Origin of the sequence: Paenarthrobacter sp. NPDC089322 (genome assembly GCF_040684895.1) — a bacterium.
Classification (GTDB): domain Bacteria; phylum Actinomycetota; class Actinomycetes; order Actinomycetales; family Micrococcaceae; genus Arthrobacter.
Genome location: NZ_JBFBGW010000011.1, coordinates 1 through 57,671, shown reverse-complemented (window position 1 = coordinate 57,671; position 57,671 = coordinate 1). Strand labels below are relative to the sequence as shown.

52 protein-coding genes and 1 pseudogene (1 of these 53 running past the window's edge) are annotated in these 57,671 nt (G+C 59.4%); 31 read left to right on the top strand and 22 right to left on the bottom strand.

Annotated features, from left to right (window positions below; genetic code table 11):
* The 3 genes in view from paaD to AB0N65_RS12625 are tightly spaced (at most 9 nt apart) and all read left to right on the top strand, a layout consistent with a single transcriptional unit that may run on beyond the window.
* Positions 1-284, top strand: the end of a protein-coding gene (gene paaD, locus AB0N65_RS12635) for a 1,2-phenylacetyl-CoA epoxidase subunit PaaD (RefSeq protein WP_364161723.1). The gene continues 286 nt to the left of window position 1, outside the view; the window shows 284 of its 570 coding nt (coding positions 287-570); its start codon lies beyond the left edge, outside the window; the stop codon is at positions 282-284.
* Positions 285-292: 8 nt separating this feature from the next.
* Entirely contained in the window at positions 293-1,498 is a 1,206-nt protein-coding gene (gene paaE / locus AB0N65_RS12630; protein WP_364161720.1) for a 1,2-phenylacetyl-CoA epoxidase subunit PaaE, read from the top strand.
* A 9-nt stretch (positions 1,499-1,507) separates the two neighbouring features.
* Positions 1,508-2,287, top strand: a complete 780-nt coding sequence (locus AB0N65_RS12625; protein ID WP_364161717.1) for an enoyl-CoA hydratase-related protein — start codon at positions 1,508-1,510, stop codon at positions 2,285-2,287.
* An 88-nt stretch (positions 2,288-2,375) separates the two neighbouring features.
* On the opposite strand, the gene AB0N65_RS12620 is transcribed toward AB0N65_RS12625, so the two are convergent.
* Both AB0N65_RS12620 and AB0N65_RS12615 read right to left on the bottom strand, forming a co-directional pair.
* Positions 2,376-3,644, bottom strand: a complete 1,269-nt coding sequence (locus AB0N65_RS12620) for a choice-of-anchor P family protein (RefSeq protein WP_364161714.1) — start codon at positions 3,642-3,644, stop codon at positions 2,376-2,378.
* A 169-nt stretch (positions 3,645-3,813) separates the two neighbouring features.
* Positions 3,814-5,355: a hypothetical protein gene (locus AB0N65_RS12615; protein WP_364161711.1), complete on the bottom strand. Its 1,542-nt coding sequence runs from the start codon at positions 5,353-5,355 to the stop codon at positions 3,814-3,816.
* 164 nt (positions 5,356-5,519) lie between these two features.
* Between AB0N65_RS12615 and AB0N65_RS12610 the strand changes: the two genes are divergently transcribed.
* The gene (locus tag AB0N65_RS12610; RefSeq protein WP_364161903.1) at positions 5,520-6,464 is read left to right on the top strand and encodes a lipid kinase; all 945 of its coding nucleotides are present in this window, start codon (positions 5,520-5,522) and stop codon (positions 6,462-6,464) included.
* Here AB0N65_RS12610 and AB0N65_RS12605 read toward each other — a convergent pair whose 3' ends face one another.
* On the bottom strand, positions 6,465-6,695 hold the full coding sequence (locus tag AB0N65_RS12605; protein ID WP_364161708.1) for a hypothetical protein: 231 nt from the start codon (positions 6,693-6,695) through the stop codon (positions 6,465-6,467).
* Positions 6,696-6,799: 104 nt separating this feature from the next.
* Here AB0N65_RS12605 and AB0N65_RS12600 point away from each other — a divergent pair, with 104 nt between their 5' ends.
* The 14 genes from AB0N65_RS12600 to AB0N65_RS12535 all read left to right on the top strand — a co-directional run bounded on the left by AB0N65_RS12600 (position 6,800) and on the right by AB0N65_RS12535 (position 17,975).
* A complete protein-coding gene (locus AB0N65_RS12600) occupies positions 6,800-7,537 on the top strand; it encodes a GAF and ANTAR domain-containing protein (RefSeq protein WP_364161706.1) in 738 nt (245 codons plus the stop codon).
* 53 nt (positions 7,538-7,590) lie between these two features.
* Entirely contained in the window at positions 7,591-7,917 is a 327-nt protein-coding gene (locus AB0N65_RS12595; RefSeq protein WP_364161703.1) for a metalloregulator ArsR/SmtB family transcription factor, read from the top strand.
* Positions 7,914-8,612 carry a cation transporter gene (locus AB0N65_RS12590; protein ID WP_364161701.1) on the top strand — a complete coding sequence of 233 codons (699 nt, stop codon included), beginning with the start codon at positions 7,914-7,916 and terminating at the stop codon, positions 8,610-8,612. Before AB0N65_RS12595 ends, AB0N65_RS12590 begins: the two co-directional genes overlap by 4 nt.
* 40 nt (positions 8,613-8,652) lie before the next feature.
* Positions 8,653-9,459, top strand: a complete 807-nt coding sequence (locus tag AB0N65_RS12585; RefSeq protein ID WP_364161698.1) for an alpha/beta hydrolase — start codon at positions 8,653-8,655, stop codon at positions 9,457-9,459.
* A gap of 210 nt (positions 9,460-9,669) precedes the next feature.
* Positions 9,670-10,056 (top strand): hypothetical protein, encoded by a 387-nt coding sequence (locus AB0N65_RS12580; RefSeq protein WP_364161695.1) that lies wholly within the window; start codon positions 9,670-9,672, stop codon positions 10,054-10,056.
* A 243-nt stretch (positions 10,057-10,299) separates the two neighbouring features.
* Positions 10,300-10,545, top strand: a complete 246-nt coding sequence (locus AB0N65_RS12575) for a Flp family type IVb pilin (RefSeq protein WP_364161692.1) — start codon at positions 10,300-10,302, stop codon at positions 10,543-10,545.
* A 125-nt stretch (positions 10,546-10,670) separates the two neighbouring features.
* Entirely contained in the window at positions 10,671-11,045 is a 375-nt protein-coding gene (locus tag AB0N65_RS12570) for a TadE family protein (RefSeq protein ID WP_364161689.1), read from the top strand.
* A complete protein-coding gene (locus AB0N65_RS12565; protein WP_364161686.1) occupies positions 11,033-12,061 on the top strand; it encodes a Tad domain-containing protein in 1,029 nt (342 codons plus the stop codon). The genes AB0N65_RS12570 and AB0N65_RS12565 overlap by 13 nt, the downstream gene beginning before the upstream one ends.
* 28 nt (positions 12,062-12,089) lie before the next feature.
* On the top strand, positions 12,090-12,866 hold the full coding sequence (gene cpaB / locus AB0N65_RS12560) for a Flp pilus assembly protein CpaB (protein WP_364161684.1): 777 nt from the start codon (positions 12,090-12,092) through the stop codon (positions 12,864-12,866).
* Positions 12,863-14,059 carry an AAA family ATPase gene (locus AB0N65_RS12555; RefSeq protein ID WP_364161682.1) on the top strand — a complete coding sequence of 399 codons (1,197 nt, stop codon included), beginning with the start codon at positions 12,863-12,865 and terminating at the stop codon, positions 14,057-14,059. Before cpaB ends, AB0N65_RS12555 begins: the two co-directional genes overlap by 4 nt.
* 239 nt (positions 14,060-14,298) lie before the next feature.
* Positions 14,299-15,579 (top strand): CpaF family protein, encoded by a 1,281-nt coding sequence (locus AB0N65_RS12550; RefSeq protein ID WP_364161900.1) that lies wholly within the window; start codon positions 14,299-14,301, stop codon positions 15,577-15,579.
* Positions 15,576-16,508 carry a type II secretion system F family protein gene (locus AB0N65_RS12545; protein WP_364161679.1) on the top strand — a complete coding sequence of 311 codons (933 nt, stop codon included), beginning with the start codon at positions 15,576-15,578 and terminating at the stop codon, positions 16,506-16,508. Before AB0N65_RS12550 ends, AB0N65_RS12545 begins: the two co-directional genes overlap by 4 nt.
* Positions 16,509-16,518: 10 nt before the next feature.
* Positions 16,519-17,403, top strand: coding sequence for a type II secretion system F family protein (locus AB0N65_RS12540; protein ID WP_364161676.1), 885 nt, complete (start codon positions 16,519-16,521; stop codon positions 17,401-17,403).
* A gap of 116 nt (positions 17,404-17,519) precedes the next feature.
* Positions 17,520-17,975 (top strand): Hpt domain-containing protein, encoded by a 456-nt coding sequence (locus tag AB0N65_RS12535; RefSeq protein WP_364161673.1) that lies wholly within the window; start codon positions 17,520-17,522, stop codon positions 17,973-17,975.
* Between the two features lie 2 nt (positions 17,976-17,977).
* Here the strand turns inward: AB0N65_RS12535 and AB0N65_RS12530 are convergent, their stop codons facing one another.
* Positions 17,978-18,760 carry a response regulator transcription factor gene (locus tag AB0N65_RS12530; RefSeq protein WP_364161670.1) on the bottom strand — a complete coding sequence of 261 codons (783 nt, stop codon included), beginning with the start codon at positions 18,758-18,760 and terminating at the stop codon, positions 17,978-17,980.
* A gap of 254 nt (positions 18,761-19,014) precedes the next feature.
* On the opposite strand from AB0N65_RS12530, the gene AB0N65_RS12525 reads away from it, so the two are divergent.
* Positions 19,015-20,661, top strand: a complete 1,647-nt coding sequence (locus AB0N65_RS12525) for an ATP-binding protein (RefSeq protein ID WP_364161667.1) — start codon at positions 19,015-19,017, stop codon at positions 20,659-20,661.
* A 26-nt stretch (positions 20,662-20,687) separates the two neighbouring features.
* Here AB0N65_RS12525 and AB0N65_RS12520 read toward each other — a convergent pair whose 3' ends face one another.
* A complete protein-coding gene (locus tag AB0N65_RS12520; RefSeq protein WP_364161664.1) occupies positions 20,688-22,556 on the bottom strand; it encodes an FG-GAP-like repeat-containing protein in 1,869 nt (622 codons plus the stop codon).
* Positions 22,557-22,800: 244 nt separating this feature from the next.
* Between AB0N65_RS12520 and galU the strand changes: the two genes are divergently transcribed.
* Positions 22,801-23,694: a UTP--glucose-1-phosphate uridylyltransferase GalU gene (galU, locus tag AB0N65_RS12515; protein WP_364161661.1), complete on the top strand. Its 894-nt coding sequence runs from the start codon at positions 22,801-22,803 to the stop codon at positions 23,692-23,694.
* Positions 23,695-23,864: 170 nt separating this feature from the next.
* On the opposite strand, the gene AB0N65_RS12510 is transcribed toward galU, so the two are convergent.
* The 3 genes from AB0N65_RS12510 to AB0N65_RS12500 form a co-directional block, all read right to left on the bottom strand.
* Positions 23,865-24,032, bottom strand: a complete 168-nt coding sequence (locus AB0N65_RS12510; RefSeq protein ID WP_364161659.1) for a hypothetical protein — start codon at positions 24,030-24,032, stop codon at positions 23,865-23,867.
* Between the two features lie 330 nt (positions 24,033-24,362).
* Positions 24,363-25,442, bottom strand: a complete 1,080-nt coding sequence (locus tag AB0N65_RS12505; RefSeq protein WP_364161657.1) for an LCP family protein — start codon at positions 25,440-25,442, stop codon at positions 24,363-24,365.
* Between the two features lie 81 nt (positions 25,443-25,523).
* Entirely contained in the window at positions 25,524-27,197 is a 1,674-nt protein-coding gene (locus tag AB0N65_RS12500; protein WP_364161655.1) for a hypothetical protein, read from the bottom strand.
* Between the two features lie 472 nt (positions 27,198-27,669).
* Here AB0N65_RS12500 and AB0N65_RS12495 point away from each other — a divergent pair, with 472 nt between their 5' ends.
* The 7 genes from AB0N65_RS12495 to wecC all read left to right on the top strand — a co-directional run bounded on the left by AB0N65_RS12495 (position 27,670) and on the right by wecC (position 36,270).
* The gene (locus tag AB0N65_RS12495; RefSeq protein ID WP_364161652.1) at positions 27,670-28,326 is read left to right on the top strand and encodes a hypothetical protein; all 657 of its coding nucleotides are present in this window, start codon (positions 27,670-27,672) and stop codon (positions 28,324-28,326) included.
* Positions 28,327-28,336: 10 nt separating this feature from the next.
* Complete coding sequence (locus AB0N65_RS12490; protein ID WP_364161649.1) at positions 28,337-29,584, top strand: glycosyltransferase family 4 protein; 1,248 nt, start codon at positions 28,337-28,339, stop codon at positions 29,582-29,584.
* Between the two features lie 281 nt (positions 29,585-29,865).
* The gene (locus tag AB0N65_RS12485; protein ID WP_364161646.1) at positions 29,866-31,344 is read left to right on the top strand and encodes a glycosyltransferase family 4 protein; all 1,479 of its coding nucleotides are present in this window, start codon (positions 29,866-29,868) and stop codon (positions 31,342-31,344) included.
* A complete protein-coding gene (locus AB0N65_RS12480) occupies positions 31,344-32,228 on the top strand; it encodes an ABC transporter permease (RefSeq protein ID WP_364161643.1) in 885 nt (294 codons plus the stop codon). Before AB0N65_RS12485 ends, AB0N65_RS12480 begins: the two co-directional genes overlap by 1 nt.
* Positions 32,215-33,108, top strand: a complete 894-nt coding sequence (locus AB0N65_RS12475; protein WP_364161640.1) for an ATP-binding cassette domain-containing protein — start codon at positions 32,215-32,217, stop codon at positions 33,106-33,108. Before AB0N65_RS12480 ends, AB0N65_RS12475 begins: the two co-directional genes overlap by 14 nt.
* 1 nt (position 33,109) lies before the next feature.
* Positions 33,110-35,005: a glycosyltransferase gene (locus AB0N65_RS12470; RefSeq protein WP_364161637.1), complete on the top strand. Its 1,896-nt coding sequence runs from the start codon at positions 33,110-33,112 to the stop codon at positions 35,003-35,005.
* Positions 35,006-35,019: 14 nt separating this feature from the next.
* The gene (gene wecC / locus AB0N65_RS12465) at positions 35,020-36,270 is read left to right on the top strand and encodes a UDP-N-acetyl-D-mannosamine dehydrogenase (protein ID WP_364161634.1); all 1,251 of its coding nucleotides are present in this window, start codon (positions 35,020-35,022) and stop codon (positions 36,268-36,270) included.
* Positions 36,271-36,373: 103 nt separating this feature from the next.
* On the opposite strand, the gene AB0N65_RS12460 is transcribed toward wecC, so the two are convergent.
* From AB0N65_RS12460 to AB0N65_RS12395, 14 genes are all read right to left on the bottom strand, one after another.
* Positions 36,374-37,423 carry a hypothetical protein gene (locus AB0N65_RS12460; protein WP_364161631.1) on the bottom strand — a complete coding sequence of 350 codons (1,050 nt, stop codon included), beginning with the start codon at positions 37,421-37,423 and terminating at the stop codon, positions 36,374-36,376.
* 358 nt (positions 37,424-37,781) lie between these two features.
* Positions 37,782-38,900, bottom strand: a complete 1,119-nt coding sequence (locus AB0N65_RS12455; RefSeq protein WP_364161628.1) for a polysaccharide pyruvyl transferase family protein — start codon at positions 38,898-38,900, stop codon at positions 37,782-37,784.
* Between the two features lie 131 nt (positions 38,901-39,031).
* Positions 39,032-40,084, bottom strand: a complete 1,053-nt coding sequence (locus AB0N65_RS12450; protein ID WP_364161625.1) for a polysaccharide pyruvyl transferase family protein — start codon at positions 40,082-40,084, stop codon at positions 39,032-39,034.
* 381 nt (positions 40,085-40,465) lie between these two features.
* Positions 40,466-41,809, bottom strand: coding sequence for a UDP-glucose/GDP-mannose dehydrogenase family protein (locus tag AB0N65_RS12445; RefSeq protein WP_364161622.1), 1,344 nt, complete (start codon positions 41,807-41,809; stop codon positions 40,466-40,468).
* Positions 41,810-42,007: 198 nt separating this feature from the next.
* A complete protein-coding gene (locus AB0N65_RS12440; RefSeq protein ID WP_364161619.1) occupies positions 42,008-42,667 on the bottom strand; it encodes a hypothetical protein in 660 nt (219 codons plus the stop codon).
* Positions 42,664-44,700 carry a glycosyltransferase family 2 protein gene (locus tag AB0N65_RS12435; RefSeq protein ID WP_364161616.1) on the bottom strand — a complete coding sequence of 679 codons (2,037 nt, stop codon included), beginning with the start codon at positions 44,698-44,700 and terminating at the stop codon, positions 42,664-42,666. The genes AB0N65_RS12440 and AB0N65_RS12435 overlap by 4 nt, the downstream gene beginning before the upstream one ends.
* Complete coding sequence (locus tag AB0N65_RS12430) at positions 44,693-45,031, bottom strand: hypothetical protein (protein ID WP_364161613.1); 339 nt, start codon at positions 45,029-45,031, stop codon at positions 44,693-44,695. The genes AB0N65_RS12435 and AB0N65_RS12430 overlap by 8 nt, the downstream gene beginning before the upstream one ends.
* A gap of 71 nt (positions 45,032-45,102) precedes the next feature.
* Positions 45,103-45,870, bottom strand: a complete 768-nt coding sequence (locus AB0N65_RS12425; RefSeq protein WP_364161610.1) for a hypothetical protein — start codon at positions 45,868-45,870, stop codon at positions 45,103-45,105.
* Entirely contained in the window at positions 45,867-46,826 is a 960-nt protein-coding gene (locus AB0N65_RS12420) for a GSCFA domain-containing protein (RefSeq protein WP_364161608.1), read from the bottom strand. The genes AB0N65_RS12425 and AB0N65_RS12420 overlap by 4 nt, the downstream gene beginning before the upstream one ends.
* A 147-nt stretch (positions 46,827-46,973) precedes the next feature.
* The gene (locus AB0N65_RS12415) at positions 46,974-48,161 is read right to left on the bottom strand and encodes a glycosyltransferase (protein ID WP_364161605.1); all 1,188 of its coding nucleotides are present in this window, start codon (positions 48,159-48,161) and stop codon (positions 46,974-46,976) included.
* Positions 48,162-48,250: 89 nt separating this feature from the next.
* Positions 48,251-49,411: a UDP-N-acetylglucosamine 2-epimerase (non-hydrolyzing) gene (wecB, locus tag AB0N65_RS12410; protein ID WP_364161602.1), complete on the bottom strand. Its 1,161-nt coding sequence runs from the start codon at positions 49,409-49,411 to the stop codon at positions 48,251-48,253.
* 563 nt (positions 49,412-49,974) lie between these two features.
* On the bottom strand, positions 49,975-51,636 hold the full coding sequence (locus AB0N65_RS12405) for a hypothetical protein (RefSeq protein WP_364161600.1): 1,662 nt from the start codon (positions 51,634-51,636) through the stop codon (positions 49,975-49,977).
* Between the two features lie 246 nt (positions 51,637-51,882).
* Positions 51,883-52,452, bottom strand: coding sequence for a YdcF family protein (locus AB0N65_RS12400; protein WP_364161597.1), 570 nt, complete (start codon positions 52,450-52,452; stop codon positions 51,883-51,885).
* Between the two features lie 71 nt (positions 52,453-52,523).
* Positions 52,524-52,988 (bottom strand): Lrp/AsnC family transcriptional regulator, encoded by a 465-nt coding sequence (locus AB0N65_RS12395; RefSeq protein WP_364161595.1) that lies wholly within the window; start codon positions 52,986-52,988, stop codon positions 52,524-52,526.
* A gap of 172 nt (positions 52,989-53,160) precedes the next feature.
* Here AB0N65_RS12395 and pdhA point away from each other — a divergent pair, with 172 nt between their 5' ends.
* From pdhA to manB, 4 genes and pseudogenes are all read left to right on the top strand, one after another.
* On the top strand, positions 53,161-54,354 hold the full coding sequence (gene pdhA / locus AB0N65_RS12390; RefSeq protein WP_364161592.1) for a pyruvate dehydrogenase (acetyl-transferring) E1 component subunit alpha: 1,194 nt from the start codon (positions 53,161-53,163) through the stop codon (positions 54,352-54,354).
* Entirely contained in the window at positions 54,351-55,439 is a 1,089-nt protein-coding gene (locus AB0N65_RS12385) for an alpha-ketoacid dehydrogenase subunit beta (protein ID WP_364161589.1), read from the top strand. Before pdhA ends, AB0N65_RS12385 begins: the two co-directional genes overlap by 4 nt.
* 2 nt (positions 55,440-55,441) lie before the next feature.
* Positions 55,442-56,890, top strand: a complete 1,449-nt coding sequence (locus AB0N65_RS12380; RefSeq protein WP_364161586.1) for a dihydrolipoamide acetyltransferase family protein — start codon at positions 55,442-55,444, stop codon at positions 56,888-56,890.
* A 113-nt stretch (positions 56,891-57,003) separates the two neighbouring features.
* Positions 57,004-57,671: pseudogene (manB, locus tag AB0N65_RS12375) on the top strand (phosphomannomutase/phosphoglucomutase); the annotation flags it as partial.

The following is a 57,671-nucleotide window of genomic DNA, read 5'->3' as shown; positions in this document are numbered from 1 at the left end:
ACGCGGCGGTTGATGTGAACCTGGTGTTGTCTCCTGCTTGGACCACGGACTGGATGACCGAGTCCGGGAAGGCGAAGCTGCAGGAGTACGGCATCGCACCGCCCACCGGCCGGGCTGCTGCCGGTGGTCACTCGGGGCCGGTCCGGTTGAGCCTCGCCGTGAAATGCCCCCAGTGTTCCTCGCTCAACACCAAGGAACTTACCCGTTTCGGTTCCACCTCCTGCAAGGCATTGTTCGTCTGCCAGGACTGCAAGGAACCGTTCGACTACTTCAAAGTCCTGTAAGGAATTCCATGACCACCGAAACCCAGACGGCCAGCCGCCGTCGTGCGTCTTTCCATAACCTGACCGTCTCGGAAGTCCGGCGCCTCACGGACGACGCAATCGAGGTGACGTTTGCCGTTCCCGCCGAGCTGGCCGGTCAGTACGACTACCTGCCCGGGCAGTACGTGGCGCTGCGGACGACCTTGCCGGACGAGAATGGCGAACCGCACGAGGTCCGCCGCAGCTACTCGATCTGCGCAGAGCCGCGCAGCTTCGAGGACGGCAGCAGCGAGATCCGGGTAGCCATCAAGAAGGACCTTGGCGGCATTTTCTCCACGTGGGCGAACGCCGAGCTGAAGTCCGGCGATGTCCTGGACGTCATGAGCCCGCAGGGTGCGTTCATTTCGCGGCACGGCAAGGACGGTTCGCCGGTCCAGCACAACGTCATGAACTCCATGAACCACCCGGAGGAGCTGGCAGGCGATGCCGGCAGTTTCGTGGCGATCGCTGCCGGTTCCGGCATCACGCCCGTGATCGCGATAGCGCGGACGCTGCTCGCCGCCAACCCGGAGACCCGCTTTGACCTGATCTACGCCAACAAGGCCGCCATGGACGTCATGTTCCTGGAGGAGTTGGCGGACCTGAAGGACAAGTACCCGTCGCGGCTGGCGCTGCATCACGTACTGTCCCGGGAGCAGCGCATCGCCCCGCTGATGACCGGACGCATCGACGCGGAAAAGCTGCAGGCCCTGCTCTCGTCTGCGATTCATGCCGAGGATGTGGACGAGTGGTTCCTGTGCGGGCCGTTCGAGTTGGTCCAATTGTGCCGCGACACCCTGGCCGCACGCGGGGTGGAGCCGGAGCACGTGCGCTTCGAGCTGTTCACCACCGGGCGTCCCGACCGCCCCGAGGGGCACTCCGGCAGGCCGGTTGTGGAGGACGAGTCGCAGGACACCTTCAAGATCACGTTCAAGCTGGACGGCCTCACCGGCGACGTCGCAAGTCCCACGCACGCCCGCGAATCAATCCTCAACGCGGCGCTGCGCGTTCGCCCCGACGTCCCGTTCGCCTGCGCCGGAGGCGTGTGCGGGACCTGTCGCGCCAAGCTGGTCACGGGTACGGTGTCCATGGATGAGAACTACGCCCTGGAGCAGGACGAGCTGGACAAGGGCTACGTGCTCACCTGCCAGGCCCACCCCACCAGCGAAGAAGTTACCGTCGACTTCGACGTCTAAGGAGTCCCCATGATCGAGCTCTCCATTGCCGATGGCATCGCCGAAATTGTCCTCAACGCCCCGGAAAAACTGAACTCGCTCAACGAGGACGGGCTTGCGGAACTCGATAAAGCGTACGACGACGCTGCTGCCGCGGCCTCACGCGGTGAAGTGCGGGCGCTGCTGCTGCGCGGAGAAGGACGCGCCTTTTGTGCCGGCCGCGACATCGCCGACGTGACCCCCGAGACCGATGACGCGCAGGCGTACCTTGGGGGACTGGTGGAGCCGTTGTTGAAGAAGATGGCTTCTTTTCCTGCACCCACGTTTGCCGCCGCGCATGGTGCTTGTTTAGGGGTTGGCCTCGGGCTGCTGCTGGCTACTGACGTGGTGTACGTGGCGGAGAACGCCAAGTTCGGATCCCCGTTTGCGAAGCTCGGGGCAACCCTCGATTCCGGCGGACACTGGTACTTTACCGAGCGCCTGGGCATGCACCGCACGCTGGACCTGATCTACACGGCCGACCTCATGTCCGGTTCCGAGGCGGTTGCCCAAGGATTGTTCAGCCGGGCAATGCCGGATGATTCGTTGCTGCCGGTGACGCGCGAAATCGTGGCGCGCGTGGCGACGGGTGCTACCGGCGCGTTCGTGGCGTCGAAGGAACTCGTGGCGCACATCCGCGACCAAAGGCTTGGGCTGTGGGCTTCGATGGCCGAGGAAAACACCGAGCAAGCGCGGTTGTGCAAGACCGACGACTACGCCGAAGGATTCCGGGCGTTCCAGGAGAAGCGGGCGCCGGTTTTTAAGGGGTAGGTGACGTGAAGCAAAGCGGCCCGCCGGCAAGTGCCGGCGGGCCGCTTTGGGTATTCAAGGTTGTTGAGGAAGAGCAGGAACCGAACGACTACTGCGTGACACTCGAGCTTGAATAGCCGACCTGGATCTTTGATCCTGTGGGCAAGGTGCCAAAGGGTTGATTCAGCACAATCTCGATCATTGTGACGACGATCTTCGTGGAGGACTTTGTGACCTTGTGCAGGGTGACTTGGCCGAGTCCGGCCACCTGGACAACAGTGTTCGGGGCCACGGAGGCGTTGATCGCCGGCAGCCCGGCAATCTTCAGGTTGGTGAAGGTGGAGGTGTCTTTCAGTGTGACCGTGGTTCCCGTTGCCGTCCGGGTTGCACTCGTTTCCGCCTTGATGGCGTCAGCGGTGATCACCCCGTTGAGCACGTTGAGCCCCGACAGCGTCGTGGATACGGTGCTCTTGGGCTGAGGCGTCAGGACACCCGTAGCCGTTGTCGAGGATGCTCCTCCGGATAGCAGGCCGGGTATGGACGTTGCGGCGAGGTTCGCTGTTGTCGTTCCACCGCCGCACTTGACGTTGGCAAGGGCGGTGGTGCCAGTCCCGAGCAGGCCCGAGGCCAGCGTGGATTTCGTGCTGTAGCCCGTACCAGCCAGGTAGCCTGTCTGCGGTGCGGACAGCTTGACTGTGGTCACCCCGAGCCGGATGTCCGTTCCGATCTTCAGCCCAGGCAAGCCCGCCTTTAGGATTTCCACACGCAGCGCTGTGGTGGAGACCTGGTAGGTGCCGTTCACCAGGCGCTTCTCCTGGCCGTTGAGCGTGACCTTGCCGACCGAACCAACGAGGGGCGCCTGAAGATCAAGTACCTGGTTGGCCGCCGGGCTGGCGCTCACCGGGAGACCCATGATTTTCAAATCCGCGATGGTGGTGGAATTCGTTCCGGAAAAGGCGCCGGTAGTGCTCTTCTCTGCGGTGCTCGCTGAGGTGATTGTTCCTGCAGTGATGAGGCCGCCAAGCAAATTGGTTCCGGCAACCGTTGACTGACCCTCGATCCGCTTACCTGTGGTTGTCAGCAAGGTTTTGACACTCGTTGTGGCATTGCCGACTGTTCCAACTGAGGAAACGTTGATTCCCGAGGCGTTGTTGGAGGACGTTTTGCCGGTAGCGCCGGTGCAGCTAATGCTGGAGTTCGCCGTCGGTCCCGACGTCAGCGTCCTGTCAGCGTTGAAGATGTAAGACCCGTAGGCCTGTCCGGTGAAGCCGGTTGTGACCTGCGCCGGTGTTGTCGCGGTATTGGCAAAAGCTGGAACTGAGGCCCCCGTAAGTGCAAGTGTCAGGGCACCTGCGAATGCGACCAAAGAACGTTTCATGCATTTCTCCCCAGAATATGTACACGAATTTCGTGATGGTGGTCCACACGCTACAGGCGGCAAACGACTTGAACAACACAATGGCTGATTTTGAGGTGAAACGTAAACAAATATTTAGCTCTTAGGTCCATCGCGCAAACCGTAGGACGCAAGAATGCCTGAGGGGACTTTAAGTGAACTCATTCAGGAGTTTAAAACCGGCCACTTTGCCCTCCAGGGAGATGACTGTCATGCCGTTGCTTGTGCTGCTGACATCAGTGAGTGCGCCATAGGTGAAGGACGGAACGGGTGTGCCGCCCTTTGTGCAGGGGAATGCAGTGCTTGCTCCCGCTCCGGTTTCGCCGCTCTCCGTCGGGCCGCCCGCGGGCAGGTCGTAGGTTGTCTCTTTCAGACACACAAACACGTCGTCGAAGCTCGTTCCACGCCACTTGCCAGTGGAAGTATCAAGGAGGTTTACGCTCTGGGGCACGGCGGCGATCACCAAGTCGCCACGGGTTACCGAGGGAATGAGCTCGGCAGTGGTCCAGCCAACGTCCACGGGTTTGGTTTCCCACACTGCCTTGCCTGTGAGTGGCTCGTATCCCACCACTTTCGCTTTGGCGCCGCGGAACTTGCCCGAAGGAAATTCCTGGTAACCCTCCGTGAACTCGCACCTGATCGGATAGGCACCCTCACCGTTCAGCTTGGTGGCTGATGTTCCAACGGTTTTTGCGCACAGGACGTGTGCTCCGTCGGCAGCCCACAAGACCCGACCGCTTGAGGCTTTGAAAGCCACAGTCCTGTTGTTCGCGCGGAGATCGTAGTTGAAGGTCTTTTCCCACATCTTCTCGACGCTGTCGTTGGTGGGGTTGATTCCAACGGAACCCACGTACAGGTCCAGCTTTTCGGAGTAGACGAAATGCCAGCCCAAATCGGTGGTGGCACCCTTGCCGAAGATGGTTTCCAGATCCAGCTTCCAAAGGACCTCACCGTAGGAGACGCGGGCCAGCGTTTCTACGCCGTTGGCCACCACCGAGTACAGCTCTCTGCCAACGGGACGAAAATAGCCGGGAAGCGGATTGACTTCGGGTCCGGCCAATTCATCTCCCGATTCCAAGTCAATCCAGTGTTCGACGGATTGGGAGGAGTCGTCCAGGCTGATGAAACACATGTCCTGAACGTCGTCGCAGGCGAAGGGACGGGTCGTCACCAGTTCGGCCTTGCCGTGAAAGAGTTCTTTGCCCGTTCGCAGGTCGAATGCCACGGGCGCCGTCCACCACGTGGTATCACTGTCGTCTACCGGGGGAGTGGCGGACTGCAGGAAGATTGCCGCACTCCTTCCGCCGGCCGTCCGGGTCACGGCAGCTTCCAAGGCAACGCCGGGCGCTTCGAAGCCCGGATGGACGGGTTGGGTCCAAAGTTCCTCGCCGTCTGCCACAGAAATGGCGTGGGCAGCCAATCCGTTGGCGCCCTTCGCGTAAACCAAGGCGATACCATCGGTAACCACCGGCTGACCGATGGTGTCAAGCGATACTTCCCAGGCCGCCGTCGTAATTTCCTTGTTGCGTTCAGCGGGTGCCGTGCTCGTCGCGGGGGTGGTTGCAACGGGCATCACTGGCAGAGGGAGTGCGGTGCAAGCGGACAGGACGAGCGCCGCCCCGGCAGCTCCTATGGCCAAGCCGGCGGGGTTGAAGCGTGTACGGCCACGGAAAGCGGAGGCGGGTGACATCATGGTTCCCCCAAGGAACGTTGAGGTTCAGCCCCGGTGCGGTGTTTGTTCCAAACCAGAGAAGCGGCCAGCAGGACGTGGCTGAAACTGAGGATACAGCTTCCTGCAGCCGAACGTGGGCCGCGCTCGCAGGGTTTTCCAAGGTCGTTCGCCCTAACATGGTCCCCATGAAAGCTGCCCGGCAGGCTCGCTCTGCTGCCGTTGTCATCAACGCTGGTTCCCGACGTGGCGCTGCGGCACGTGATCTTGCCGTGGACACGATGCGAAAGGCGGGCGTGCCGGTCTCCTCCGTGTACCCCGTGAAGTCAGGGGCGGAGCTTGCAGATGCGCTCCACCGGGCGATGACGGACGGTCACGACATGGTGGTCGTCGGTGGCGGTGATGGCACGGTGTCTTTAGCTGCGGGAGTGCTTGCCGGGACGGAGATCATACTTGGAGTCCTACCGTTGGGCACCGCCAACGATCTCGCCCGCACGCTTGAAATACCCAAAGGCCTGACTGAGGCGTGCGCCGTCGTCGCAGATGGGAAAGTAGTCGATATTGACCTCGGACGGGCTAATGGCCAGCCTTTCCTCAACGTCGCTTCCGTCGGTCTGTCGGTTGGTGTCACCCAGGCGCTGAGCCATCGTCTCGAACGGCTTATCGGGCCGCTGGCATATGGAGTTGCCACCGTGCGTGCCTACACGCGGCACAAGCCGTTCCGGGCGCGCCTGGAGTTTCCGGACGGGGATCATGAACCGATTGACCTTGAGAACTTGCTTCAAGTAGCAGTCGGCAATGGACGGCACTACGGAGGGGGCAACACGGTTTCACCGATGGCCGGGATCGACGATCACACTCTGGACATCTACGCGATCCTGGCAGCGCCGCTGAGGGAGCACCTAAAGATCGCCCGTTTGCTCAAGGATGGAAGCTTCGTTGAACACGAGCGTGTGTTCCATGTGGCCACGCGAAGTGTTCGTTTGGCCACTCAGCCCCCGATGCCGGTGAATCTGGATGGCGAGATCGCCGCGGTCACTCCCACCGAATTCACCGTTCAACGCAACGCGGTTCACGTCGTGGTGCCCCAAGGCAGCAGCAGCGCATCATTCGATGGGCGAGGTGTCAGCTGATCACCACCAGACAGTGTCTTCGCCTTCGATGTCTTCGATTGCCCATGTGAGTATTTCCAGGTCGAAGGGGGCTGGTTCCTGGGCTTCGTAGAGGAATGCTTCAAAGTTGGGCAGCGGCGCGCTGCCTCCCTCTGCCCAGTACATGACCCAGAGGTGGTCAAGGGTGACGTCGTGGTGTTCTATGAGGGTTCGTGCTGTCTGCCGTGGATCGTGCATGGCTGCTGTCCCCACTCGTCGTCGTTTGCCTCCTACGACACCTGAATGATCAGGCTCCTTAGTAATGCAATGTACCTTCTGCTCCCCGCGGAGGGCAACGTAGCCCTACGATGGTGCTCATGGAACCCACGGGACAAGCCGAGCACATCCTGAGCCTGCACGAACTGGTAACCGGGACTGCGGACATCAAGGGCATTTTGCAGGGCGTGACCGGCTTCGCTTCGAAAGCCATGAGCCAGGCCGCCGGGGCACCCATTGATTGCGCCCTGACTTTGCGTCGACGCAAACGAACGGCGACAGTCGCAGGAAGCAGCGATAAGGCGGTCGATCTTGATCACATCGAACAAAGCATAGGGCGGGGACCCTGCCTGGATGCCCTGGACGCAGGGCGCCCCATGCTCCTGGACGATGTCTCGACTGATACGTCGTGGCCGGAGTACAGCGTGGCGTTGGCGGCCGAGGGTGTCGGCAGCGCCTTGGGTGTTCCTATGGATCTCGGCGAAACATCGGAGGCCGTGCTCAACTTCTTCGCCCCTGTTGCCGGCTTATTCACCGACGAGGTTGTCCATGAAGCCGCCGCGTTCGCGGACGTCGCGGGTAGCGCCCTGCGCCTCGCCATCCGGATCGAAACAGTGGAGCAGTTGAATATCGACCTCAAGGCGGCGATGGCCAGCAGGACCACCATCGATCTTGCCTGCGGTGTGATCATGGCCCAGAACCGCTGCACTCCCGAGGAAGCTTTCGAGGTGCTGGGCAAAGCATCCAGCCATCGAAACCAGAAACTGCATGCGGTCGCTGCCGACATCGTGGCGCACATGAGTGGAAGTGACGACGTTTCCCTGAAGTTCGAGGACTGACGCCAAGACAGTACAGTTGTCGCTGTATACACCGTCTGCTGTATTCTGGGCGGATGGAAGCTCTCCTTCACGCCCCGGTGCTTGCGCGCTTCGGCTATGCCATCTCGGACGCCACCAGAGCCCGCGTGTTGCTAGCCTTGGCGGAAGCGCCCGCCTTCCCGTCTGAGCTTGCTGACTCCTTGGACGTTTCCCGGCAGAACATGTCCAACCACCTGGCGTGCCTGCGGGGTTGCGGCTTGGTCGTCGGTGTTCCGGATGGCCGAAGGACCCGCTACGAGCTCGCCGACGCGCGGTTGGGCCATGCCATCAAGGAGCTGATCGGTGTGGTTCTCGCTGTTGATCCCAACTGCTGTGCCCCGGATGGGACATGCTTGGCATGAGTGTCACCGCCCACACGGTTTCCAAGCGCCGAACCGTCCTGACACGTCGGATCCGGCTCTTCGCGGCTGCGACCATTGCGTACAACCTCATCGAGGCCGTTGTCGCTCTCTGGGCCGGCAACGTCGCGGATTCGGCGGCGTTGATTGGTTTCGGCCTCGACTCAGTGATTGAAGTAGCTTCGGCCATCGCCTTGTCCTGGCAGTTTTCCGCCAAGGATCCGGAACGGCGGGAGCACTTGACGCTGCGGATCATCGCCATATCCTTCTTCGCGCTTGCGGCATTCGTCACGGTGGACGCTGTGCGGTCGCTTACCGGAGGGGGAGAAGCACAGCATTCCACGCCCGGCATCTTTATCGCGGCGCTGAGTCTGGCCATCATGCCGATCCTGTCCTGGGCTCAGCGCCGTGCCGGACGCGAGCTCGGTTCCAAAACCGCCGTCGCGGACTCCAAACAGACGCTGCTGTGCACGTATCTATCTGCCGTGCTGCTGATTGGCTTGGTCTTGAACAGCACCTTCGGGTGGTGGTGGGCAGACGCTTGTGCCGCTCTGCTGATCGCAGGGATCGCGGCACGCGAGGGGCTCAACGCCTGGCGCGGTGATGTCTGCTGCACGGTGCCCGGTACGGCCCACGAAGGTGTCGCTACGGACTCGGCGTGCTGCGATGGGTGCCGTCCCGTGGGGGATGGCACCTAAAGGTATCGTTCCTTAGACACGGTTGGCGTACTCTGTGCCAATGGAGTCCGAAGTAAGGACCGTCGATTCACGCACCGGAATCAGCGTCCCCTGTTTTGTTCAGGGGCAGCTAGGGGAGGATGACGACGACGGCGGCGCACCTTTGGTCTTGTTGCACGCCTGGGGCGAATCGTGGCGGAGTTTTGAGCGGCTGATTGCCGCGCTCCCGGAATTTGTGATTGTGGCTCCGGATCTCCGTGGACATGGCGGGGCCGACAAACCTGAGTCAGGATACGCGTTGCCGGACATAGCAGAGGATATGTCTGCGCTTCTGGAGGCCTTGGGCATCAAGAAAGCACACGTGGTTGGGTCATCCAGTGGTGGATACGTGGCTCAACAACTGGCGGTGACGCACCCGGATCTTGTGACATCGCTGGTGCTGGTTGGCTCGCCGCTGAGCCTGCAGGGGAGACCGTCTTTCGCGGACGAGGTCGATACCTTGACGGACCCCGTTTCCGAGGCATGGGTCCGTGACTCATTGTCCTGGTACCGGTTGTTCCACACGGTGCCGCCCAGCTACATCGAGGCGCGTGTACAGGACGGCCTCGCCATGCCCGCGTCCATCTGGAAGGCTTCCTTGCGCGGTCTCTTTGAGGCTGTGCCACCGACAGAGACCGGCACAATCTCAGCTCCCACGCTTATCCTGTGGGGCGCTCACGACCATCTGGTGCCGCGGCATCATCAGGAAACCCTCGCCGGTCGCATCCCCGGCGCCCAATTGAAGATCTACGAAGAGACCGGGCATTTAGTGCTGTGGGAATGCCCGGATCGTGTGGCGGAGGACGTTAAGGCGTTCATTCAGGACTGAGTACTCGACACCCAACCGAGTAGTACCCCGCGGCGGAATCGAGTACAGACTACTCGTGACGGCCCATGAGCCAGCCCGATTCAATTGATGACAGTTGATCTCAATTGGAGTTCCTGGTCTCTGGGGGTTTGTTCTCATGTATGTTTCCTGCAACGGAGTGGTGGCCGAGGCCTGGCCCGCGTCAGCGGCGGTCGTCCGATGAATACGGGCATGGAATCAGCATTTATGTTCGCCGGGTCACTGCCAGGGCTGATATTGATTTCCCTTGGTCAGGCGATGGTTGTGATGTGCCTGTGTTTCGACATGGTGCGCGCGCTCTCCCTGCCAAAATCGCACCAGCGCTACGTGGCAAGCACCATTTTCAAGACCCTGGCCGTACCCTCAATCCTCGTCATGGGGGTCAGTGCGCTGATTGACGCATTGAGCTGGGCGTGGATCGACGTGACCATGAGCGTCGCGGTGTTGGTGATGATCATTTTCCGGTGGCACCACGATACGGACGAGGACAACTGGTGGAAGGGCAAGGGTAAGAAACTGGCACGTTGGGCACGGAAGCAATTTGCAGGCCCGCCAGTGGTGGCACCTTCAATGGGCTAAAGACTTCGTTCCTGAAAAGTCCCGGCCGGTGTGTTTCAAGACACGCCGGCCGGGACTTTTTCGTGTGGGAAAGACCATGGAGCCGTCGCAAATCCTAGGTTTAGCACAGGAAATGCGCAGGTCCGCGAGCATTGGCACAGGATGTCCCGAAGACCGGCCAACAGCGGGTTTGGCGGCGATATGTTGCTAGGGAGCTGGTAACGGACCAGCCCACATCTCCCCAACTCGCTCAGGAGTTTTGAAATGCTTGCTTACCTCCAAACCACCGCCTCGCGCCTCCGTCGTGAACAGACCGGCGCCACCGCCGTCGAATACGGCATCATGGTTGCCCTCATCGCCGTCGTCATCATCGTTGCTGTGACCCTCTTGGGCGGCAACCTCGTCGAGACCTTCAACAGCACAGCCTGCAGCATCAAGGGCGGCACGTGGACGGCTTCCGCCCCGGCCTCCGGTGGTAACCCTGCCGTCATTGGCAGCTGCTCCAAGTAACAAGGGTTGGGGGAAACCGGGTGGGTGGGTATTCCCACCCACCCGATCTTCCAGTCAAGTCGAAGTCCCACTGGCGGACTCCGATTCATCGCGCCCGGATTAGCCAAGGAGAAAGGCGGATTCCCATGGACAGGGCCTCGGAACGAGGTGCAGTGGCAGTGGAATTCGCACTCCTTGCCCCCGTACTGGTGCTCCTTGTTCTGGGCATCATGGAATTCGGAAGGGCTTACAACGCCCAGGTGACGATTTCCAACGCCGCCCGCGAGGGAGTGCGCGTTATGGCAATCTCGAACGACCAGTCGGCAGCAAGGACGGCGGCCAAGAATGCGGCCGCCACGCTCAATCCCAAGCTGGTCGACACGAACTTCACTTTCAGCGCCGCGAGCTGCACTCCCGGTGCCCAAATGTCAGTAACCATCAAGTACACGCTCAGCACCCTCACTGGAATCGCCGGGCCTTTCCCAATGCAAGGTGTAGGGGTCATGGTATGCGGCGGATAGCGGAGAGCGAGGACGGCGAACGGGGGGCTGTCGCCGTCCTCGTTGCCCTCATCCTGGTGGTGCTCCTCGGCTTCGCTGCCATTGCAGTGGATGTGGGAATGCTCTACTCGGAGAGGGCGCAGGTGCAGAACGGATCAGATGCCGCTGCCCTCGCCGTGGCTCAGAAATGCGCCGCCAACACAAGTGATCCGAATTGTTCCACCACGTCCCAGTTGGCCAAGGATATGGTCGATAAGAACGCGCTGGATGGGCTGGGCAACCTCAATTCGGTCAACCTTAACCTGACGAATCGGACCGCTACTGTCTCTGCCGGCGCGCAACAGGCCGGCCGTTCACCCAACTCCGTGTCCCTCTTTTTCGGGCGGGTGTTAGGCCTGAATACGGCTGACGTGATGACGTCTTCCACCGTTCAATGGGGCAGTCCCCTCGCCGGTACCACGCCGTTTCCGCTCGCGTTCTCCGTGTGCCAGGTGCGGGGTTACATTGGGGGTGCCGCCCAACTTCTGCAAGCCCACGGCAGTGGCGCCAACCCCAGCTGCATGTATGGACCTTCGGGTGCCGTAGTACCTGGCGGTTTTGGTTGGACCGTCCAGGACCTCAATTCCTGTGGGGGCACGATCGACCTCGCCCTCAGCGAGGGAGGCAGCGCGCCTGGTAACAGCGCCCCTGTGAATTGTTCAACCACGCTCAACAAGTGGGCCGACACCATCAACGCCGGCAAGGACACCATTGTGTTGCTGCCGGTCTTCAACGCAGTAACCGGAACGGGAAGCGGAGCGGTCTATCATCTGACCTCGTTTGCCGCGTTCAAAGTGATCGGCTGGAAGTTCAGCGGCAACAGCGGCCTGCCGGATACCTTTCGCAACACAAGCCCATACGTCCCTTCCGCGCTGTCCTGCACCGGGAACTGCCGCGGGATCATCGGGACTTTCGTCAAATACGTGTCGCTGGCCGACGGCTACTCGTTGGGGCCCGTCGACGCAGACGGCGCAACAATCGTGCGCCTGACCAATTAACTTTCCTACCCGAGCACAGGAGCAATAAGTGAAGTCACGATTGTTGGCGGGATCGGCAGCAGCTCTGCTGGCAGTCATCGGTGTGATCCTCGTCTTCTCCTACGCCCAGGGCGCGGACCAACGCGCCGTCCAGAACCTGGCCCCCGTTGATGTCCTCCTGGTCAAAGTGCCTATTCCGGCCGGAACCCCTGTGGAAGCCATGAAGGACTCCCTGACGGCCCAACAGCTTCCGGAATCGGCCGTCCCTGCTTCGGCCATACGCACACTGGGCGAATCTGCCGGCAAAGTCGCAGCGGTGGACCTTGTGCCGGGCGAACCGTTGGTTGCCGAACGCCTCGTGGCCCCGGAGGAACTCAAAACCTCGGGGAACGTGAAAGTGCCCGCCGGACTCCAGGAAGTCTCGTTCCAATTGGAGCCACAGCGCGTGGTCGGGGGACGCGTGGTGCCCGGAGATACAGTCGGTATCTTCATTTCGATGGCCAGCGGCGGAATTGAGGCCAAGCCGGACAAGGAAACCACGGAATTGACCATTCACAAGGTTTTGGTGACGGCCGTCCAACGGGCACCGGAGGCCGCAGCGAGCAACTCATCCACGCCCAGTCCCAGCCCCGGGCCCGCAGCCGCCGATCCGCGGGATAGTGCGCTGCCCACCGGATCACTGCTCTTGACCGTGGCCGTAAACGACGTCGACGCCACGAAGATCGTTTTCGCCTCGGAGTACGCCAAGATCTGGCTCAGCAAGGAGCCGGCAGATGCCCAGGAAAACGGGCCAAGGATTATCCAGAGGAGCGAGGTGTACAAGTGAGCCGCTTTGTCCTGATCACTCCCAGTGCTGAATTCGATCAGCGCCTGCGCCTGGCCGTGGCCGGCGGCCTGCCCGGAAGCGTGCAAACGTTCTTCACGAGCGTCCTGCCCGTGGATCCGGCTGAGCTGTTCGGTGCCCTTAGCCAGGAACAACTCGAAGTGCTCGTCCTCGGCCCCGATGTTCCAGTGGAGGATGCATTGCGGCTTGCGACCGTGCTCAATGTGCAGTTGCCGGAACTGTCCGTGGTTCTAGTCAGTGAGCCGGATCCGTCTTTTGTGGTCCAAGCGATGCGGTCCGGCCTCCGCGACATCCTGAGCCCCACGGCGGACGTGGCCGAGATCCGGGTCATGCTTGAGCGCGGGTGCCAGTCGTTTGCCAGCCGTCAGCGGACGTCAGAACCTAAACCACCCGGTGCTCCCAAGGGCTTGGTCATCGGCGTGTTTTCGCCAAAGGGCGGGGTAGGCAAGACGACGATTGCCACGAACATCGCCGTGGGCCTGGGAAAGATCGCGCCCATGAGCGTGGTGATCGTGGACCTGGACCTGCAATTCGGCGATGTCGCCTCTGGACTTTATCTCAACCCCGAACACACGGTCACTGATGCAGTGACACCATCAGCCAGCCAGGACTCCCTGGTGCTCAAGGCCTTCCTCACCGTCCATCCGGCCAGCATCTACGCCTTGTGCGCCCCCAAAAACCCCGTCGAAGCGGACGACATTACTCCCGACCAGGTATCGCGGTTGCTTGAGCAACTGGCTGAAGAATTTCAGTACGTGGTGGTGGATACGGCCCCCGGGCTCCCGGAAATCGGCTTGGCGGCGCTCGAACAGTGCACCGATGCAGTGTGGGTCACGGGAATGGACGTTCCAAGCGTTCGGGGCCTTCGCTCAGGTTTGGACATTCTGCGCCGGTTGAACCTGCTGCCGGAAACCCGGCATGTGGTGCTCAACATGGCTGACTCCAAGTCCGGTTTGTCGGTCCAGGATGTTGAATCAACTGTGGGCGCCCCCGTGGACGTCAGCATCCCCCGGTCCAAAGCGGTGGCGCTCTCCACCAATAGGGGAGTACCGGTCCTTCAGGACGCTCCGAAGGATCCGGCGGTCAAAGGACTTAACCGTCTCGTGGAGCGCTTCAACCCTGCGTGGCGGAGCACCGCCCAGCGGAAACTCCACCGAAGGGTGGTGGTCTCGTGAGACTGTCTGAGCGACTGCATGCGGTGGAGGACGACGGCGGGACGTCCGGTCCGTCGTCGGGGTCTGTTCCGCTGTCCGCCACCAAAGTCACGTTCGCCCAAGCTGCCCAGCAAGCCAAGACGACAGTCCCCAAAGCCACTGTTCCTGTAGAAACGGCTGGATCGCCGAAACCGAAGCTGGCCGTTCACGCGGACCCGCCCAGGCCTCGAACCCAGCAGCCGGTTGACGCCTTCGCTGCCATGAAGAAGCGAGCCGCGACGGCGTTGTTCGAGCGGCTGGGTGGACGGTTCAACGATTCTTCGATGAGTGAACAGGAGCTGCGGACCGCTGCCCGGGAAGAACTCATACGGATCATCGATGCAGAACAGGTCCCCCTGTCGCCTGAGGAACGCAGCCGGCTGGTAGCGGATGTGGCGGACGACGTGCTGGGCTACGGGCCGTTGCAGCGGCTGCTGGACGACGCAGAAGTTACGGAAATCATGGTCAACCGGATGGACCAGATCTACGTTGAACGGCGGGGAAAGCTGGTCCTCACGGATTCCGGCTTCAGCTCGGAGGAGCACCTGAGGAGGGTCATCGAACGCATCGTCTCCAAAGTGGGGCGTCGAATCGACGAATCATCCCCGCTGGTCGACGCGCGCCTGGAGGACGGCTCCCGCGTCAACGCCGTCATCCCGCCACTCGCCGTCGGCGGATCGTCGCTGACCATCAGGAAATTCAGCAAAGTGCCGTTGACCATCAGGAACCTCATCGACTTCGGCACCATGACCCCTGAAATCGCCGAGCTCCTCAATGCCTGCGTGAAGGCGAAGCTGAATATCATCGTTTCCGGGGGCACGGGAACCGGCAAAACCACTCTGCTGAATGTCTTGTCGTCGTTCATCCCCGAGGACAACCGCATCGTCACCATTGAGGACGCGGTGGAGCTGCAGATCCAGCAGCAACACGTGGTCCGGTTGGAAAGCCGGCCCCCGAACACGGAGGGCAAAGGGGAAGTGACGATCCGGGAGTTGCTTCGGAACTCTCTTCGTATGCGACCTGACAGGATCGTGGTCGGCGAGGTCCGCGGTGGGGAGTCGCTGGACATGCTGCAAGCCATGAACACCGGCCATGACGGCTCCCTCTCCACCGTGCACTCGAATTCACCGCGCGATGCCATCGCCCGCCTTGAGACCTTGGTACTCATGGCCGGCATGGACTTGCCGCTGAGGGCGATTCGAGAGCAAATTGCCTCCGCAGTAAATCTGATCATTCAAATCTCGCGTTTGCGCGATGGAACGCGTCGGATCACGCATGTGACTGAGGTCCAAGGCATGGAGGGGGACATCGTCACTCTTCAGGATGCGTTTGTCTTCGATTATTCGGCCGGGGTTGACGCACGCGGGGTGTTCCTGGGGAGGCCGGTCTCAACCGGGATCCGCCCGCGGTTCATTGACCGCTTCGAAGACGTGGGCATCCATGTTCCGCCTGAGCTGTTCTCGGCGCCCCTGGCAAACCCAACAACCGCAGGGAAGTCATGATGCTGCTGATTGGAATGGCCTTGATGCTTTTGGCGATTGTGGTCTTCGGGGTAGCGGTCATCCTGCCAAGAACACCTGACGTTCCCTTGGACCGGAGACGGCCGTACCAGGTGGGCGCGGGTTCGCAGTTGACCCGCTTTACAGGCTCGACGACAGATGCCCTCCATGGGGTCCTGGCCCGACGCAATGTGCAGCTCTTCAACCGCGAACAACTTGAGAACGCTGGCTTGCGCATGAGTCAGGCCGATTTCATTGTCCTGGTGATCGCCGGTGCGATAGTCGGGGCCTTGATCGGGCTGATCGTGGGCGGGGTCCTCGTCGCCGTCCTGTTTGCCCTCCTGGCCCCGGTGATCGCCGGACTTGTCCTCAGGATACGGGCCGGCAAACGGCGTGAAAGATTCGATGATCAGCTTGGGGACACACTCCAACTGCTCTCCGGAGGCTTACGCGCCGGCCACAGTATCCTGCGCGCCATCGACGCCGCAGCTGTGGAGTCCGCCAGTCCCACTGCCGAGGAAATGCGCCGAATCATCACGGAGACGAGCCTGGGGCGCGACCTGCAGGAATCCTTGAACGATACGGCCGAGAGAATGCGCAGCGAAGATTTTGTCTGGATAGCCCAAGCGATCCAAATCAACCGTGAAGTGGGAGGAAACCTGGCGGAAGTGCTGGATCAGGTGAACGAAACCATCCGCGAACGCAGCGAAATCAAGGGACACATCAAATCCTTGGCTGCTGAAGGAAAGTTCTCGGCCTACATCCTGATGGCACTTCCTTTTGGAATTGTCATCATGCTCATGCTCGTCAACCCCGGGTACATGAATGTCATGTTCACGCATCCCCTCGGGTGGGGAATGATTGCAGGCTCAGCAATCCTCATGACCATTGGTGGTCTTTGGATGCGCAAGATCATTGACCTGAAGTTTTGAGGCGGGAACCGTGAACCCTCTCTTGGCGCTTTCCTTGCTGTTGGTGCCCCTGCCGCTTGGCTACTTTGCCTGGTCTTTCCTTTCGGTAGACCGGAAGACCCCGCGCGCTGTCCGTGAGCTTCTGTCCCGGGGACACGCCGTCACGGAAGCCGAGGAGCAAAGACAAGCCGGAATGCTGGAAAAGCTCGGGTATCGGCTGACTCCAGGGAGCTATGTCCAGAAGCTCGATAGGTTGCTTTCGCTCGCCGGGCGTCCTCCATCGCTGCCTCTCGGCCGTGTCCTTGCAGCGAAGCCGGCGCTTGGATTCTGCGGCGCGCTCTTGGGCCTGTACATCAGCACCAACAGCTCGAACGGGATCATGAAGCTCGTGGGGATTTTCGTGGTTTTGCTCGGCTACTTCATCCCGGACCTGCTGCTTTACAGCAAGGGCCAGGAAAGGCAGAAGACCATACAGTTGGAACTCGCGAACACCATGGACCAGATGCTGATTTCGGTTGAGGCGGGGCTTGGCTTCGAAGGCGCCATGGCGCGGGCGGGGGAGAACGGAAAGGGCCCGCTGGCGGAGGAACTGGTGCGAACGCTGCAAGACATGCAGGTGGGGCGGAGCCGTCGCGAGTCCTATTTAGCGTTGGCGCAACGTACCAACATCCCTGAGCTCCGCAGCTTCGTGCAGGCGGTAATCCAAGCTGATACTTACGGAATTGCCATTAGCCGCGTCTTGAAGGTCCAAGCAAAAGTCATGCGCGTGAAACGCCGGCAACGGGCTGAAGAGAAGGCCATGAAACTTCCGGTAACAATTCTGTTCCCGCTTTTGTTCTTCATTTTTCCGGTCTTGTTTATTGCCATCCTTGGTCCGGCGGTTATCAATACCATCGTCACTTTGAGCGGTGGCTAGGCGCATAAATCAACTTTCAGCCAGTGCCAGCGGACGCTCAACAAGAAAGGACTAAGTTTCCCTCAAGATCAGCGCAGGAACCGTTTTATCCGCCACTTTGAAAGTAGCATCAAGCTATGTTCAGTTCAGAATTCATAGACGTCAATGAGGAGCCGGACCCCGTTCCCGTTGCCGTGGCGTCCAACCCGAGCGCACTACGGGGTGCCCGCATGGCAATGCATCCAATACTCGACCTCGCGGAATTCCAGTTCCTGGAGGATCAAGTTGACAACCCCTTGACTGCGCGGACATTTGCCGGCGACTTCGCCAAACTTTGGAGTGTACGTCTTGGGATCCTCGAGGCCGCTGTGGAAGGCGGAGACTCCACTGCTGCTTTGGACGCTATTTTGAGCCTGCGGACGTCGTCCACCATGGTTGGCGGCGTCCGGTTGGCTATTCTTGCAGAGCAATTGGAAGAATACATACGGAACGGCGACATGGGAGAGGTCCAGCCGCTCCTCGCGGATGTTGCCGAATGCGGCGACCGCACCGTCCAGGAGTTGATGGACAGCTACGTACTCAGGAACCTATAAATTCAGTTGATTGTTCCGTCTGGTTGCTTCGGGGCGAGCCGGTATCCAACCCCTCGCACTGTTTGCAGGAAACGTGGTGACTGCGGATCTTCACGGAGCTTCCGGCGAAGGTTACCGATATGGGTCTCAACAGCCCGTTCGTCTGCTTCGCTGATATAGGCGTCATCGTCGTAGTAATCACCGCGTGCAGCACGAACAAGGTCAGCGCGCGTGCGTACTTCCCCCGGGTTCTTTAGTAAATCGAGCAGCAGGTCGAACTCGCTCCTGGTCAGGGGCAGAGGAACACCACTGAGTGCGACCGATCGCGCCTTGTAGTTCACCGTAAGGCCGTTGTGCTCGATCAGGGCTTCGTTCCGCCCAAGAGAACCGGATGGAACCGCGCCGCTCAACTCCTCGGCCGAGGCCATTGCCCAGGAACGGGGCCTACGCATCATGGCCGTGACCCGTGCGCGCAATTCCCGGGGGAGGAATGGCTTCTTAACGTAGTCGTCGGCGCCCGTCAGGAATGCCGTCAGAGTGTCCGGCTCGTCTCGTCTCGCGGTCAGCATGACCACGTAGGCGTCACTAAATTGGCGGATTCGCCTAAGGACCTCATGGCCGTCCATATCCGGAAGTCCAACATCCAGTGTGACCGCCACTGTTTCGTGGTGTCGGACTACTTCCACACCTTCACGTCCGGTTGCGGCTGAGTGCACCTCAAAGCCGGCCTCCGTCAGGATGGCACCAACCAGGTTCCGGACGTCCTCGTCATCCTCAATGACAACAGCAACCCCAGGCTCGCTCATTGATATCCTCGAGTCGGCGCGCATTGCCGCAAGGCCCAGCGCAATGCGGTAAGCGTCACCTCAATACGTACCTTACAAGCTTCGAAGTCAAATCGCACCTAATATGTGGAGGATGCTTCCTGTCAGCGTCCGAGTACATTGTGTTTGACACCCATGCCCCGTGACTAGACAGGCGGTGTCAAATACGTGACATTGCTATCGGAACGGTGCGAAAGAGCAATTGATCCGGGAATTGCCAACGAAGGGATGCAGACTTGAGCGAGCAGGCTTTCATTCGCACAGCAGCCCGTTTCTTCCGGAAACTGCAGCCCAGGGTCCGGGTGGCTGTTTGTGAATTGCCGCTGGCCCTGGTTGTGGCAGCCGTAGCGGTTGCCGCACCGGCTGTGTGGCCGGCGCTGGTCCAGAATTGGTTGTTCCTCACGGGCGTCCTTCTCCACGGGCTTCTTTTCCTGAGTTGCTTCCTGGTCCCTTGGGAGCGTTTGGCACCTAACGCAACCATGGCAATCCCGATCCTGGACCTGGTGGCGCTCGCCTTTCTGAGGACCGGAGCTTACGACGTGCTGCCGGGCCTTGGCATCATCGCACTCTTTCCCGTCATCTGGTTGTCGGCCTCAAACCTGCTTCCCAGGGCCAGCCTGATCCTGAGCTTTGTTGGTCCGCTTTTCATCGCCTTTCCGCCGTTCCTCGTGCATTTTCCGAACCCTAATTCTTCCGATATTTTCGCCGTAGCCATTTCACCCATCGCCATGTTGGTTGTGGCCGTTGCCATCCGCTTGGCCAGCTCCAGCGGCAGGATCCAGCAAGCACGGGTCAGGCAACGCGACCAGGCCTTGCGGCAATTGCTGGCCGCCAGTAGAGATCGGGAAAAGCTGCTCGAAACAATCCTGGACACGATCGACGTCGGAATTGTGGCCGTGGACTCCAGCGGCGAAAACCTCCTCACTAATAGTCAGCAGAAAGAATTTCTGCGACTGAGCGAAGGGAACCTGCTTTTCGGGCAGGACCGGCACACTCCGCTTTCTGATGAAAAGAGCCCTCTTCAGAGGGCCATAAATGGCGAAACTTTCTCCGATTATCTTGTCTGGTTAGGTGCCGAGACGGGACAGAGGGCAATTTCGACGGCGGCGAGCTCCATGAGGAACGACGCGGACGGCGCCTTCGGCGGAGCGGTCATCGTCTTCCGGGACGTGACCGACGTCGTTGAGGCCCTTGCAGCCAAAGACGAGCTGGTTGCCAACGTCTCGCATGAATTCGGATCGCCGTTGACCTCGATCCTGGGGAACTTGGACTTGGCGCTCCGCGGCTCGCAGGAAGTCCCCCCGGGACTGCGGAGTCGTTTGGAAGTCGCAGAGCGCAACGCCGAGCGACTCCGGGCACTGATGGATGACTTACTCTCTTCAGCAGCTGCTGTGGACAGTATCCACCTTCGGCGTACCGATGTGGCGGGTTTGGTCGAGAACAGCTTGGTCTCCGCCCATGCGCAGGCCGACGTCGCCAATGTTGGCCTCGTTGCCGATGTGCCGTCGCCGCTGTGGGCAGAGGCCGATCCTTTGAGGCTGGGGCAGGCCCTGGATAACCTCGTGTCCAATGCCATCAAGTACTCGCCGGGTGGCGGGCGGGTGATGGTGCGGGCGGCTAGGAACAATGGATGGATCCGTCTCGAAGTCCAGGACACCGGCATCGGTATGACGGCCGAGGAGACGGCCAAGATTTTCACTCGGTTCTTCCGGACTGGCGCTGCCCGGCAGGCGGCGATACCCGGCGTCGGACTTGGATTGTCCATCACCAAGTCGATCGTGGAGCGGCACGGAGGCCATATCACCTGCAGCAGCAAGCCGGGACAGGGGAGCACGTTTACACTGTTGCTCCCGGCACTGCAGGCTACGGAGAGCGCCGACTAGCCTACTGGCTCGACCACCTCAGGCCCTCAGAGAATTGCGGTCATCACGTTCCAACCCGTGCCAACTCTCGTCGCTGTGGGCCAGGCCGATGCTCCCTGGCCTGCGTAGAGCCAGAGCTCACCCGCAGCGTTGCGGGCAAGAATGTCTGCCCTTCCGTCTCCATTGAAGTCTTCCGGGCCCACGAGGGAGTTCATTGAGCTCCAGCCCTGCCCTATGACCTGCCGGGGCAACCAGCCACCAAATCCGGTAGGTGGGTAAAGCAAAAGCGTCCCTGCCCCGTCTCGGGCCACGAGATCAGTTGATCCGTCTCCGTTGAAGTCTCCAACCCCGGTAATTTCACTGAGTCCGTTCCAGCCAGTACCGATTCCCGATGCGATCTTCCAGCCGCCCTTGCCGTCGCCGCGATATGCCCACAAGGTGCCGCGACTGTCCCGGGCAGCGAGGTCTGCGACTCCATCCATCTCCATATCGATGGGCTCGATCGCGGTCATGCCCTGCCAGCCGGTCCCGACCTGCACGCGTGGCTTCCAGCCGCCAGCGCCGTTTCCGGGATACAGCCAGAGGAGCCCGTGTCCGTCACGGGCCAGCACGTCACTGTTTCCGTCGCCATTGAAATCACCAGGGGCCACAAGGGCCGTCATGACGTTCCAACCTTGTCCCACTTGGAGGCGGGGCAACCACCCCCCTGACCCATTGCCCGGGTAAAGCCACAGCAGGCCTGCGGTGTCCCGGGCCAGGACGTCGGAGTTGCGATCCCCGTTGAAGTCGTTCTTGCGGAGCCGTTCCGCGTTTCCATCGATGACCCCCAGAGTGAAGAGAAGGGTGTTGACTACGTAAACCTTGTTATTGATGGGATTCACGGCCACTGCATCGGGGTCTTGTTGAGTGGAAACTGCGGTTGTGCTGTTGTTTTCTTCGTCGTAGATCGTAATGCCGCGACGATCCATCACTGCATAAACTTTGCTATTAGAGGGGTTAACAACCAGCTTCTTAATATGCGTTGGCGTTAATATCTGTGCAGTTTTCGTCATAGTTGTACCGTCGATGGCTTTGATAAGCCCTTCAGTGGTGCCAGCTACATTGACGTACACCCTGTCCGTAGTCGGATTGACTACCAGCGACCTCAGGGAGCCGTTGACGGCAAGGGATCCGGTGATCGTGTCACTGGCTCCGTTAATAGCGATCAGGCTTGATCCGTGTGCTGGCCCGGTTATCGCGTAGATCTTGTTCTTGACCGGATTCACGGTCAGGGCGAGAAAGCCTCCCTCGCCGATGGACACTGTGGATACTGCCTTGCCATTCCCATCAAAGACGGAAATAGCTCCTGCGGAAAGAACGTAAACCTTGTCAGTGACTTCATTGACCACGATGTCCTGCGTCGCTCCGGAAGTTGGTACTGACGTAGCCGTATTGGAAGCACCATCGATGATAGTCAGACGGTTCCCTGCACTGCCGTAGACCCTATTGGTTTTCTCGTTCACTATCAGGTTTTCGAGAGCGGCGTCCCCAATTGAGGTGACCTTTTGAGTCACCTCGTCCACTGCGGCTATGGAGCCCTCGGTACTGAGGTAGACCCTGTTGGTCACGCTGTTCACGGCGATGTCCGTCGCCGTGGGCTTCCACCATTCACTCTTGCCGGCGGCACCCCTAACGCGATACACGCCCTCCGCGGTCGATACATAGGCTGTATCCGTCACCGGATTCACAGCGATGTCATCAGGGTACGCGCCAACGGAAATATTCCCCGTAACAACGTCCGCGTTTGCCGGCGCCGCCGTGGTGGCCGAGATCAAAGCCAGTGCCAACCCGACGGTTACCGAGCCCGCAGCTGCCCTATGCCGCCGTCGTGCTCTTACCGCCCCAGGCGCTTGCGGTCCTTCCGAAACAGCGTTCATGGTATTCCCCCAGAAGTCATGACGCCGTAGTGCGTCGATACCGGAAGCCTACAGCTGACAGGCCGGCGCTCTGCAGTTGCGGTCTTCCGCAAAGGAGCTGCCCGATAAGGGTGGCGCTCCACGGTGACGCGCGCCTACTGATTGACGGGTTGCACTGGCACGAGTTCACTTGAACGGCGCATGCTCTAAGTGGAACGGTTATATCAAATTTCGCATTTTTCCAGCGGCTTTATAGTGTTTGTACATGACAAACAAGGGGAAGAATGTCCGAAAAGCGGTAATTCCGGCCGCTGGGTTGGGAACTCGATTCCTTCCCGCCACCAAGGCTATGCCAAAAGAAATGCTTCCTGTGGTGGATGCGCCGGCAATCCAATATGTCGTCGAGGAGGCCGTTGGTGCGAACCTCACCGACATCCTGATGATCACGGGAAGGAGCAAACGAGCACTCGAAGACCACTTCGACCGGGCGCCTGCTCTGGAACATACCCTCGCACTCAAAGGCGATCAGACACGGCTGGACGCTGTTCAACATGCCTCTGGCCTGGGGCCGATTCACTACGTGCGCCAGGGAGAGCCCAAAGGGCTGGGGCACGCCGTCCTTTGCGCACGTCAGCACGTAGGCGATGAGCCGTTCGCGGTGCTTCTGGGCGACGACCTGATCGACGAACGGGACCAACTCCTGACCACGATGATGGAGGTCCAGGCTGCGACAGGCGGGTCGGTCATTGCCTTGATCGAGGTGGAACCTTCGCAGATCAGCGCTTACGGCTGTGCGGATATTTCGGCTGTGGATGGCGAAACGTACGTTCGCGTCAACAGCTTGGTGGAAAAGCCTGCTGTGGATGAAGCGCCCTCCAACCTGGCAGTCATAGGCAGGTACGTGCTTCACCCCGCGGTGTTTGACGTGCTTGAGAAGACGGAACCCGGTCGTGGCGGCGAAATACAGCTCACTGATGCGCTGCAAACTCTTGCCACGGCAGAAGGCGAGGGTTCCGGCGTTTACGGCGTGGTCTTCCGAGGCAGGCGTTACGACACCGGCGACAAGCTCAGCTACCTGAAGGCCGTCATCACATTGGCTTCAGAGCGTGCTGAGTTCGGCGAAGACCTCAAAGCCTGGATGAAGGGATTCCTGGACTAGCAGCTCTAAGCGCATTCGGGCTTTCCGACCAGTGCGCTTGAATATCCCGCCAGCCGGTATAGTAGGTTTTCTTCGCTGGCTTGCTGGTGAAGATCCACACACAAGATCCGTCCCCACCCACCCGGGTGTGGACGGATTTTTGTTCGGAGGTCCAGCTGATGGTCAGTGTCCTAGCTGAACGATATTTCGCGGACCGACTGAACGTGGCTCTTCAGTCGCGTTTCCTGTGCACGGTTGGTCTCGTCATAGAACCACCATTGAATATTGCCTTCTGTTGCCTTTGCCGCAAGGATCACTTCTTCCGTTTCCAGACCCTCGTTGATAACGTATTTAGGCATAATTCCTCCCCAATTTGAGTGCGGTGCGCGCCCACTCAGCCCCAATGTCTCGAGCTCGCTGCGAAAGCAAGCCCGGAGAGGATTCTATCCCAGATACCTTTCCGGAACTTTCAGCCAGGTCTTGAACGTGCGATATGACAAAACGCCGTCCATATGACATCACAATTCTTGTCGACCGGGATGTGATGTAGTGTTGCACTCGAAGGCTTCCCGTGTGCGGAGTGGTTTCTAGACATCTCCACTGCCACCCGGGGGGCTTTCTTCATTTCGGTGACGCTGAGCTGCGGGCGTGATCCGGATTCCTTTACCTGCGCCTGCCCGCACCCCGCGTTAGTTGCCTTTTTCCAGGCTGTGAGCTGTCACGTACGCTCCCAATTGGTCCTTGGAAAGCGCGGAGGAAATTTCCGAAATGGCGTCGGTGTCTGCAACAACAATCGACTGGCCATCCAACGAAGTCCCGGTTCCAAGTGTGGGCAACGTAAACATTACGGTGTCAGTGGCCCTGATGTCCCTGAGTTCCACAGCGAGGCTACCGATGGCAGCGGCGTCGAAGCTCTTGTCGACGCTGACGAACGGCGATACTGCGCTCACCATGCTGTTAACGGTTACGGGGTTCGTCAGGGTTTCACGGGCGATCGTCTTGCTGATGATCGACTTCAAGTAGGCCTGCTGGTTCCGTACGCGTTGGTAGTCGCCATCACTGAAAGACTTGCGTTCGCGTACAAAAGCAAGCGCTTCGTCACCGTTCAGAGTCTGCTTGCCGGCCGGGTAGTAGTGCCCCTTCATCGGACCCGACGCAGGGGCGAAGGGAATCTTTACGTCTACTTCGACGCCGCCCAAAGCGTCCGTGAGGCCCTTGAAGCCCTCGAAATCCACCATGGCCACGTGATCGATCCGCTGCTGGAAGAGTGACTCGACTGTTTGCACCATAAGGGGAACGCCGCCGAGGGCAAGGGCCCCATTGATCTTGGATTCGCCCTTTCCAGGGATGGTGACCCACAGGTCACGCATAAGGGAGACCGCGTAGACGTTCTTCCTGTCAGCAGGAATGTGTACCAGCATCAGCGTGTCTGCACGCTGGTCAGTGGCCGCTGCCGTATCCACGTCAAGTTCATCCGAGCCCCGGGTGTCACTGCCCATCACGAGGATATTCATCGGGGCGGGCGCACCATTGGCGGGTTCGGTCTTCTGTGGCCTTGTTGATTCTTCCGGGAAGGCAGTCTCAATCTTGGTGGTGCCCGAATTGAATGTTTGCGCCAGATTGTAGAGGTAGGCGCCGCCAATGAGGCCTGCGATAAGTACTACAGCCGCAAAGCCGATCAGTACATTTCGCGCGGTCTTTTTGGGGCTCCTCTGACGTCGAGGACGGGACTCGGTCTCGGCAGTTTCGGTATCAGTCGGGAGCGTCATGTGTTCCTTGGTGTCGGCATCAGCAGTGTTGATTCTATCAATGGGTCCTGCAAGCTCTTCGAAGCTTCCCCGGAAGCGGGGTCAGCCGCGCTCGGAATACGGAATTTCGTTCTCTACTCCCCAGCCGTTGGTGACGCGGACGGTGTAATACTCCCGGGGATCCAAAGTCGTCGCACCGACATCAACGCTGATCATCTCCAACCGCGGGTGAAGGTCCCTGTCTTGTCCGTAAGCGACGTCTGAACTGCTGGGCTCGGCCTTTTTCTCTTCAACCTCTCCATTGCGCAAAGTCCACCTGATTTTCGCAGTACCCCCTACCAGGTTGAAGCCGCGTATCAGGACCTGACCAGCGGCGGGATCAAATTCAGTGTCCGTGATAACTGGTGATGTGAAACCGGATTCAAGCTGAACCTTCAGGGGTGTCCCGGTCCCTACACAGGTGAAGTAGGAGTCCCACATGAAGGAGATGACTTTCCTTGCGACTGCCATCTGCTGAAGCTGCCTGTCCATCCTCGCCAGGGTGGTTTGTCCTCGAAGGCTATCGCCACATTGGTTGGAGTCGGTCGCCGGGGCCATGCCTTCCAGGTTTGCCCACAGCACAGCGTCCGTACCAGAGACTCCCGCCGCCGCCGCGCTGAAGTATTCGCTGTTCGGGGCTACGTACTTGTCGCCCCATGATCCGTTGCCGACGATTGACGCCGCGAAGGGGTCGACTGACGAGGCAGCGTCGCTCTTGAAGTAGGCCGCCCCTTTCCCTGTTCCCATGCCGTCCTGTATCGCGATGTTCAGGACGAGTCCGCTCGCCGTTTGTGCGATTTTTCGCATTCCGTTCTTTGCATTCTCAGGGCTGACGTTTGCTGCGTTCACACGCGACTCGATGTAAGGGCTTACGATCGCGGAACGTGAGGGAAGGGCCTTGCGTATTGCCTTGTTCTGCATCTCGTAAAGGGCCAAAATCGGATCGAAGAACGGACTATCGCTGACGGGCATTTCGACGTGATGGTAGAAGCCTGCCAGGCCTTCAACGTCATTCGCGGACGCTTGATGCAGAAGAAAACGCTCAGTGAACAGCGAAAGCGTGCGCTGATATGAAAGGTCGGGCAGGTAGTCGAGGTCGGACCTCTTAACCGGCGCGGGCATGCCCATATAGAACTTCATGTCCAGCTCGCTTGCTGCTGCGGCCAGCGAGGCGGAAGGGTCGTCCGCCGTCGCGCTGGTGCCACCGGCAACCACCAACTCATACTCGCCGTTGGGCGAAACGCAGTCCGTGCCCTGGGTGGGAAGCAGAAATACGGTGTACAGCTTGCCGTCGCTCTTGAGCGTACGGTCCTTTGGGCACTTTAGTGCCGCCTCGTCCCAATGGGTCCCGTCCGAGTAGATGAAGTAACGTTTTACTGTCGCATCACCGGCAACCGCTTCGGCGCAGTTCTTCCCGTCAATAAGGCAGTCGACGGGAAGTTCATCCCTCGAAACAGGTCTTACCAAGGTGCCGAACGTTATCGCTGTATCGCCGCCGACTGCCTTGATATCGGCCAACTTCTGCCTATTAGTCGAGGCACTTCCGCTGGCGGTGACAAAGAATCCGCTGATCGGATAGGTGGGTTTTGATGCTGTTCGGCTTGGTTGCTGCGTCGGTGCCGCTTTGGGGAAGACAATGACCGCGACAATCACGGAAACAGTGGCAAGAAGCGACAGAGCCCAGATGAGGGCTCGTTGGCCGGAACGGCGTTTGCCCGATGGTCCTACGTCGGCCATTGCGGATCCTTGACTTGGGGTTGGCTGAGTCAATGCTCTGGGAGGGTCTCTGTCTTCGAACCGGGACAGTCGCACCACGACAAAGCTTGACAGAGATTTATTGCATGGTCCCACTCGAACCCTTACGTGGATCTTCAAGGATGCGTGCGCAAAGGGCTCAACGCAGAGTTATGTAAGAAATTTCACAGTTTTCGGTGCCGCATGATCGGCATGGTCGCCGGACGGCCAAATGGCAGCCCTTGAGGCGGCTGCGGGCCTCTGCAGGTCCAGATAATCTGAGCGGGTGCGCCTTGACCCAACTCCCTGGTGACGTCGGGTTGCCAGGGCTGCAACACGTTTGAAATACGGTTCCAGTAAGCTAGGTGTGAACATCCACTGTCTTGACTTTTGGTTGTGTCGTAATGCTGGTACCCGAACGCGGCACGAGGCAACCTGGTCGGGTCTCGCGGCATCCACTGGGGGCACGAAAACTTTGAGTACTAACGCAAGGGCACGCAAGGCCCACCGCTTGCGCGCGGCCATTGCAGCCGCAGTACTGACACTGACGACAGCAACGCTGCCCCTGCAGGCAGCCGTTGCCGACGATGCTTCAACCGACCCTGTTGCACCCCCGGTCGAGCCAACCCACAGTCCTTGGCCAGGTCCCGTCGTCACGCTCCCGCCCGTCTTGGAGCCCACCCCGCCAGCGGAGACGCCACCGGCTCCCATCGAAACAGCGCCTCCAGTAGCTCCACCTGCTCCGATCGAGACCCCCGCGCCCGCAGAGCCAATCGCACCAGCGGGGCCCGTCCAACCGGTTCCGGTTGCCACGCCCGAGGTAGCGATTCCCGAAACGTCTGCCTATCCTCCTCCCCAGGTTGTTCAGATTCCTGACGTAGCGGAGGTGCCGGTTGAGCCGGCACCCGTCGCAACGGAATCTGCCGCGGTGGTCCCCGCGGCTCCAACGCCCTCGGCTACACCGACGCAGCAGCCTCGCGTAGATGCCGTGCAGGCAGCCGTGTCGGCAGCGACAGGAAGCCCTTTGGTGGTCCAGATTCTGATGGTTGCGTTTCTTATTGCCTCCGGCTTCGCTTACTTCCGCGCCATCGGGTCCAAGGGCATGAGGGTCCCCACCAGGTCCGTGAAGTAGCTCGCGAAGGATGTCGAGTGATCAACAGCAGACTCTTCTGTCGCGCCCTCAGCCCCGCCTTACGCTCCTGACCCATTCGTACTGGCCGGAACACAGCCCGCCCCAACGGCGCTGGAGCGCGCTCCTCAACGAGTTCCGCAAACAGGATTGGCAAATCGATGTGGTTGCGCCAGTTGCGCATTCACCAGCGGGTCGCCGCGACTTGCCGCCTGGGCTGGCCGGACGGGCTTTCCGGTCCCAGACCGGCGTGCACGGCGAAGAAATCCGCAGGGTCCCTTACCTGCCCCACGGGAAAGCTCATGTCTGGCGGCTTCTCGACCAATGTTTCTCAGCGTTGTGGACGGTACCCGTCGGTTTGATGACCCGTCGGCCCGAAGTTGTCATTGTCACCGTTCCAAGCCTGCCGATCATGGCTTCGGGGTACGTGCTGTCACGCCTTCGCCGCGTGCCGTTGATTTTGGAGATGCGCGACGCCTGGCCTGACCTCGCAAGGGATGCAAGGCTCGTGCAAGGGCGGGTCAAGAGCGGTTTCGAGCTCTTCGCTGACTTTGTCCAACGTCGGGCCGATCTTGTCGTGACTGTCACAGAAGGGTTCGCCGAGGTCCTTCGGGGCCGGGGAATAGCCAATGTTGCGACGATTTCGAATGGTCTCAACGTCAATTCCCTCCCGGTCCTTCCTCAGCCACCGTCCGAGCGCGGCATCTTCGAAGCGCTGTATCTGGGTAACCACGGGGAGAGCCAAAAGCTCGAGACAGCGATCCGAGCAAGCGCAATAGTTGGTGAAGGCATGCATTTGCACTTGGTCGGTTACGGTTCGCGCACCCGCTTCCTACAGAAACTCGCCCGCGAGCTGGGTGCTCCGGTGACATTCCATCCGCCGCTGCACGGACAGGACGTGTTGGACCGCTACGCATCCGCCGATACTTGCATAGTGTCCCTACGCGATGACTGGAAGTCCTTCGAGACTACGATCCCTTCCAAGACGTACGAAGTCCTGGCCTTGGGGCGTCACGTGACCGCGGTCGTGAAGGGCGAAGCCGCCCGGGTGGTGGCCGAGGCCGAAGCGGGTGACATCGTTCCCAGCGATCCGCACGCTCTCGCTGCCCTTTGGAAGGAACTAGCGGCAAACCGCGAGCGTCTTGTGAGATCCAGTGTCAGTCGTGAATGGGTGAGCGAACACGCCGACTACGGGATACTTGCCCGACGCTATATGGAACTGATCCAGAATCTGTTGGCCAGCAAGGGCCGCAAGAAGTGATGTCGCTACGGAACCTTAAGCTCGTTTTCGGTGTCATCAGAGAGAACCTGGCAGATGATCCTGCCCAGTTCGCAATTCAGGTGGCTCGAAGGTTTCCCTCGCGGTTGGTGACGCCGATCGCCCGCGGAGTGAGAAAAGTGGCACCAGCTTCATCGGTTGCAGTGCCGGTCCTCCTGGCCGAGTTGATGAGTGGTAACGCCTCTGGGCTGAAACGCAGATTGAACGTTGCGCTTGCTTCCAAGGTGGCGCCAGCGAAAGCCGCAAGATTTGCAGAGATTGCAATGGCAGCAAACGACCTCCCGCTCGCGGACCGGTTCCTTTCAATGTCCCGGGGCACCAGTGGCAACGCCGCCACCATGGCGCGTCGTTTTTGGTATGACGGCGCAATTTCCGAGGCCATAGCCGTGCTGGCACAGGACTCTGACCGCTCACACAAGCGGGGCAGCGTGCAACTGTGCCGACTGCAGTCCGAGCAGGCCGTCCTCGACGGCTGGATGCCCGCCTTGCCATCAACTCCCATGGTGCCCGAACCCAAACGGGTTCTTCACCTCTTGACCAATTCACTGCCGCACACCCAGAGCGGGTACGCAAGGCGGTCGCACGAAATCCTGCTCGCCCAGAAGGCCGCCGGGTGGGAAACGTTGGCAGTAACCCGACTGGGCTACCCCGTGCTCGTGGGCAAGCTGGGAGCCGGCCTGGTCGATGTCGTTGACAACGTGCGCTATCAGAGGCTTCTGCCACCCCGCATGGAGCCCACCACTTCCGGCCGCCTTCAGCAACAGGCAGAGGAGTTGCTCAAGCTCGCCCTGGAGTTCAGGCCGAGCATCATCCACACCACCACCCACTACGCGAACGCAATCGTAGCGAGGGCAGTTGCCCAGGCACTTGGTATTCCGTGGGTGTATGAAGTCCGTGGACAGTTGGCCGACACGTGGGCATCTACCAGGGGCCCGGAAGCGACAGCAAGCGAACGGTATCGGCTCTTCCAGGACAGGGAATCGGATTCCATGCTGTCTGCCGACCTGGTATTTACCCTTGGCGAAGCCATGAAGGCCAACATCGCGGCCGCCGGCGTGCCTGCCGAGCGGATCCTTTTGGCTCCGAATGGCGTCGGCGGAAGTTACCTGGAGGCTCCGCTTTCTGTGGCCGAGGCGCGCCGCCAGCTTGGGCTGGATGTCGATGCGCAGATCGTGGGAACCGTAAGCAGCCTGGTGGATTACGAGGGCCTCGACGATCTGATTGCCGCTTTTGAAGTGCTGGCGCCGGAGCATCCCAGGCTTCAGCTGCTGATCGTCGGTGATGGCGCTTCGATGCCTGCGCTTCAGCATCAGGCGGTCAAGACGGGCCTCGGAAACAGAATCAGATTCGTGGGGCGGGTGCCGGCTTCACTGGCACGAACCTACCATTCGGCTTTCGATGCCTTCGTAGTTCCGCGTAAGAATCTTGGTGTGACGCGTTCTGTGACACCATTGAAGCCGGTAGAGGCCATGGCGTGTTCCAGGCCGGTCCTCGCCAGTGACCTGCCCGCGCTGGCGGAGATTGTGGACCATGGGGTAACGGGCTTGCTGGTACGCCCGGAGGATCCGGCTGAACTAGCCCGGTCTTTGGCGCAGCTTCTGGCGGATCCTCCGCAGATGACGGCCATGGGGATCGCAGGTCGGGATCTTGTGCTGTCCACGCGCACATGGGACGCCAATGCTGCTGCCTACGTCCGGGCCTACCAAGCACTGACCAACGAACGACAGAGGAGATTCAGCTAGTGTCTGCGAAGAAGGCTCTGCCGGAACCGGCTGCAATCAAACCGATGTCGGTGGACATGCGCAAACTGACTCGTGTTGGCGCAAGGCCTGGTTTCCTTGATTACCTTGTCCAGCTCTGGGACTTTCGGCAGTTTATTTTCTACGATGCCCGGGCCCGGGTCCAGAGTGGTACGAGGCGGGACCGTCTCGGCAGCACCTGGTTGTTGCTAAACCCGGTCTTCAACGGCCTTACGTACTATTTGATCTTCGGCATCCTGCTGCAAACCAGCCGAGGCATTGAAAATTATGTTGGCTACCTTGTTGTCGGCATCTTCTTGTTCCAGTTCAGTTCCGGGTCCATCAACGAAGGCGCACGGTCCATCCGAAACGGGAAGTCCGTCGTCCAGGCGTTTAACTTCCCTCGGGCAGCGCTCCCGCTGGGTGCAAACATCCGGGAGATCCTATCGGCAGTGCCCCTCGTCCTCGGTATGCTCCTGATCATCGTGGTGCTGCCACCGGCGGAGACCATCAGTTGGTTGTGGTTGTTGATTGTGCCGGCGGTCATCTTGCAATCCCTGTTCAACTTGGGAATCGGGATGATCTTGGCGCGAACGATTTCCAAAGTCAATGACGTCGCACACCTGCTTCCTTTTGCACTGAGAGCCTGGATGTATGGTTCGGCAGTCTTCTATTCTTACGAACGGTTCGTTTCCGACCAGACTCTGCTCGGCATACTGAAACTTAATCCGCTGTTCAACGTCATCGATATTGTTCGAAGCTGCGTACTCTACAACACGATTCCGTCGTGGGAATCATGGGCAAGCCTGGCGGTTGTGTCGCTGGCTGCGCTGATGGTCGGGTTCGTCTTCTTCTGGAAGGGTGAAGAGACCTATGGACGTGATTGATCAGGCAGTCTTCTTGGATGGTCCGCCATGCGTGGTCATCGACAGCGTCAAAATGACGTACAAGGTTCCCTCGTCGGACGAAAGGTCCGTGTCCGCACGCAAGGGGCTGAAGGGGAAACTCCGCAGGCTCTTCCGAATGCAGAATCTCGTCTCGGTCAATGCGCTGAAAGAGATTTCCTTGGTGGTGGAACGCGGCGAGTCCGTGGGTATCATCGGGCGCAACGGCTCCGGTAAGAGCACAATGATGAAGCTCATCAGCGGGCAGGCAGCCCCAACGGAAGGAGCCGTCTATGCCTCCAGCACTCCTATCTTGCTGGGAGTAAATGCCGCGCTCGTTCCTGATCTATCGGGTGACCAGAATGTCGTGCTTGGCTGCCTGGCCATGGGCATGGACATGGCACAGATCGACGCCCAGTTTGACAGCATCGTCGAGCTGTCCGGGCTCGAGTCCGCCATCTACCTTCCGATGAAGTCATATTCCTCCGGCATGGCATCCCGGCTTCGTTTCGCCATCGCGGCAGCTGTTAATCCTGAGATCCTGTTGGTAGACGAAGCCCTCAACACAGGTGATGCCCAATTCAGCAACAGAAGCAAAGCCCGCATGGATGAACTGCGGGCCCAGGCCGGCTGCGTTTTCATCGTCAGCCACAGTTTGGAAACCATTCGCACGATGTGCAGCCGCGTGATCTGGTTGGACAAAGGCGAACTCATTATGGACGGTTCGCCGGAAGAAACTACCCGGCTCTACCAGGAGTTCTCGACAAACCTGTCCAGGGGAAACAACTTCAGCGCGGCACGCATCAGGAATGAGGCGCGCGCAAATCTTGTCGCCACACAGGTTCTGGAGCGAGCCAGCGGTCGACGAACGGAAGGACGCTGATATGTCTGTGATTTCAAATATCCGCCGGGCCTTCTGGCATTTTCGGCAGGGCGGCTTGACTCAGCTCAATGAGTGGCGGAGCAGGCAAAAGGTCGATCGTCGCATCAACGCCGCAAGCAATGCAGCACCTGCCAATAAGGCGGGTCAGGGTGGCCCGGTGACTTTTGCCCCCCACCGGGTGCCCGACCGGGAACCACGGCGGTCAGATCTCACGGTTGGCGTCATCCTGGATGACTTCTCCGCCGCGGCGTTCGCCTTTGAATGGAATCTGGTCCCACTTCGCCGCGAGCACTGGCGGTCCCAACTTGAGGCAACAAGGATCGATTTCCTTTTCGTGGAATCTGCGTGGAACGGCAACAAAGGTTCCTGGAAGTTTCAGTTGATGGGCACTTCCGGCCCCAAGCAAGAGTTCCTGGCGCTCATGGAATACTGCCGTTTCCACGGCATTCCGACTGTGTTCTGGAATAAGGAGGATCCTCCGCACTATGACGACTTCCTTCCGGCCGCGGGGGAGTTCGACGTTGTCTTCACAAGCGACTCCGACAAGATCCCTGCATACGTCGCCGATTTGGGACATAACCGGGTAGCTGCCCTGCCTTTTGCAGCCCAACCCGCCATTCATAACCCCATGAGGAGCGGACAAGGCCGCCATGCCCGGGGAGTGGCTTTCGCCGGCATGTACTTTGCCCACAAATACCCGGAACGACGCCGACAGATGGACCTCCTGCTGACGGCCGCACGGGACGCAGGCAGCCAGTCCGGACCCAAGCTTGAGATCTTCTCCCGCCAACTGGGCGGTGACTCCAACTACCAATTCCCGGTGCCCTTCAGCGAGAACGTCGTCGGCAGCCTGGATTACGGGCAGATGCTGACGGCCTACAGGGCCTACAAAGTCTTTCTAAACGTAAATTCAGTGGTCGAGTCCCCAAGCATGTGCGCGCGCCGGATTTTCGAAATAACGGCTTCCGGCACACCTGTCGTGTCGACCCCCAGCGAGGCGATCGGTCGATTCTTTGAACCCGATGAGGTCTTCGTGGCCGGCTCGAGGGCGCAGGGCGAACACCAGATACGTATGCTGGCGCGAAGCCCTGAGCTCAATGATCGGGTTGTTCATCGGGGTCAGAGGCGTATTTGGGCCGAGAACACCTACGCCCACAGGGCTGAAACGATCGTGGCGTCTGTTCTCCCGGAACGTAGCCGCCCTGTGGCATTCCCCTCCGTAAGTGCCCTTGTTCCTACTATCCGCCCCCACCAACTGGAACACGTTTTTGCGAGCGTGGGCAGCCAGGTTGGTGTGGACATTGAACTTGTATTGCTCACGCACGGGTTTGAAATTGAAGACGGGCTCGCGGAAGCTTTGGCGGCCAAGCATGGCGTCCAAAGCTACACGGTTCTGTCCGCGCCACGGGAGATCACGCTGGGAGAGTGCCTTAACCGCTGCGTCAGCGCCGCCTCAGGGGAAGTCCTCACCAAAATGGACGACGACGACTACTACGGCCCGAATTACCTGGCGGACCTCCTGTATGCCCTCGATTACTCCAAGGCGGACGTTGTCGGGAAGCTCGCACACCACATGCACTTTGTTGCGAGTGGAGCCACAGTCCTGCGGATGCCGCACATGGAGCACAGGAACAGCCGAATGGTCATGGGACCCACGATCACAGCCCGGCGGGAGCTTTTCGAGCATCATCCCTTCGAGCCCCTCAACCGGGGCGAGGATACAGCCTTCCTGAAGGCTGTCACGACATCCGGCGGCACCATATATGCCGCAGACAGGTTCAACTTCTGCCAGATGCGTCAGACAGACGGACACACCTGGGATCTGACAGACGAAGAATTGGCATCGTCTGGCGAAATCAAGTTCTTTGGAGATCCCAAAGAACACCTAACCGTTTGAAAGAGGCTCTGAGATTGTCCCCCATTGAGACCGTTGCCGTCATCGGTTTGGGCTACATCGGCCTGCCTACAGCCGCCATCCTTGCCACTAATGGCTTTGGTGTAGTTGGCGTTGACGTAAACCAAGAAACCGTTGATGCCGTGAACCGCGGTGAAGTTCCCTTCGTTGAGCCCGATCTGAGCGTGCATGTGGCAGGTGCCGTCAGCCAAGGGCATCTCAAGGCCACCACGGACACGCCCTCGGCGCAGGCGTACATCGTGGCCGTGCCCACCCCTTTCAAGGAGGACCGCTCGGCCGATCTGAGCTACATCGAGTCCGCGGCACGAGGCATCGCCCCGCAATTGCAGGGCGGGGAACTGATCATCCTGGAATCCACCTCCCCTCCAGGGGCTACACGACACCTGGCTGATTACCTTTTGGCGCTCCGCCCCGAATTCTCGCTCGACGGCGCCAACGGGGCCCCGGTCATACACTTCGCGCATTGTCCGGAACGTGTCCTCCCCGGTCGGGTCATGATTGAGCTTGTCACCAACGACCGGATCGTCGGTGGCATTACGCCTGAAGCAGCAGCCTTGGCCAAGGACCTCTACGCCGTCTTCTGCAAGGGTGAAATCCTCATCACCGACGATGTCACGGCCGAGATGGCCAAGCTCGTGGAGAACTCCTACCGGGACGTCAATATTGCTTTTGCCAATGAGCTCTCCGTTATCAGTGACAAGCTCGGAATCGACGTCTGGGAGCTCATCAGGCTTGCGAACCACCACCCGCGAGTTAACATCCTCAACCCCGGGCCGGGCGTTGGCGGTCACTGCATTGCTGTCGATCCGTGGTTCATTGTGTCGGCCGCCCCGCAGGAAGCGCAATTGATCCGTGCTGCCCGGGAGGTCAACGACTCCAAGCCGGCATGGGTCGTCAACAAAGTTATCTCCTCGCTGGAATCCCTTTCCCCCGAAACTGAAGTTGCAGTTTTCGGGCTCGCCTTCAAGGCAGACATCGACGACTTGCGTGAATCGCCTGCCGTTGAAATTGCCGACGAACTCTCGAAGCAATTGCAGACATATCGCATTAACATCGTGGAACCACACGTGGAAACCCTGCCCAGGGAGCTTGCGGGCCACTCCAACGTCGAGCTGGTGGCAGCGGACGAGGCTCTGTCGCGTTCGGCGGTTGTGGTCCTTCTGGTGGATCACGAGCCTTTCAAGCAACTGGCCCCGAAGCTGGCAGATAAGACTGTTATCGACACCCGCGGGCTGCTTAAGCGCTAGTCATGCAAGGGGTTTTTGTTTGCCGCTTGGCACGCAGAACAGTGCCCATGTCTGCCAGGAGTCTCTCTTGTCAGACACGGGCGGTGTACAGGTTCCGGATAAATTACCGGGTGGAGTAATGGCCGTAGGTGGCCCGGATTGTTGTATTAGTGGCCTTGATAGAGCAGTTGTCCAATGACCCAGTCAAGGCGACATCAGTCGGAGTCACATTCCTACGCTCGTACAGCACCGTGGGGGATTGCCATGGTTGGCGGATCGGATACTTATACCCTTGGATAAGGGTGTCTTTCACGGAATTCAGGTTCGCTGCCACCAAGTCGTAGGTCTTGACGCCGCCGTCGTATGGTCCGGAATTTGCTCCCTTGGCGATGAGGTTGCCCACCGTTTCAATTCGCTCGGCCTGTTGACCTATGACGATTCCTGATGCGCCATACAGGATGGTGTTGTTCTTAATGAGGACATTCCGGGGTGCACCGGCAGGATCCTGGCTACCCGAAGCCTTGATTCCGGATCCCAGGGGCGAATCGCCGATGAGGTTATTCTCGATGAGCCCACCGCTCGAATAGATCGTAGGCATGAGATAGATGTTGTGCATCTCGCCTGCCGTTCCGGTCCGGGCAGCTTGTCGGATGCAGTTGGCGCCAATGACGTAATTGTGGGGCGCCGCTGCAATCTTGCTCTCCACGGATGTGGAGGCGGGCGTTTTGTCCCTCACATGGAGGTTCGCGACTCCACGGGTCCCGGCGATTTCGTTATTGATGAATGACCAGCCTGTCCCGCCAAAGAAGCTGACAATGGCCTGCCCTGTAGTGTTTGTACTGCTGTATCCGAACCTGATGCCCTGGACGGTCCAGTAGTCGGTTCCGGACAGCTTGAGGTAGCCGTTAAGCTGTACCGTCTCGCGGGGATATGACTGCATGCGTATCGGCGCGTCCGGCTTTCCCGGACGGGCGGCCCAGCCAACTTTTTCGTCATAGGTCCCGGCCCTGATGATGATGACATCCCCGGGCTTGGCGATCTTGACAGCGCCTTGAACGGTACGAAGAGGTCGGTCGATTGTGGGTTCGGGACAGGTCGGATCATTTATGGGAAGTATTCCGTTGTCCAGGCATGAAATACGGTTGTATTCCTTGTAGCCCCATGAAACTTGCATTCCCCAAACGTCAGAGCCTTGGTCATCGACATAGATAGCACGTGCTCCAGGCGTTGGAGTAGCGATCGAGGTTGAGCCGACACCCGAGTAATCCGGAGCTACGGCTGCGTTCGCCGGACTAAGCCCGAAGCAGGCTACAGAGGACAGCGCGATACATGTTCCCAGTAACATTTCACGTATCTTCATATGTCAAGTCTCTCACGCAACAATACAGTTGAGGAGGCTGTATCTGTTTTTTAGAAGCGAAGTCAACAGATAATACGGCGTGTTTACGTGGGTTGTCGCATGTGACGTGATCTAATGACCGGTTACGTGAACAACCAGTCAACCTATTCTGGTTGCAAACACGTGATGGTCTTTAGCTGCTGCTTACTTGCTGTAGTGCTCCTTGCTTAATTTCCAAGCCACTGAGGAGTTCCTTTTCCTCATCGTTCAGCCTGGGGATGAGCGACTCGAACGGCATACGCTGAATGAAGGAGCGGATTGTTTCCGAGAGAGGGCCGTCATCTGCGGAAGTGCCGGCAACTGCGCCGAGGCTTCGGCGCAGCAGCGCGGGGAGTACGTAGTCGGAAGAGTCACCGCTGTAGGACTCCCAGTCAGCGATATTGTTTTCGATGTCCTTCAACTCCGACACAGGCGGTACTGCGGTCCGTGGACTTCTGACCGCGTAGTTCTTGAGCCAGAGGTCAAGGGGGAACGAGTCGTAGATCCCTTCGATGTCGTATGTCCCGGTAGCGGTGGGACCGAGGTCCAAGGCCTCGGAGTAGTTACGGGCCAGTTGAACGCGGGTTCGTCCGGTACCTTCGTAGTAGTCCATGTACTTGGTGTAGTGCTCCGCTGCCGGCTTTACAGCACGGCTGGGAATTCCCAACGCGTCAGCAAGAATGAGCGCGTGTAATGAAGAGGCAACAACGAATCTACTCTGGGCTATTGCGCGGACCACCAGCCATACGTCGTTGCGTGGGCTGACAATGGGCAGTCCGTCGTCGAACAAATCCTGATCGTTGAGGTTTGGAACTACAAGAATCTCCCGTGTCTTTTGTTCCGTCCAAGCCCTTACCTCGGGAAAAAGAGTGGGAATCAGCAGGGCGGGGTCTCCGTATAATTGCGGCACATTGGCGCCCATGCTTTGGAGGAGGGACTTGCTCCGCGGTCCACGCACCAGGCGCACATCCAGTCTGTTCGAGCCGACTTTTCGGCCAGGAACTTTTCCATTGATGCCGCTGCCCCATACGACGTCGTTGGGAAGAGCGAAGTGAAGGATGGAACCGACCGTGAGTAGTCGCCTGTCATCGGGAGTGCCGGAGCTGATGTTGTTCTGCCAAAGGATACGCTGGGCAATCAGCGGGCCCAGCAGGTCACCAAAATTATCCACCCTGGCTTGGGAGCCGTCCGAAAGTGTCCGGAGCGGGTTCCAACGTACGATTTCCCGGCCATGTACGGACTCAGTGTGGTCCTGCTCGTGTTCTTCCTTCACTTCTACCGACCTATCCTTCAATCTGTCCAACAAGGGCGAAAGCTGACGACGACTGTTTGTCGGTTGCGGTGACCATAAAAATGCAGGCGCTCCAAACCCCGGGAAAGGGTTTGGAGCGCCTCAGAGCCAACTCAGCCGATTGCTTCCTTCACGGCTGCCTGAACCTGATGGAGCAAATCCTTGGCCTGGGTCCGCAGCATTGCAACATCCTCAGCCGGGATGTCAGCGGGGCGGGGCTCGAAACGGGCGAGGTGATCCTTGGCATCGAACTTCGAGAGAAGGTCTTCCCGGCCGATCCGGCGCATGAAGCTACGGTTCTTGCTGGTTGGAATCATCACGATGGATGGGACGCCGTACATAGTGGCCACTACGCTTCCGTGGAACTTCATGCTCCCAAGGGCCGTGCACTCACCGATGGCCTTTGAGAGTTCGTCCAAGTCCTGGCTGTAGACGATTTCCTTGCCAGGTACGTCCAGATCTTGGGCGTTGACAACGTCGCGCCAACCTACGATGCCCGTTCCAAGGATGAGGTGCCGGATGGTCCAGCCCCTTGTCTGCAGTTCCTTGGCCAGGATCTCAAGCTGCGTGTAGTCATCAGGAACTTCACGATCCGGGCGCTGGCGGGTTACGATTCCCAGGATTTTTGCTTCCGGGTCGCGTTTGACTTCCGGCAATGTCAGCGCACACACAATGTCCGGTGCCGCTACCAGCGGCGCCGTAGCGGGTGCAACGTGGTTTTCCATCCAACGGCGGGAGTCCTCGTCGCGGACGCCAACAAACTTCATGTTCGGGTGGTTGAAGAAGGCTGCATAGCGCCGGGCAATGTGTGGCTTCTCAGCTTCATTTGGAGATCCCACCCGGATCGGGACGCCCAACCCCAGGGCGAACACCGGTTTTGTCAGGTAGGACTTGTGGAAGTAGCGCTCATCGGTTCCCCACGGGCGGACGAGGTCGCCGCCGCCCAAGAGAATACCGTCAACTTCGCTGACCATTTCTTCCACGGGGCGTGAAAAGTATGGCTTCGCGGGCAAGTCGGGAATGACCTTCAGGTTGTAGTCCTTGCCAAAGTACTCTTCAAAAACGCTGAGGAAGAGCTCATCGCCGTAGTTTCCGTGACCAAAAAAGCCGGCTATGCCCAAGGTTGGACGCCGCTTTGTGGCGGTAGAAGGGCTGTTCGTATCCATTTCTAATTCCTCCTAGGAACCAGCCGCTTGTTCGTGTAAGGGCGGGTTCTGATGTGTACGTCCTGAAGTGGAGCGTGCCGGATCACCTGAGATGCTGCAGTCCACACAGGTCATGCCGGTCCGCTCCCGAGCCAAAGGGCCTGAGGTCTCCACAGTTACTACCCGCCCGCTCCCACACGCAGGGCAAAGGCATGCCCGAAACAGCTCGCCACCTGTCGATAACTATAGGCGCGGCGGCCAGCTGACAACTAATCGGGCATTTAATTCCGGGTGAACGGCCCGTCTTCAGGATTTTCCTGCTTTTAATGATTCTCCTTGCAGCCTCCGGTCCGGCTGCTGCTTCTTCATGGAAGGCCGCGGCTTTTGCCGCGGGTGTTCAACTCAAGATGCGGATTCAGCCAGCACGAGATCCGAACGGCGCCCAAGCGATTCGAAGCGCCAGCCGCCTTCCGTCCATTCGCCATGGTCCAGAACATTGCGTCCATCGATGAGAGCCTTGGACTCAACGAGGTGCTCCAGTTGACTTGGTTTTAGCGCCGCGAACTCTTGCCATTCCGTCAGAAGAATCGTCAGGTGGCTTCCCGCAAGAGCTTCGTCCAGTGATTCGGCGTAGTTCAGTCGTGGGAAACGGAGCCGGGCGTTGTTCATCGCCTCAGGATCGTAGATCGAGACATCAGCGCCCGCGTTGAACAGCTGGGCTGCAACATCCAGTGCCGGTGAGTCACGGACGTCGTCACTATTGGGTTTGAACGCGACGCCAAGCACCGTGATCTTACGGCCGTCCAGGTCCTGGAGAATCTCCGTAGCCAGGTGGACAACACGTTCCCGACGTCGAAGGTTGATCTCGTCAACCTCGGAGAGGAAGCGCATTGTCCTATCCAAACCGAGTTCGCTGACGCGTGCTTGAAGAGCCCGGATGTCCTTTGGCAGGCAACCGCCGCCAAAGCCGACGCCGGCGTTGAGGAACCGACGCCCGATTCGTTGATCGAGACCTATGGCGTCGGCGAGTGTGCGAATATCGCCACCGACGTGTTCGGTTACTTCAGCGAACGCGTTGATGAAGGAGATCTTCGTTGCAAGAAATGCATTGGCGGCAACTTTCACGAGTTCCGCCGTCTCCAGGTCAGTCTCGATGAAAGGCGTTCCCGAGTCGAGAGCCGAGGCATATACGCGACGCAGGGTATCGACCGCCTTGCGAGTGCCCCCGCCTACCACCAATCGGTCCGGGGTAAGGGTGTCCTGGACAGCAAAACCTTCCCTCAGGAACTCGGGGTTCCAGAGGAGCTCGATGTTGGCATCGGGATTGGCTTGGGCTACAAGCTCGCGGAGGCGGCGGGCTGTACCTACAGGCACAGTCGACTTACCGACAATGAGTGCATCCTTGGTGATGCACTTCGCAAGGGAAAGTGTTGCATTGTCAACGTAGGTCATGTCGGCGGCGTGGTCACCCGCCTTTTGCGGCGTTCCAACCGCGATGAAGTGGATGTCGCCCCAGGCCCCGGCTTCCTCATAGGAAGTCGTGAAGCGAAGCCGACCGGTGGACGTGTGTTCCTTGAGCAATTCGGGCAGACCGGGCTCGTGGAAGGGCAGAATTCCGGCGCTTAGTTGCTCGACTTTCTTCGGATCAGAGTCGAGCCCAAGAACTTCAAAACCGAGTTCGGCCATGCATGCGGCATGCGTGGCTCCGAGATAGCCCGTTCCAATGACAGTGATTCGAAGTGGCATAGTACCTTCCTACGGAGTGAGCGACAACGATTCAGCGTTGTCACGAATTTGGTCGGTTAAGGGTGAAAGCCGGAACCAAGGCATGATGTGTCATTCGAGGGGTTGCTGCCGCGGTCAGGCCCGGTGTATCGCTCTGATGTTGAGCCCAGCGGGATGCAGGGGCGGCGTCCTCAGGGCCACCCCTGCTTCCATCACAAGTCAGTGGGCTCCGCAGTCGTTCAATACGAGCGAAAGACCAACCGATTCCAGTAAGCGGGTGGCACGGCTGTAAACAGGCGACCCTTCCTGGGACGAGGTATCGCAAATTGCTATCCCTGCCGCACTGAGGTCGGACGACAACAGGATGCCGCCTGCAATAGTGCAAAGAACATCGCCGTGCGCATCCGGTCGGAGCTCCGCGTGCAGCCAGGAATTGCAGGCAACATCCAGGCTGTCCATTGTCAGGAGCCCGCCGGAGCTTCGGTCGGTTGGCTGGAAAGTGACCCGAACCTGACGCTGCTGTCCCACGTGGTTCGTGAAATTGGTGTCACGGTAGTGGGAGTTCACGTGCAGAAGTGAATCTCCATGAGGTGAATGGTTTTCGGAGTAGCTGACCGGTTCGACCCTAATGGCCTTGTCCGGATACAAATTCTCGATCGCGCGGGCGACGCCTGATGAAACCGGGTTCTCAAAGACCAGCCGCGTGTCCGTGTACGGACCGAATACCAGGGCAGCTGCAATCGCGAGCCGGTCCTGGTCTACGGTTTCGATCAGGTAATCGACGTAGAAGGTTTCAATGGGAGGTTGTGTGTCGCCGTCCTCCGCTATAGCCAGAAGGCCCGACCTGCCATAGTCGTTTCTCGTCCACTGGATCTTCATTTGATTTCCTCACTGGCTCCGAGTGCGTGGCACAGTTCTTTAGCGGTATGTCGGGATGATTTGGTGACCAGGAACGCTTGTTCGCCACCGTGGCGCGAATTGATTCGACGGATTCCGGAGGTCAACTCGTTGTGGTCCAGAATCAAATACTCACGTGAGGATGCGGAATCGGCCGTTCCGAGGATCAGTCCGCTGACCTCGTCCTCGGTGGTTGTGTCGGGAATGCTCTCAAAATCATCCTTGGACTGGACCACCGTGAACTTCCCAGAGGTTCGACTTGTGTGTTCCGCGACTGCGTCCCACAGGATGTCTTGCGCGGAAGTCTCACCGTCTTCGTACGCGGAGAAGTCAGCTCCACTCGCTCGCAAGGCTGCCAGTTCCGGCCACGTTACGCCGGCAATGATGTTGGTCCTGGGGAGGACTCCGTCCCATGCCTTGATCGGCGTGGAGGTGGTGAAGGAGCCCAGGTCCGTGCCGGAAGAAGTTGACCTCTCAGGAAGCACATTCGAGGTGACGCTTCGGACGACCAAGTGATCCGGCAAGTAAGGACGTACCGCGGCTTCGAACGCCTTGCCGGCCATGTCCGACAGCCATTCTTCGGAGGCCACAACCTTTGTGGGGTCTCCGGCTACACCGTTTGCGAACTTCAGCATTCGTTGGGACATCTTGGCAGAGGCCCGCTGGATCTCGCCGGCGCTGCGGGTGATCTGGCCGCTGTGCAGGCGACGAAGGATTAGGTTTTCGCCCGTGTGCTTCATTTTGATGCCGGAGCGCACCATGCGCAGGGCAATGTTGTTGTCCACGCCACTCTTCAGGGTTTCGTCGTACCGGAACTTCTTGAAAATATCGGCACGGATCAACCAGGTCGGGTGTGTGGGGTTGTTCCCGTAGCGCAGCGCGGTCTGCATGTTGAACAACCGATGCACCAGGCGGTGAACTTCGCCCGTGGAATTGTCGAAGTGGACTGAAACTCCGAAGCTGCCGTGGTCGCCGGGCTCGAGAGACTCAAGCTGGCGCTCCAGACGCCACGGCAACATGATGTCGTCATCGTCGTGGACTGCAATAAAAGCACCACGGGCCTGGTCGGCGCCAAAGTTCCTGGACGCCGAGATGCCGTGGTTCTCCCGTGCGAAGTACCGGATGCGCGGATCGGTGTAAGCGCTGATCACTTCGCGGGTGTGGTCCGTGCTTCCGTCATCAATCAGGATCACCTCAAAGTCCTGCAAGGACTGGGCGAGGATCGAGTTCAAGCAATCATCGAGGTAATCAGCTCTGTTAAAGGTTGAAATGATGATTGACACCAGGGGTCCATCCGCTGCCGACGAACGCCAACCCCGCAGGTCACCGAACATGTCCTTGGTGTGAGCTCCAAAGTCAGGAAGCTTTCCTGTGGAACCAAGCTTGGAATGCAGGCGGACGGTGAAGGTGAAAACACCGTTCTCCGGTGCAGCCCACGTCTCGACATGGCCGAACTGCTTTCCGCGTCGGAGGAGATCCTGGAGTGCAGGCTGGAGCTCTGCGTACGTCGGCTTCAAACCGCGGAGTGTATGGAGAAGCGTACGGGGCACGGCAACGGCCGAAAGCGAGGCACGGGCCGGAGCCACCACAGTATCCGTTCGGGCTGCACCGTGGCCATCAATGATGGCATCGATCTCGTCGTCGTCCAGAGGAGCAATCGGCCTTACAACGCGGTGCGGGAATCGAACCATGACGGATGGTGTCGATTCAAATGAACGGGCAAGGGCTTCAGCAGTGTCCGCGGGCACAATCGTCCCCGCCGCCACGATGAGCACCAGGGGCTGGGTGACGGCCGAGAGGGCATCGTTGACGCCGGCAGCGACAGAGACAGTAGCGGGGTCGTAATCCGCTGCGTGTTCGCCAATGCCGGCGCCAAGGCCAGCAGTAGCGGAGAGCACTTTGGGTGCCAGACCGGCACGCCGCAACGACCTGATGCTGCGTTCAACCGACGCGGCATCGGCACCGGGCTCAGCCACCACTAGTGCGCCAATGACGTTAGAGGCTGTCTCAGACATGTGAGGTCACCGTTCCTTTCGCAATGATGCTGAGCTCGTTGGAGCCCGACTTCTCGGTGGCAGCAACTGCCCAGACACTGGAGATGGCACTCGCCGGAGGGAGGTCTTTGGTTCCCCATGGCACAACCTGCAGGTCGATCTCCGAAACGTGCTCGCTAAGAGTCAGCTTGGGAAGGGCGACTGCACCACGGCCCTCTGCTGCCACGTATTTGTAGTGTCCCTGGAGCTGGTTTGAGAAACCCCAGGCCTCCGACGTTACCGTCGAGTCTTCGGGGGCCTTGACCAGTGCAACAAGGGACTTCTCATTGACGGGAACCTGCAGATTAACCACGAATTCAATTGACCGAACCGGAGTCGGGAATGTCCATCTAAAACCAATTGTGGATGGCACTGTAGCCATTATTAATTGTCCTCATCTACTGTGTTCGCGTTCAAAATTTCCTGTGCTACGAGTTCGCCGTACGTCGCATTCATGTGAACGTAGTCAAGCTTGGGTTTCGCGTCATCCGGGGAGATGCTGTCAAGTTTGAAATGCCCAAATTGGCTCAAGGTGAACCCAAGGCTGGATTTCGTCTGGGCAGGTTGGCGAAGCACGCGGACCCCGGAGCGTTCAAGATCCTGGAGTTTTTCCTCATAAATGTCCTGAAGCACGGGAAGATCATTCGAGTCCGCGAGTTCACGGAAAAACCGAAGTGAAGCTTCGGGGCGATCCAAGACCCACTCGAGCGGCAATGGCTGCTGGGCGTAATAGACAGGCTTGTCTGTGTTCTTGTTGAGGACATCGATGACTCGCTTGGCCTTGGAAAACTGGAAAAGGTCGTCAACCATGGCAGTGTAGGCCGCATCGGACAGAACGTATGCGGACCGTTTGCCGGCTTGGCTTGAGGTCCGATACTGGGCGTAGGTTTTGGCCAGGGCCGTGAATGAATAGTGCATGCCGAATACTACGAAAACGTCGTAGTCGGACAATTCAACTTTAGACGAAAAAGCGCACTTGATGTCATCAAATTCCGCCAGCACTTGCCCCTGATTGAGGATAGTCAGCGGTTCGGTCCCGTAAGTCCGTTCGGTGTGCAAGCCCGTTTGGGTGATCGAACCCAAGGCAGCCTTGTTCTTCCAAACTGGAATTATGTGACCGAGGTGCGAGTCACCAATGAAGCCGTACCTCATTCTCCGAACACCTCCAGCAGGACGTCTTCACACTGGATCTGCTCGGCTGTCACCACTGAGACTTCATCTTGTGGAACATTTGCCGGCGGATGGGCATTGAAGAAGTGCCGCATAACTTCCATGACACCCTCTCCGGTGACTGACCGAAGGGACTCGTCCCAGTACCGGCCCTTGGCCGGGCTTCCCGTGATGATTTCGAAGGACGGGAAGTATGCTACGTCCTCGAACTTGTTGGTCAGGTCGCCTACGGCCGATCGCAGCACCGCTTTCGAGTAGGTGGTGGACACCAGGACGTGATCATCCGCGGCGGTGGCAGCCAAGGCGACGGGAGAAACCGTGAGCAGGAACTTTATCTCCGGATTGTGTTGTTTGATCAGATCCCGGAGCTGTTCGAAGTCATTGACGATGTCCACATAATTGAAGTTTTCGAATGCGAAAACGTCGGGGTCATAGTCGCCACATATGGTGCCGGGCGCTGTGGGGAAGACAGTACCCGAGGCCTTGTCAACCCAGCCCTCAGTGAGGCCGAAGGTATACACAAGAACCGACGCTGAAGCCAACATTTTGCGGACAGCTGCGAGGTGCTGTTCACGGTGTTTGATGACTTCTTCGGCGCTATCCAGACCGAGGGGTTCCACGGAGGGCCTCAGTGCGTCGAAGTACTTGTCACCCTTGGTCCAGATCCAGTTGCTGGGCTGCCTCACTCCGTAGGCTTCCTGGACCAATTGGAGGAGCTGCCTGACGTAGTAGATGTTGCCGAAACGCGCCGAGTACACACCAAAGCCAAAGCGCTCTGCCGTTCTGGTGGTCATGGCCTTTGGAGCCGGCTCGGTGTCTACGACGTTGTACCCGTTTTTGCGGAGATTGGTGGCAATGTGCTGGGCGAAGCAGCTGCCGGCGGTGGCTACAAAATCGGCCTGCTCAATCTCAAATTTCTTTTTGTAGAGTCCGGACATCCCCAAACCCTTGTTGTCTGTCACAGCGGCACGCCAAAATGTATTGGCGGGCCTGCCTCTGTACGGTGATCGAGCTTTGGTTTCACCGACGCTTTCGCGACTAAGCACCATTACATTGACTCCTTCACACTCTAGACTTTGTTTGGACTACTTTTGCGGTTCTGCGTCACCGAGTTTCCGGAGGATCCGACGGGAGAACTCTTTTGAAAGTTCCGTGGCGTCGAACTGATCGGCATAGCGCCGGACATCGCTTCGTACGTCACGTTCAAAGAACCTTTCAGCTCCCTCGAACGCCTTCACGAGGCTTTCTACTGAATTGTCAGAAACGCGTTCGCCGATGTCGTCCGACATGTTTTCCCAAATGGCGGGCACGTCGGACGCGATGACGGGAAGATCAAAAGTCTGATACAGCAGCACGGCACCGCTGTTGAGCATTCGGGTGTACGGCGCCAAGCCGATGTCAGCTGCCCGCATGTAGTTCTGCACCATGTGGTTTGGAACCTTCTTCGGTTCAATCAGCACATTCGGGTGCTTCGCTGCCTGCTTGACGAAGTCCGTGACCTCCGGAGAATCGTCGGCCATCCCTCCTACAAGCAGGACTCGACGGATGGAGGGGTCGGCTGCGCTGAACTCATCAAACGCTTTCAGAAGCCGGTCGAGTCCCTTGTATGCCTTCAGGGCCCCGAGGAGGACATAAACGCGGTCCTTGGGACCGATGCCGAATTCGAGGCGTGCGTTTGCCCTGGTGACATAGTCCTCGTAGGTCAACCGGTAATTCGGGTGCGGGACGTTCACCAGTTTCTTAGGATCGATCGTGAGCGCAGCAGACATCATTTGCGCGGAAGCATCAGACAAAACATGGAGGACGTCCGCCTCTTCTGCCAGGTATTGTTGTATCTCCATTTCAAGGTTCGGATACAAGGAGTCATGCGGAATGATGTTGTGCAGCGTCCAAATGATCTTTCCGCCCTTGCGCTTGAGCTCGCTGACTGCCTCACGAAGGTCGCCAATTTTTTTCTTGGCGGTTGCGTAGCTGGTAATTCCGTTCAAAATGAATGAAGTCCAGTGAATATGGATAATTACATGAGCGCCCGCTGGTGACAGCTGAAAAAGCTTCTCAAAATCCCAGCTGCGAACCACGGGTACGGTTGCGATGTTGTGGTCCTCGGCTGCCCGGTAGAGCAGTGCCTGGTAGGGATTTGTCCGACCCACCGGTGTGTAGCCCAGAACATGGGGCGTCGAACCTGTTGTTGCCTCGAGCATTTCAATTGCGTTCGCGGCTTCCGTCAAGGGGGAGTTTTCCTCTTTGAAGTAGCCTTTGAGCTTTAGTTGCATGAATGTCCTCTGGGAACTGGTTTGAAAATGTGCTGGGTCAGATTGCAGAGGACCTTCCGCGAGGGCACGCTTCCGGTCCTGCTCGCGGCCTACAGGGTTCGCCCGGGGCCAGTAACAAAGTCTGCTGATCTCTCGCCGAGATGCAACATGTGGCGCAATGCTCCAATGGTTCGCTCGGCAGCCTTGCCGTCGCCATATGGATTCACGGCATTGGCCATCGAATCGTAGGCATCCTGCTGATTCAGAAGCCGGTCCACTTCTTTGACGATGCGGTCCTCGTCCGTACCGATGAGTGTCACTGTTCCGGCTTCGAGGGCTTCCGGGCGTTCGGTGTTATCCCGCATCACGAGGACGGGCTTGCCCAAACTGGGTGCTTCCTCCTGGACTCCGCCTGAGTCCGTCAGGACAATGTGCGCCATGGACAGCAGGCGGGTGAACTCGCCGTAGGCCAACGGTTCGCAGATGATGACGTTTGCTTTTCCGTGCAGTGAAGGCAAGACAGCTTCACGAACAACCGGGTTCTTGTGCGCCGGTAGGACGATTACCAGGTCTTCCTCGGCGTCGGCAATACGTGCAAGCGCCCGGCCTACCCCGCGCATGGAATCGCCTTGGTTTTCGCGGCGGTGTGTTGTGACCAAGAGGATTCGACTGCCGTTGGAAGCCAATTCCTCAAGGCGCGGATCACTGAAAGGAAGATGCTTGTCCACGGTGGAGAGCAGTGCGTCGATGACCGAGTTTCCGGTAACGACGATGTCGCTTGCGGGAATACCTTCGGCCAGGAGGTTGGCTTTGCTGGTCTGCGTCGGTGCCAGGTGCAGACTTGCGATTTGGCTGGTGATCTTGCGGTTGGCCTCTTCAGGGAAAGGGGAGAAGAGGTCGCCGCTTCGCAGGCCGGCCTCAACATGAACCACCGGGATGCCGTGGTAGAAAGCAGCGATGGCGCCCGCCGTGGAAGTGGTGGTGTCGCCTTGGACTATGACCGCATCAGGTTTGGATTCCGCGAAGAGCTTTTCCAACCCGTCCATTGTTCGTGTCATGATCCCGGACAGTGATTGTCCTGTTTTCAGAATGTTCAAGTCGTGGTCCGGGACGATGCCGAAAAGTTCGTTGACTTGGTCCAGCATTTCGCGGTGTTGTCCGGTCACTGTTACGACGCATTCAAAGTCAGCGGTGGCCTGTAATGCTGCGATGATCGGCGCCATTTTGATGGCCTCAGGACGAGTACCGAAAATTGGCATGACTCTGGGCATGGATTCCCCCGGGAACGGCAATGGCTGACCAGCCGATGCTACCGCACGCCCAAACGAGGTGATTAATTATGTATGACGTCCGGATACGCGTCAGCCCGCAAACACCAAGGTCAGGACCAAGAGCGGGATACTCAGAGAGACAAGGATCACAATCAGCAGGGCAACAAGTCGCTTCTGGCGGGGACTGGCCTTACGAAGCTGCTTTGGGGACTTTGGAGGGCGCGGGCCGACTGCCGCAGGCCGGGCACTTTGTTCCGGCTGCTGAGGGGCTGGATGCACTTCAAACGAGGTGGCTGCCGTCATTGTGGCGGTGCGACTCGCAGGCCCTGTGGGAACGTCCGGACGGAAACGGCGCTTGCGCATGTGCCGTGGAGAGGGCGACAGCGCCGCTTTTTGGCGGCCGATTTCAGTCATTTCCTCACTCCTCAGATGCGTCCGGATCAATCGTGGCCACGTCCAATTCTTGCATCTGAGGAGTGAGGAGCCACATCGACAGGAAAAAACAGGGGCCGTTCCGCGGTATGGCGCGGAATGGCCCCTGTAATGTGCTAGCCGTGAGGAACTTAGCCGCGGTCCGAGTAGAACGCGTCGTTCCGGACCCCGTATCCGTTCGTCACATTGATCATGTAGTGCTTCCCAACACCGAGGGAGGTGCCGCCAAGCCGCGCTGTGACTGACTCAAGCAGCGGGTTGATGTCTCGCTGTTCTCCGTAATAGGGGTTGTAGCTTGACGCGCTCACGGTCTTGTCAAAAGTTCGTCCGTAAGTGTCGGTCCATCTCACCTGGACCGTACCGCCGCTCAAATTATGGCCGGTGACCAGAACGTCTCCGTTGCCGTAGAAAATGGAATCGGTAATGACCGGCGTAGTGTTGTTTGCCTTCATGCGCTCAAGCATGGGTGCCCATGTACCTGTGCAGGTGTAATAGGTGTCCCACATGAAGGAGATCACCTTTGCGGGGGTGTTGCCGATTTGCTGCAGCTGCTTATCGATCCGTGACTTGGTGGTCTGACCGCGAAGATTGCTGTCGCAGGGGTTCTGGCTGGTCTTCGGTGCCATACCTTCCAGGTTGGCCCAAAGCTCCGCTCCGGTTCCCTCGACGCCTTCGGCCAATGCCACGAAATAATCCCGCGTGGGGGCCAGGTACTTGCTGCCCCAGGACCCCGAGCCCACTATGGCTGCCGCGTACTGGTCGACGCTGTTCCCGCTTTCGCTGCTGAAGAATGAGCCTCCTTTCCCCGTACCCATTCCATCCTGAACGGCGATCGCCAGGTCGACGCCGTTGGCCGTCCGGGCGATCTTGCCGGCAGCGTTCCGGGCCTGGTCCGTCGTGACACGCCCGCCAAACGCACTTCTGGAGTCGATGTAGGGGCTGACGATGGCTGAACGGCCGGGCTGGTATTGGGCAATCCTCGAATTTTGGATTCTGTACACCGTCAGAACGGGCTCCCATGTGGCGCCGTCGCTCAGGGGCATTTCCGTGTGGTGATAGAAGCCGGCCAGGCCGGAGACGTTATTCACCTTCCCTTGATAAAGCAGGAACCGCGCAGTGAAGAGTGAAAACGTTGCCTGGTACGAGAGATCGGGCAGGTACGCCAGGTCAGTTCTCTTCACAGGTGCAGGGAGTCCTGCGTAGTACTTCATCCCGAGGGCGGTAGCCGTCTTGCCCAATGAAATTGAAATGGATGACGGTCCACCTGTGATCACTACGATGTCGTATCTTCCGGAGGGGGAAGTGCACCCGCTGCCTTCGACGGGCAAGACCAGAATTGTGTAGATCGAACTACCGTTGGTGACGGTTTTGTCGCGTGCACACAAGAGGGCCGGCCCGCCCCAGGAGCTGTTGTCCGAGTACGTGAAATAGCGGTTCACACTAACTCCTGAAGCGGCCGCTTTGGCGCAGTTAACTCCTGAAATTGTGCAGCCGGTCGGGATCGTCGACAACGTGGCAGGTTTTAGCAGTGAGCCGAAGGTGATGACCGTGTCACCCCCCACGGACTTGATGTCGCTCAGCTTCTTCGTGTTGGTGGCGTCGCTGGTGCTTCCAAAAATGAAGTAACCGCTGATCGGGTAGACGGGTGGTGCGGCGGCCTGGGCCGTGGGTCCGTGCAGACAGCCGACAACGAGAACGAAGGCAGCTAGCAGGCTTGTCGCCAAACGCCGCGCAAGATGACTTGAGGGGGTGGACGTCTCTCCTTTGGACGTCTCGCCTTTGAAATTGGCCACGGAGGATCCTTGGGCTCGTAGGGCTGAGACCTTGGACCTATGGCTAAAGAATGGCGGGCGGGAACCCCAAACTCAATGACTTGACAGCAACCTTCATGTCAGAAAGAAAGCGTTCACGAGGGTGTAATTATGTGACGCTCTTGTTGAAGAAGCGTGGCGTGCTTTACAGCAGTTGTCATGCAAGGCCGGGCGTCCCTCGAGCAGGCCAGCTACACGCGAATGTACGTGACGGCCTCAAAGCTACCGTCAGGTACTCCTGCACTCAGGATCTACCCAGGCATCAATAAGCCCGCCCGTCTCCACCACGAACCGGTCCAGCCAGGCTCCAGCGGACAGATCGGGTTGCGAACCGACCATGTGGATTTCCGCGGACGTGCATTGGCGGATCAAAGTGCCCGCCCGGATGAGGTGGTACTCGGAAGTGACAACAGTGACCGACTCCCAGCCGTTCTGTGCAATCAGTTCACTCAATGCTTTGGCCTCGCCCCGGGTGTTCAGGGGAGTTGGCCGGAAGCACATCAGGTCGGGATCGTCGGAATCGGCACGGCATAAGGTGTCGCCCTCGATGTTGCCCGCCAGGCCGGTCGTCGAGACCACTAGGACGGGTATGTCCAGCTTCTTCCGGAGATCTTCGGCAACCGGAAGTCTCTCGCTGCTCAGTCCGCCCAGGACAACGATTGCGTCCGTCCGTTGCGGAATGGCCTGGGGAGGGCTGTAGAAGAACTGAAACGCGGTGATGAGCCACAGCAAAACCCCCGCCAGAATGACAGCGCTTACCCGCAGAGCGACGGGAACGGAGGCAGTTTTGACGGACACGTGGACAGTTTATGGTTCAAAACCGGACGTTCCTGACAGGAACCTGACAGGAGCCCGTGGACTGGAAGCTCCTACCGCGTATCAACATCCTCAAAGACAAGGAAGGTCTGGGTATCCAGCACACCCTCCATCGACTGCAATTGGTCGAAGATCACACGGCGGAGATGGATGTTGTCCGTGGCGCGGACCAGAAGAATGACGTCAAAGTCGCCGCCTACCAGCGCAATGTGATGAACCTCGGGTATCGCCCGCAGATGCTCCTTCAATTCCCGCCACGAATGCTGCTGGACCTTCAAGGTCACGTAGGCCGAGGATCGGAGGCCCGCCTTGATCGGATCTACCAATGCGGTGAACTTGGTGAGGACGCCTTCACCCGTGAGTCGCGCCAGCCGGGAGTAAGCGTGTGCACGGCTGATGTGCACGTTCTCCGCTACCTGCGTGATGGACATTCGTCCGTCAGTGGTGAGCTCCCGGATGATGTCCCGGTCAACGCTGTCCAGGGGTATGGCCGTTTGCTCGGCCTCCGTCTCGCTCAAAGCAGGCTCCAATTCGTCTCCAACACGGGCTCGTTACCCAGCTCACATTTACAATCTGTCTTTCACAATAGCCATTATTAGCTACCCCTTCCATGATTCCTTCGAAAGCTGGATACGAAACATCTGTCGGGAACATACTGGAGACACATAGTGGCTAGAGAAGGACGGACCAATGACGATCCACGCAGACCACTCTGCACCCGAAACGGCAGCGGAGGACCCAGCTGCTGACGTGCGGAGAAAGTTCGGCATCAGCGTCGAGGACTATATGCTCCCTGCCCGGCACCAGATCCAAATGGTGAACCCCGACGGCACCCTGCGCTCCCACGACGAACAGGGCACCGAACCCGGCCACGAGTACCCCACTCCAGGCGACGCAGAACTCCTCGCTGCCTATGAGCAACTCGTGGTTGGACGCCGTGTCAACGACCAGAATTCCGCCTTGGTCCGGCAAGGACGCATGGCCGTCTATCCGTCGAGCCATGGTCAGGAAGCCTGCCAGGTCGCAGCCGCCATGTGTCTCCGCGAAGGTGACTGGTTGTTTCCCACGTATCGCGACGCTGTTGCCGTCATGACCCGCGGAGTCGATCCCGTGGAGGCCATGACTATTTTCCGGGGTGACTGGCACGGAGGTTATGACCCCAATGAACACAACGTCGGGATTCAGTGCACGCCACTGACCACCCAGCTGCTCCACGCCGTCGGGGTCGCCCACGCAGCAAAGCTGCGCGGTGAAGACACTGTGGTCATGGCGATGTGCGGTGACGGTGCCACCAGTGAGGGCGACTTCCACGAGGCACTCAACTTTGCCGCCGTTTTCCACCTGCCCGTCATCTTCTTCGTGCAGAACAACAAGTACGCCATTTCGGTGCCGCTGAGCCACCAGTCGGTGGCTCCGTCCCTGGCGCATAAGGCTGTGGGCTACGGCATGGCGGGTGAGCGCGTTGACGGCAACGACCTCGTTGCGCTGCTTGCTGTCATGGACCGTGCCGTAAAGCTTGCCCGCGAAGGCTCCGGTCCGCTGCTGGTCGAGGCCCATACCTATCGCATGCAGGCACACACAAACGCCGACGACGCCACCCGCTACCGGCCGGACTCCGAGGTGGCTGAGTGGCAGGCGAAGGATCCCTTGGCTCGTATGAAGGCTTACCTCACGGACAAAGGACTTCTCGATGATGAAGCCAACGCCAGAATCGCCGAACACGCAGAGGCAGTAGCCACCCAGCTCCGTGAAGGCCTGGGCGAGGACGTCCCGGTTCAACCACAGGATCTCTTCAAGTACGTCTTCGCCAAGCAAACCCCTCAGCTGAAAGAGCAGTCCGAGATGCTCGCCGACGAACTTGCCCGTGAGGAGAGCACAAAATGACCGTCACCACTTCCGTCAATGGCAACGTCAGCGCGGCCACCGCGAGTGCGGCTGCTTCGGCAGCAGCAACTGCTGAGGCAACCGGCCCGCAGAGCCTCACCATGGCGAAGGCGCTCAACACGGCCATGGCCGATGCCATGCGCGCCGATTCCTCCGTCCTCGTGTTCGGCGAGGATGTCGGCATGCTCGGCGGTGTCTTCCGCATCACCGACGGCCTCATGGCAGAGTTCGGAGAGCAGCGCTGTTTCGACACCCCGCTCGCTGAGTCGGGCATCGTTGGCATGGCGGTGGGCATGGCCATCAACGGTATGCGGCCTGTGATCGAGATGCAGTTCGACGCCTTTGCCTACCCGGCCTTCGAGCAGATCGTCAGCCACGTGGCCAAGATGCACAACCGCACCAAGGGCCGGCTCAAGATGCCAATGGTCATCCGCGTTCCTTACGCCGGCGGCATCGGGGGAGTGGAGCACCACTGCGACTCTTCCGAGTCGTACTACGCCCACACGGCAGGCCTGAAGGTCTACACGCCTGCCACTGTCGCAGACGGTTACCGCATGCTGCGTGAAGCCATCGATTCGGACGATCCTGTCATGTTCATGGAACCGAAGAAGCTCTATTGGTCCAAGGACCAGGTTGACTTGGGCGCCTTGCGTGAAGAGCACGACGCCGGCACCTCCACCGAGGGACGCGCAGCTGTTGCTCGTCCCGGCACGGATGCGACGCTCATCGCCTATGGTCCGTCCGTTCCCACGGCGCTCGCCGCTGCGGCCGCGGCCGCCGAGGAGGGACGCTCGCTTGAGGTTATCGATGTGCGAACACTCGTTCCGTTCGACGACGAAACTGTCTGTGCCTCAGTGCGCAAGACCGGACGCGCCGTGGTGATTGCCGAGGCGCACGGCTTCGCATCGGTATCCTCCGAGATCGTTGCCCGGGTCCAGGAACGCGCGTTCCATTACCTCGCGGCGCCCATTCGTCGCGTCACAGGCTTCGATGTCCCGTTCCCGTCTCCTAAGTTGGAGCACTACTACTTGCCCAGCGTCGACCGCATCCTCGACGCTGTGGACGATCTTCAGTGGGAGGACTGACCATGAGTTCAGATATGCAAGTATTCCTTCTTCCGGATTTGGGGGAGGGCCTCACCGAGGCCGAACTCGTGAACTGGCTAGTCGCCGTCGGAGATGAGATCAAGGTCGACCAACCCATCGCGGAGGTCGAGACTGCGAAGTCCATGGTGGAGGTGCCGTCGCCCTATGCCGGTACTGTCGCCAAACTGCACGGCCAGGCAGGAGAAACGCTCGACGTCGGCAAACCGCTGATCTCGATCGCTCGCGCAGGTGCCGCTCCAGTCGGGGCGGAAAGCCCCGCTGCGACCGAGGATGCCGTGTCAACCGGAGTCGTGGTTTCACCCGAGCTTGATGCCGCCGCAGAGACGTACCGCACGGAGGAAAAGGCCGGTTCCGGCAACGTCCTTATCGGATACGGTACGCCTGGTGGTGCGACCGCTGGCCGCACCCGCCCCCGCAAGGGGAGTGTCGCCGTCGTTGACCCCATGGGCGAAATTGCGGCACCTTCGCTTGAACCAGCTGTGGCCGGGACGCGAATCCCCGGCAAGCTGAGCGCTGTCATTTCGCCGCTGGTGCGGAAGATGGCGCGGGATCACGGTGTCTCGCTTGACAGCATTGAAGGCTCCGGTGCCAGTGGCCTGATTATGCGCCGGGATGTGGAAGCGGCGATTTCTTCGCCTGAGGCCCCTAGTGCTCCTGCCGAAGAGGAGGCTCCGGCTGCACTGGCTGGAACGGCCGACGCCAGCCTGGATTCCAGGACCGGTTTGGCGGTTGCTGAGCGAACTCCTGTTCGTGGGGTCCGGAAGGCAGTCGCGGCGAACATGACCAAGAGCCGTTCGGAGATCCCCGAGGCCACAGTTTGGGTGGACGTGGATGCCACGGCCCTGTTGGAGATGCGGGCGGAACTCAAGAAGAGCGCTCCCCATGACACACCGGGGCTTTTGGCTTTCATCGCTCGTTTTGTCACGGCCGGGTTAAAAAGGTATCCGGCGCTCAATACGCGTTTCGAGACCGCCACGGACGGCTCGCAGGAGATTGTCGGGTTCAAGGGGATCAACCTCGGCTTTGCCGCACAAACAGACCGCGGACTGGTGGTTCCGTCTATCCGCAACGCGCATGAAATGAGTGCCCGCGAACTGGACGCGGAGATACGCCGCCTTACCGCCGCCGCGCGCTCTGGCAAGGCGACGCCCACCGAACTGGGCTCCGGCACCTTCACGCTGAACAACTACGGAGTCTTCGGTGTCGATGGTTCCGCCGCAATCATCAACTACCCCGAGGTTGCGATGCTGGGTGTTGGGCGCATCATTGACAGGCCTTGGGTGGTAAACGGCGAGCTTGCAGTACGAAAGGTCACCGAGCTGACGTTGGCTTTCGATCACCGGGTTTGCGACGGCGAAACTGCTGCAGGCTTCCTCCGGTACGTGGCTGACGCGATCGAAAATCCGGGCGGAGCGCTCGCGGATATGTAGTTCGATGGGGTCGGTGCCAGGAGGCGCCGACCCCATCGCCATGTGGGCAACGTCACGAGTCACAGAGATCAGGGAAACCTGCCGGGGACTGTCTCGACAGTAGGATTGAGCGCGTGACTAGCGAGCAGATCAAGACTTTTGACCTTTCGGCTTCCTTTAAGGCGTATGACGTCAGGGGGATCGTGGGGGAATCCATCACGGCTGAGATTGTCGAGGCCGTTGGTGCTGCGTTTGTTGATGTGCTGGGTCTTGAGGGTGAGACGGTGCTGGTGGGTGGGGATATGCGTCCGTCCTCGCCGGAGTTCAGCCGGGCGTTCGCGGACGGTGCTGCGGTGCGTGGGGCGGATGTGCTGTTGCTGGACCTGATTTCCACGGATGAGTTGTATTACGCGTGTGGTGTGTTGAACGCTGCCGGTGTGACGTTCACGGCCAGTCATAACCCGGCGGAGTACAACGGGATCAAGATGGCCAAGGCAGGGGCGGTGCCTATTTCGTCCGAGAGCGGGTTGAAGGAGATCCAGGCCCGTGCGGAGGAGTACCTGGACGCCGGGTCGATCCCGGCCGCTGCCCGTCGCGGGCAGATTGGTGTGCGGGATGTTTTGAAGGGGTATGCGGAGTATCTGCGTTCGCTGGTGGATTTGTCGGGGTCGCGGCCGTTGAAGGTTGTGGTCGATGCCGGGAACGGCATGGCCGGGTTGACCACGCCGGCGGTGCTGGGCAGCAAGCTGCTTCCGGGTTTGCCGTTTGAGATTGTTCCGTTGTATTTCGAGTTGGATGGGTC

What these genes read in the sequence shown, in the direction of transcription:
- pdhA (WP_364161592.1), top strand. Translation starts at nt 53,161, where the DNA reads ATGACGATCCACGCAGACCACTCTGCACCCGAAACGGCAGCGGAGGAC.
- AB0N65_RS12530 (WP_364161670.1), bottom strand. Translation starts at nt 18,760, where the DNA reads ATGAGCGAGCCTGGGGTTGCTGTTGTCATTGAGGATGACGAGGACGTC.
- AB0N65_RS12565 (WP_364161686.1), top strand. Translation starts at nt 11,033, where the DNA reads ATGCGGCGGATAGCGGAGAGCGAGGACGGCGAACGGGGGGCTGTCGCC.
- AB0N65_RS12425 (WP_364161610.1), bottom strand. Translation starts at nt 45,870, where the DNA reads ATGAGGTACGGCTTCATTGGTGACTCGCACCTCGGTCACATAATTCCA.
- AB0N65_RS12615 (WP_364161711.1), bottom strand. Translation starts at nt 5,355, where the DNA reads ATGATGTCACCCGCCTCCGCTTTCCGTGGCCGTACACGCTTCAACCCC.
- AB0N65_RS12580 (WP_364161695.1), top strand. Translation starts at nt 9,670, where the DNA reads ATGGAATCAGCATTTATGTTCGCCGGGTCACTGCCAGGGCTGATATTG.
- AB0N65_RS12520 (WP_364161664.1), bottom strand. Translation starts at nt 22,556, where the DNA reads ATGAACGCTGTTTCGGAAGGACCGCAAGCGCCTGGGGCGGTAAGAGCA.
- AB0N65_RS12600 (WP_364161706.1), top strand. Translation starts at nt 6,800, where the DNA reads ATGGAACCCACGGGACAAGCCGAGCACATCCTGAGCCTGCACGAACTG.
- AB0N65_RS12550 (WP_364161900.1), top strand. Translation starts at nt 14,299, where the DNA reads ATGAAGAAGCGAGCCGCGACGGCGTTGTTCGAGCGGCTGGGTGGACGG.
- AB0N65_RS12570 (WP_364161689.1), top strand. Translation starts at nt 10,671, where the DNA reads ATGGACAGGGCCTCGGAACGAGGTGCAGTGGCAGTGGAATTCGCACTC.
- AB0N65_RS12475 (WP_364161640.1), top strand. Translation starts at nt 32,215, where the DNA reads ATGGACGTGATTGATCAGGCAGTCTTCTTGGATGGTCCGCCATGCGTG.
- AB0N65_RS12505 (WP_364161657.1), bottom strand. Translation starts at nt 25,442, where the DNA reads ATGACGCTCCCGACTGATACCGAAACTGCCGAGACCGAGTCCCGTCCT.
- AB0N65_RS12610 (WP_364161903.1), top strand. Translation starts at nt 5,520, where the DNA reads ATGAAAGCTGCCCGGCAGGCTCGCTCTGCTGCCGTTGTCATCAACGCT.
- AB0N65_RS12585 (WP_364161698.1), top strand. Translation starts at nt 8,653, where the DNA reads ATGGAGTCCGAAGTAAGGACCGTCGATTCACGCACCGGAATCAGCGTC.
- AB0N65_RS12545 (WP_364161679.1), top strand. Translation starts at nt 15,576, where the DNA reads ATGATGCTGCTGATTGGAATGGCCTTGATGCTTTTGGCGATTGTGGTC.
- AB0N65_RS12575 (WP_364161692.1), top strand. Translation starts at nt 10,300, where the DNA reads ATGCTTGCTTACCTCCAAACCACCGCCTCGCGCCTCCGTCGTGAACAG.
- AB0N65_RS12485 (WP_364161646.1), top strand. Translation starts at nt 29,866, where the DNA reads ATGGCAGCAAACGACCTCCCGCTCGCGGACCGGTTCCTTTCAATGTCC.
- AB0N65_RS12470 (WP_364161637.1), top strand. Translation starts at nt 33,110, where the DNA reads ATGTCTGTGATTTCAAATATCCGCCGGGCCTTCTGGCATTTTCGGCAG.
- AB0N65_RS12510 (WP_364161659.1), bottom strand. Translation starts at nt 24,032, where the DNA reads ATGCCTAAATACGTTATCAACGAGGGTCTGGAAACGGAAGAAGTGATC.
- AB0N65_RS12385 (WP_364161589.1), top strand. Translation starts at nt 54,351, where the DNA reads ATGACCGTCACCACTTCCGTCAATGGCAACGTCAGCGCGGCCACCGCG.
- paaE (WP_364161720.1), top strand. Translation starts at nt 293, where the DNA reads ATGACCACCGAAACCCAGACGGCCAGCCGCCGTCGTGCGTCTTTCCAT.
- galU (WP_364161661.1), top strand. Translation starts at nt 22,801, where the DNA reads ATGACAAACAAGGGGAAGAATGTCCGAAAAGCGGTAATTCCGGCCGCT.
- AB0N65_RS12460 (WP_364161631.1), bottom strand. Translation starts at nt 37,423, where the DNA reads ATGCAAGTTTCATGGGGCTACAAGGAATACAACCGTATTTCATGCCTG.
- wecB (WP_364161602.1), bottom strand. Translation starts at nt 49,411, where the DNA reads ATGCCCAGAGTCATGCCAATTTTCGGTACTCGTCCTGAGGCCATCAAA.
- AB0N65_RS12380 (WP_364161586.1), top strand. Translation starts at nt 55,442, where the DNA reads ATGAGTTCAGATATGCAAGTATTCCTTCTTCCGGATTTGGGGGAGGGC.
- AB0N65_RS12620 (WP_364161714.1), bottom strand. Translation starts at nt 3,644, where the DNA reads ATGAAACGTTCTTTGGTCGCATTCGCAGGTGCCCTGACACTTGCACTT.
- AB0N65_RS12450 (WP_364161625.1), bottom strand. Translation starts at nt 40,084, where the DNA reads ATGGATACGAACAGCCCTTCTACCGCCACAAAGCGGCGTCCAACCTTG.
- AB0N65_RS12440 (WP_364161619.1), bottom strand. Translation starts at nt 42,667, where the DNA reads ATGAAGATCCAGTGGACGAGAAACGACTATGGCAGGTCGGGCCTTCTG.
- AB0N65_RS12590 (WP_364161701.1), top strand. Translation starts at nt 7,914, where the DNA reads ATGAGTGTCACCGCCCACACGGTTTCCAAGCGCCGAACCGTCCTGACA.
- AB0N65_RS12415 (WP_364161605.1), bottom strand. Translation starts at nt 48,161, where the DNA reads ATGCAACTAAAGCTCAAAGGCTACTTCAAAGAGGAAAACTCCCCCTTG.
- AB0N65_RS12500 (WP_364161655.1), bottom strand. Translation starts at nt 27,197, where the DNA reads ATGGCCGACGTAGGACCATCGGGCAAACGCCGTTCCGGCCAACGAGCC.
- AB0N65_RS12445 (WP_364161622.1), bottom strand. Translation starts at nt 41,809, where the DNA reads ATGCCACTTCGAATCACTGTCATTGGAACGGGCTATCTCGGAGCCACG.
- AB0N65_RS12595 (WP_364161703.1), top strand. Translation starts at nt 7,591, where the DNA reads ATGGAAGCTCTCCTTCACGCCCCGGTGCTTGCGCGCTTCGGCTATGCC.
- AB0N65_RS12535 (WP_364161673.1), top strand. Translation starts at nt 17,520, where the DNA reads ATGTTCAGTTCAGAATTCATAGACGTCAATGAGGAGCCGGACCCCGTT.
- AB0N65_RS12490 (WP_364161649.1), top strand. Translation starts at nt 28,337, where the DNA reads ATGTCGAGTGATCAACAGCAGACTCTTCTGTCGCGCCCTCAGCCCCGC.
- AB0N65_RS12435 (WP_364161616.1), bottom strand. Translation starts at nt 44,700, where the DNA reads ATGTCTGAGACAGCCTCTAACGTCATTGGCGCACTAGTGGTGGCTGAG.
- AB0N65_RS12420 (WP_364161608.1), bottom strand. Translation starts at nt 46,826, where the DNA reads ATGTCCGGACTCTACAAAAAGAAATTTGAGATTGAGCAGGCCGATTTT.
- AB0N65_RS12625 (WP_364161717.1), top strand. Translation starts at nt 1,508, where the DNA reads ATGATCGAGCTCTCCATTGCCGATGGCATCGCCGAAATTGTCCTCAAC.